This window comes from Lacticaseibacillus hegangensis (genome assembly GCF_003946465.1).
Taxonomy (GTDB): Bacteria; Bacillota; Bacilli; order Lactobacillales; family Lactobacillaceae; genus Lacticaseibacillus; species Lacticaseibacillus hegangensis.
Map to the genome: position 1 here is coordinate 1 of NZ_RHOL01000010.1, position 55,385 is coordinate 55,385.

59 protein-coding genes and 1 tRNA gene (1 of these 60 running past the window's edge) are annotated in these 55,385 nt (G+C 58.8%); 45 read left to right on the forward strand and 15 right to left on the reverse strand.

Annotated features, from left to right (window positions below):
* Nucleotides 1-142: 142 nt before the first annotated feature.
* The 5 genes from recX to EKM86_RS04000 all read left to right on the forward strand — a co-directional run bounded on the left by recX (nt 143) and on the right by EKM86_RS04000 (nt 3,635).
* Nucleotides 143-940, forward strand: coding sequence for a recombination regulator RecX (gene recX / locus EKM86_RS03980; RefSeq protein ID WP_225419349.1), 798 nt, complete (start codon nt 143-145; stop codon nt 938-940).
* 73 nt (nt 941-1,013) lie between these two features.
* Nucleotides 1,014-1,550, forward strand: a complete 537-nt coding sequence (ntdP, locus tag EKM86_RS03985; protein ID WP_125755279.1) for a nucleoside tri-diphosphate phosphatase — start codon at nt 1,014-1,016, stop codon at nt 1,548-1,550.
* 310 nt (nt 1,551-1,860) lie between these two features.
* Complete coding sequence (locus EKM86_RS03990) at nt 1,861-2,376, forward strand: GyrI-like domain-containing protein (protein ID WP_125755281.1); 516 nt, start codon at nt 1,861-1,863, stop codon at nt 2,374-2,376.
* Nucleotides 2,363-2,998: a sugar O-acetyltransferase gene (locus tag EKM86_RS03995; protein ID WP_125755283.1), complete on the forward strand. Its 636-nt coding sequence runs from the start codon at nt 2,363-2,365 to the stop codon at nt 2,996-2,998. The genes EKM86_RS03990 and EKM86_RS03995 overlap by 14 nt, the downstream gene beginning before the upstream one ends.
* 22 nt (nt 2,999-3,020) lie before the next feature.
* Entirely contained in the window at nt 3,021-3,635 is a 615-nt protein-coding gene (locus EKM86_RS04000) for a TMEM175 family protein (RefSeq protein ID WP_125755285.1), read from the forward strand.
* A gap of 24 nt (nt 3,636-3,659) precedes the next feature.
* Here the strand turns inward: EKM86_RS04000 and EKM86_RS04005 are convergent, their stop codons facing one another.
* Entirely contained in the window at nt 3,660-4,094 is a 435-nt protein-coding gene (locus tag EKM86_RS04005; RefSeq protein ID WP_125755287.1) for a GNAT family N-acetyltransferase, read from the reverse strand.
* Nucleotides 4,095-4,170: 76 nt separating this feature from the next.
* Here EKM86_RS04005 and EKM86_RS04010 point away from each other — a divergent pair, with 76 nt between their 5' ends.
* The 4 genes from EKM86_RS04010 (at nt 4,171) to EKM86_RS04025 (ending at nt 9,286) form a co-directional block, all read left to right on the forward strand.
* The gene (locus tag EKM86_RS04010) at nt 4,171-5,310 is read left to right on the forward strand and encodes an AI-2E family transporter (protein ID WP_125755289.1); all 1,140 of its coding nucleotides are present in this window, start codon (nt 4,171-4,173) and stop codon (nt 5,308-5,310) included.
* Nucleotides 5,311-5,382: 72 nt separating this feature from the next.
* A complete protein-coding gene (locus EKM86_RS04015) occupies nt 5,383-6,720 on the forward strand; it encodes a hemolysin family protein (RefSeq protein WP_125755291.1) in 1,338 nt (445 codons plus the stop codon).
* A gap of 144 nt (nt 6,721-6,864) precedes the next feature.
* On the forward strand, nt 6,865-8,442 hold the full coding sequence (locus tag EKM86_RS04020) for a peptide chain release factor 3 (protein WP_125755293.1): 1,578 nt from the start codon (nt 6,865-6,867) through the stop codon (nt 8,440-8,442).
* 19 nt (nt 8,443-8,461) lie between these two features.
* Entirely contained in the window at nt 8,462-9,286 is an 825-nt protein-coding gene (locus tag EKM86_RS04025; protein WP_125755295.1) for an SseB family protein, read from the forward strand.
* A gap of 61 nt (nt 9,287-9,347) precedes the next feature.
* Here EKM86_RS04025 and EKM86_RS04030 read toward each other — a convergent pair whose 3' ends face one another.
* Both EKM86_RS04030 and EKM86_RS04035 read right to left on the reverse strand, forming a co-directional pair.
* On the reverse strand, nt 9,348-10,412 hold the full coding sequence (locus EKM86_RS04030) for a MucBP domain-containing protein (protein ID WP_125755297.1): 1,065 nt from the start codon (nt 10,410-10,412) through the stop codon (nt 9,348-9,350).
* A 30-nt stretch (nt 10,413-10,442) separates the two neighbouring features.
* Nucleotides 10,443-10,727: a DUF1827 family protein gene (locus EKM86_RS04035; RefSeq protein ID WP_125755299.1), complete on the reverse strand. Its 285-nt coding sequence runs from the start codon at nt 10,725-10,727 to the stop codon at nt 10,443-10,445.
* A 136-nt stretch (nt 10,728-10,863) separates the two neighbouring features.
* Between EKM86_RS04035 and EKM86_RS04040 the strand changes: the two genes are divergently transcribed.
* On the forward strand, nt 10,864-11,412 hold the full coding sequence (locus EKM86_RS04040; RefSeq protein ID WP_125755301.1) for a GNAT family N-acetyltransferase: 549 nt from the start codon (nt 10,864-10,866) through the stop codon (nt 11,410-11,412).
* A 51-nt stretch (nt 11,413-11,463) separates the two neighbouring features.
* On the opposite strand, the gene EKM86_RS04045 is transcribed toward EKM86_RS04040, so the two are convergent.
* The gene (locus EKM86_RS04045) at nt 11,464-13,689 is read right to left on the reverse strand and encodes an ATP-dependent Clp protease ATP-binding subunit (protein WP_164506165.1); all 2,226 of its coding nucleotides are present in this window, start codon (nt 13,687-13,689) and stop codon (nt 11,464-11,466) included.
* A gap of 232 nt (nt 13,690-13,921) precedes the next feature.
* Here EKM86_RS04045 and EKM86_RS04050 point away from each other — a divergent pair, with 232 nt between their 5' ends.
* From EKM86_RS04050 to nrdG, 16 genes are all read left to right on the forward strand, one after another.
* Nucleotides 13,922-14,113, forward strand: a complete 192-nt coding sequence (locus EKM86_RS04050) for a hypothetical protein (protein WP_125755305.1) — start codon at nt 13,922-13,924, stop codon at nt 14,111-14,113.
* 107 nt (nt 14,114-14,220) lie between these two features.
* Nucleotides 14,221-14,487, forward strand: coding sequence for a phosphocarrier protein HPr (locus tag EKM86_RS04055; RefSeq protein ID WP_054665507.1), 267 nt, complete (start codon nt 14,221-14,223; stop codon nt 14,485-14,487).
* Complete coding sequence (gene ptsP, locus EKM86_RS04060) at nt 14,487-16,214, forward strand: phosphoenolpyruvate--protein phosphotransferase (protein ID WP_125755307.1); 1,728 nt, start codon at nt 14,487-14,489, stop codon at nt 16,212-16,214. The genes EKM86_RS04055 and ptsP overlap by 1 nt, the downstream gene beginning before the upstream one ends.
* 133 nt (nt 16,215-16,347) lie before the next feature.
* On the forward strand, nt 16,348-17,214 hold the full coding sequence (locus tag EKM86_RS04065) for an ROK family protein (RefSeq protein WP_125755309.1): 867 nt from the start codon (nt 16,348-16,350) through the stop codon (nt 17,212-17,214).
* Between the two features lie 183 nt (nt 17,215-17,397).
* On the forward strand, nt 17,398-17,865 hold the full coding sequence (gene purE, locus EKM86_RS04070) for a 5-(carboxyamino)imidazole ribonucleotide mutase (protein WP_125755435.1): 468 nt from the start codon (nt 17,398-17,400) through the stop codon (nt 17,863-17,865).
* Nucleotides 17,858-18,985 carry a 5-(carboxyamino)imidazole ribonucleotide synthase gene (gene purK, locus EKM86_RS04075; RefSeq protein ID WP_125755311.1) on the forward strand — a complete coding sequence of 376 codons (1,128 nt, stop codon included), beginning with the start codon at nt 17,858-17,860 and terminating at the stop codon, nt 18,983-18,985. The genes purE and purK overlap by 8 nt, the downstream gene beginning before the upstream one ends.
* Nucleotides 18,972-19,691 (forward strand): phosphoribosylaminoimidazolesuccinocarboxamide synthase, encoded by a 720-nt coding sequence (purC, locus tag EKM86_RS04080; RefSeq protein ID WP_125755313.1) that lies wholly within the window; start codon nt 18,972-18,974, stop codon nt 19,689-19,691. The genes purK and purC overlap by 14 nt, the downstream gene beginning before the upstream one ends.
* A complete protein-coding gene (purS, locus tag EKM86_RS04085) occupies nt 19,684-19,944 on the forward strand; it encodes a phosphoribosylformylglycinamidine synthase subunit PurS (RefSeq protein WP_125755315.1) in 261 nt (86 codons plus the stop codon). The genes purC and purS overlap by 8 nt, the downstream gene beginning before the upstream one ends.
* On the forward strand, nt 19,941-20,624 hold the full coding sequence (gene purQ / locus EKM86_RS04090; protein WP_125755317.1) for a phosphoribosylformylglycinamidine synthase subunit PurQ: 684 nt from the start codon (nt 19,941-19,943) through the stop codon (nt 20,622-20,624). The genes purS and purQ overlap by 4 nt, the downstream gene beginning before the upstream one ends.
* Entirely contained in the window at nt 20,611-22,818 is a 2,208-nt protein-coding gene (purL, locus tag EKM86_RS04095) for a phosphoribosylformylglycinamidine synthase subunit PurL (RefSeq protein WP_125755320.1), read from the forward strand. The genes purQ and purL overlap by 14 nt, the downstream gene beginning before the upstream one ends.
* Nucleotides 22,803-24,260 (forward strand): amidophosphoribosyltransferase, encoded by a 1,458-nt coding sequence (gene purF / locus EKM86_RS04100; RefSeq protein WP_125755322.1) that lies wholly within the window; start codon nt 22,803-22,805, stop codon nt 24,258-24,260. The genes purL and purF overlap by 16 nt, the downstream gene beginning before the upstream one ends.
* A complete protein-coding gene (gene purM, locus EKM86_RS04105; RefSeq protein ID WP_125755324.1) occupies nt 24,257-25,264 on the forward strand; it encodes a phosphoribosylformylglycinamidine cyclo-ligase in 1,008 nt (335 codons plus the stop codon). Before purF ends, purM begins: the two co-directional genes overlap by 4 nt.
* A complete protein-coding gene (purN, locus tag EKM86_RS04110) occupies nt 25,261-25,830 on the forward strand; it encodes a phosphoribosylglycinamide formyltransferase (RefSeq protein WP_125755326.1) in 570 nt (189 codons plus the stop codon). Before purM ends, purN begins: the two co-directional genes overlap by 4 nt.
* Entirely contained in the window at nt 25,830-27,353 is a 1,524-nt protein-coding gene (purH, locus tag EKM86_RS04115) for a bifunctional phosphoribosylaminoimidazolecarboxamide formyltransferase/IMP cyclohydrolase (RefSeq protein WP_125755328.1), read from the forward strand. Before purN ends, purH begins: the two co-directional genes overlap by 1 nt.
* A gap of 10 nt (nt 27,354-27,363) precedes the next feature.
* On the forward strand, nt 27,364-28,599 hold the full coding sequence (purD, locus tag EKM86_RS04120) for a phosphoribosylamine--glycine ligase (protein ID WP_125755330.1): 1,236 nt from the start codon (nt 27,364-27,366) through the stop codon (nt 28,597-28,599).
* A 115-nt stretch (nt 28,600-28,714) separates the two neighbouring features.
* Nucleotides 28,715-29,293 carry an anaerobic ribonucleoside-triphosphate reductase activating protein gene (gene nrdG, locus EKM86_RS04125; protein ID WP_125755332.1) on the forward strand — a complete coding sequence of 193 codons (579 nt, stop codon included), beginning with the start codon at nt 28,715-28,717 and terminating at the stop codon, nt 29,291-29,293.
* A gap of 37 nt (nt 29,294-29,330) precedes the next feature.
* Here the strand turns inward: nrdG and EKM86_RS04130 are convergent, their stop codons facing one another.
* Together EKM86_RS04130 and EKM86_RS04135 are read right to left on the reverse strand one after the other, a co-directional pair.
* Nucleotides 29,331-30,392, reverse strand: coding sequence for a sensor histidine kinase (locus EKM86_RS04130; protein WP_125755334.1), 1,062 nt, complete (start codon nt 30,390-30,392; stop codon nt 29,331-29,333).
* Nucleotides 30,393-31,067, reverse strand: a complete 675-nt coding sequence (locus EKM86_RS04135) for a response regulator transcription factor (protein WP_125755336.1) — start codon at nt 31,065-31,067, stop codon at nt 30,393-30,395.
* A gap of 135 nt (nt 31,068-31,202) precedes the next feature.
* Between EKM86_RS04135 and EKM86_RS04140 the strand changes: the two genes are divergently transcribed.
* A complete protein-coding gene (locus EKM86_RS04140; protein ID WP_125755437.1) occupies nt 31,203-31,976 on the forward strand; it encodes an ABC transporter ATP-binding protein in 774 nt (257 codons plus the stop codon).
* Entirely contained in the window at nt 31,954-33,954 is a 2,001-nt protein-coding gene (locus EKM86_RS04145; RefSeq protein ID WP_125755338.1) for an FtsX-like permease family protein, read from the forward strand. Before EKM86_RS04140 ends, EKM86_RS04145 begins: the two co-directional genes overlap by 23 nt.
* On the opposite strand, the gene EKM86_RS04150 is transcribed toward EKM86_RS04145, so the two are convergent.
* Nucleotides 33,951-34,490, reverse strand: coding sequence for an antibiotic biosynthesis monooxygenase (locus tag EKM86_RS04150; RefSeq protein WP_125755340.1), 540 nt, complete (start codon nt 34,488-34,490; stop codon nt 33,951-33,953). The genes EKM86_RS04145 and EKM86_RS04150 overlap by 4 nt on opposite strands.
* Nucleotides 34,491-34,546: 56 nt before the next feature.
* On the opposite strand from EKM86_RS04150, the gene EKM86_RS04155 reads away from it, so the two are divergent.
* From EKM86_RS04155 to sdaAA, 5 genes are all read left to right on the forward strand, one after another.
* Nucleotides 34,547-35,305, forward strand: a complete 759-nt coding sequence (locus EKM86_RS04155; RefSeq protein ID WP_125755342.1) for an MBL fold metallo-hydrolase — start codon at nt 34,547-34,549, stop codon at nt 35,303-35,305.
* A 237-nt stretch (nt 35,306-35,542) separates the two neighbouring features.
* Nucleotides 35,543-35,941: a transcriptional regulator Spx gene (spx, locus tag EKM86_RS04160; RefSeq protein ID WP_125755344.1), complete on the forward strand. Its 399-nt coding sequence runs from the start codon at nt 35,543-35,545 to the stop codon at nt 35,939-35,941.
* 151 nt (nt 35,942-36,092) lie between these two features.
* Complete coding sequence (locus EKM86_RS04165) at nt 36,093-36,776, forward strand: adaptor protein MecA (protein WP_125755346.1); 684 nt, start codon at nt 36,093-36,095, stop codon at nt 36,774-36,776.
* A gap of 264 nt (nt 36,777-37,040) precedes the next feature.
* Nucleotides 37,041-37,709 (forward strand): L-serine ammonia-lyase, iron-sulfur-dependent subunit beta, encoded by a 669-nt coding sequence (sdaAB, locus tag EKM86_RS04170; RefSeq protein WP_304599159.1) that lies wholly within the window; start codon nt 37,041-37,043, stop codon nt 37,707-37,709.
* A gap of 9 nt (nt 37,710-37,718) precedes the next feature.
* Nucleotides 37,719-38,585 (forward strand): L-serine ammonia-lyase, iron-sulfur-dependent, subunit alpha, encoded by an 867-nt coding sequence (gene sdaAA / locus EKM86_RS04175; protein WP_125755350.1) that lies wholly within the window; start codon nt 37,719-37,721, stop codon nt 38,583-38,585.
* A gap of 57 nt (nt 38,586-38,642) precedes the next feature.
* On the opposite strand, the gene EKM86_RS04180 is transcribed toward sdaAA, so the two are convergent.
* From EKM86_RS04180 to EKM86_RS04190, 3 genes are all read right to left on the reverse strand, one after another.
* Complete coding sequence (locus EKM86_RS04180) at nt 38,643-39,581, reverse strand: dihydroorotate oxidase (RefSeq protein ID WP_125755352.1); 939 nt, start codon at nt 39,579-39,581, stop codon at nt 38,643-38,645.
* 101 nt (nt 39,582-39,682) lie between these two features.
* Nucleotides 39,683-39,883 carry a hypothetical protein gene (locus tag EKM86_RS04185; RefSeq protein ID WP_125755354.1) on the reverse strand — a complete coding sequence of 67 codons (201 nt, stop codon included), beginning with the start codon at nt 39,881-39,883 and terminating at the stop codon, nt 39,683-39,685.
* Nucleotides 39,880-40,272, reverse strand: a complete 393-nt coding sequence (locus tag EKM86_RS04190) for a hypothetical protein (protein ID WP_125755356.1) — start codon at nt 40,270-40,272, stop codon at nt 39,880-39,882. The genes EKM86_RS04185 and EKM86_RS04190 overlap by 4 nt, the downstream gene beginning before the upstream one ends.
* Nucleotides 40,273-40,440: 168 nt before the next feature.
* Here EKM86_RS04190 and EKM86_RS04195 point away from each other — a divergent pair.
* The 3 genes from EKM86_RS04195 to EKM86_RS04205 all read left to right on the forward strand — a co-directional run bounded on the left by EKM86_RS04195 (nt 40,441) and on the right by EKM86_RS04205 (nt 42,902).
* Nucleotides 40,441-40,511 (forward strand) — tRNA-Gly (locus tag EKM86_RS04195).
* 243 nt (nt 40,512-40,754) lie between these two features.
* On the forward strand, nt 40,755-42,437 hold the full coding sequence (gene argS, locus EKM86_RS04200; RefSeq protein ID WP_125755358.1) for an arginine--tRNA ligase: 1,683 nt from the start codon (nt 40,755-40,757) through the stop codon (nt 42,435-42,437).
* Between the two features lie 9 nt (nt 42,438-42,446).
* A complete protein-coding gene (locus tag EKM86_RS04205) occupies nt 42,447-42,902 on the forward strand; it encodes an arginine repressor (RefSeq protein WP_125755360.1) in 456 nt (151 codons plus the stop codon).
* 47 nt (nt 42,903-42,949) lie between these two features.
* Here the strand turns inward: EKM86_RS04205 and EKM86_RS04210 are convergent, their stop codons facing one another.
* Nucleotides 42,950-43,780: an RluA family pseudouridine synthase gene (locus tag EKM86_RS04210; protein WP_125755362.1), complete on the reverse strand. Its 831-nt coding sequence runs from the start codon at nt 43,778-43,780 to the stop codon at nt 42,950-42,952.
* A gap of 80 nt (nt 43,781-43,860) precedes the next feature.
* On the opposite strand from EKM86_RS04210, the gene EKM86_RS04215 reads away from it, so the two are divergent.
* From EKM86_RS04215 to EKM86_RS04230, 4 genes are all read left to right on the forward strand, one after another.
* Complete coding sequence (locus EKM86_RS04215) at nt 43,861-45,966, forward strand: PBP1A family penicillin-binding protein (protein ID WP_125755364.1); 2,106 nt, start codon at nt 43,861-43,863, stop codon at nt 45,964-45,966.
* A gap of 21 nt (nt 45,967-45,987) precedes the next feature.
* A complete protein-coding gene (locus EKM86_RS04220; RefSeq protein WP_125755366.1) occupies nt 45,988-46,365 on the forward strand; it encodes a YlbF family regulator in 378 nt (125 codons plus the stop codon).
* Between the two features lie 92 nt (nt 46,366-46,457).
* The gene (locus EKM86_RS04225; protein ID WP_125755368.1) at nt 46,458-47,426 is read left to right on the forward strand and encodes a 3'-5' exoribonuclease YhaM family protein; all 969 of its coding nucleotides are present in this window, start codon (nt 46,458-46,460) and stop codon (nt 47,424-47,426) included.
* 94 nt (nt 47,427-47,520) lie between these two features.
* Complete coding sequence (locus tag EKM86_RS04230; protein WP_125755370.1) at nt 47,521-49,158, forward strand: glycoside hydrolase family 13 protein; 1,638 nt, start codon at nt 47,521-47,523, stop codon at nt 49,156-49,158.
* Nucleotides 49,159-49,252: 94 nt separating this feature from the next.
* Here EKM86_RS04230 and EKM86_RS04235 read toward each other — a convergent pair whose 3' ends face one another.
* From EKM86_RS04235 to EKM86_RS04245, 3 genes are all read right to left on the reverse strand, one after another.
* Nucleotides 49,253-50,164 carry a peptidylprolyl isomerase gene (locus tag EKM86_RS04235; protein WP_125755372.1) on the reverse strand — a complete coding sequence of 304 codons (912 nt, stop codon included), beginning with the start codon at nt 50,162-50,164 and terminating at the stop codon, nt 49,253-49,255.
* Between the two features lie 106 nt (nt 50,165-50,270).
* Complete coding sequence (locus EKM86_RS04240; protein WP_125755374.1) at nt 50,271-50,705, reverse strand: YtxH domain-containing protein; 435 nt, start codon at nt 50,703-50,705, stop codon at nt 50,271-50,273.
* A complete protein-coding gene (locus EKM86_RS04245; protein ID WP_125755376.1) occupies nt 50,705-51,136 on the reverse strand; it encodes an HIT family protein in 432 nt (143 codons plus the stop codon). Before EKM86_RS04245 ends, EKM86_RS04240 begins: the two co-directional genes overlap by 1 nt.
* Nucleotides 51,137-51,222: 86 nt before the next feature.
* On the opposite strand from EKM86_RS04245, the gene EKM86_RS04250 reads away from it, so the two are divergent.
* From EKM86_RS04250 to trmB, 4 genes are all read left to right on the forward strand, one after another.
* Nucleotides 51,223-51,954, forward strand: a complete 732-nt coding sequence (locus EKM86_RS04250) for an ABC transporter ATP-binding protein (protein ID WP_125755378.1) — start codon at nt 51,223-51,225, stop codon at nt 51,952-51,954.
* Nucleotides 51,954-53,174 (forward strand): ABC transporter permease, encoded by a 1,221-nt coding sequence (locus EKM86_RS04255; RefSeq protein ID WP_125755380.1) that lies wholly within the window; start codon nt 51,954-51,956, stop codon nt 53,172-53,174. The genes EKM86_RS04250 and EKM86_RS04255 overlap by 1 nt, the downstream gene beginning before the upstream one ends.
* Nucleotides 53,175-53,259: 85 nt before the next feature.
* A complete protein-coding gene (locus EKM86_RS04260; RefSeq protein ID WP_225419350.1) occupies nt 53,260-54,027 on the forward strand; it encodes a phosphotransferase family protein in 768 nt (255 codons plus the stop codon).
* Nucleotides 54,028-54,082: 55 nt separating this feature from the next.
* Nucleotides 54,083-54,742 carry a tRNA (guanosine(46)-N7)-methyltransferase TrmB gene (gene trmB, locus EKM86_RS04265; RefSeq protein ID WP_125755382.1) on the forward strand — a complete coding sequence of 220 codons (660 nt, stop codon included), beginning with the start codon at nt 54,083-54,085 and terminating at the stop codon, nt 54,740-54,742.
* Nucleotides 54,743-54,860: 118 nt separating this feature from the next.
* Here the strand turns inward: trmB and EKM86_RS04270 are convergent, their stop codons facing one another.
* Nucleotides 54,861-55,163, reverse strand: coding sequence for a hypothetical protein (locus EKM86_RS04270; RefSeq protein ID WP_125755384.1), 303 nt, complete (start codon nt 55,161-55,163; stop codon nt 54,861-54,863).
* A 112-nt stretch (nt 55,164-55,275) separates the two neighbouring features.
* On the opposite strand from EKM86_RS04270, the gene EKM86_RS04275 reads away from it, so the two are divergent.
* Nucleotides 55,276-55,385 carry the 5' portion of a thioredoxin family protein gene (locus EKM86_RS04275; protein WP_125755385.1) on the forward strand. The gene runs 208 nt beyond the window's last position, so only the first 110 of its 318 coding nucleotides appear in the window; its start codon is at nt 55,276-55,278; its stop codon lies beyond the right edge, outside the window.

Genomic DNA, 55,385 nt, shown 5'->3' on the forward strand with positions numbered 1-55,385 from the left:
TAGTACTAACAAGAATAGGTCTTCATGGCCTTTTTGGTCTAGTCGTCAGGGTGTTGCACTTGAATTGTAAACTGGGGCACTTTAATTAAGTTATATTGTACCATAACAAGTCATGGAATAATTCTTTTGAGGAGGTCGCCAGATGCAAACAATTACTAAAATTTCTGCCCAGAAACGCCGTGGCAGGTACAATATTTTCCTCGACGGCAAGTATGCGTTTGCCGTCAGCGAAGGCACTCTGGTCAAGTATCGGCTGATCAAGGGGCTGACGCTGGAACCGGAGGCGGTCAAGGCTGTGCAGGCGGCTGAGGTGGCGGCTGTTGCCAATGCCACAGCGCTGAATTTCATCAGCCACCAGCCGCGAACAGTCCACGAGGTTCGCGACCGGCTGCGGCAAGACGAGGTCCCCGAGGAAGTGATCAAGCAGGTCACCGATCACCTCAAGGCAATCAAGCTGCTGGACGACGCGCAATACGCGGATATTTTGGTGCGCGACAACCTTTCGATGGGTGAGCGCGGGCCGCGTCAGGTCGAAGCCCGATTGCGCGAAAAAGGCGTGCATCCCGATGTGGCAGCCCAGGCGGTGGCCGGCGTGACCGCCGAGCAGTGGCGCACGGTGGCCGATCGCGTCGCCAAAAAGGCGGCCCGCCGCACACAGCACAAACCGTTCAAGGACCAGCAGAACAAGATTCGCCAGGCGTTGATGCAAAAAGGGTTTGACGGGCCCCTGGCCAGCGAAGCACTGGCGGCCCTGGCACTGGAACCCGACGCTGAGCAGGAAACTGACCTGTTGACGCGCGAGGCGGAAAAGCAGTGGCGCCTCAAGCGCAAGTATACCGGCTATGATCGGCGCAACCGGGTCAAGCAGGCGCTGGTGCGCAAGGGGTTTGATTACGATGCCATCGATGCCGTGATCGCGCGACTTGAAGCGGAGGCTTAGGGCGCTAGCTGCAGCTTGTCCTTTCTGTTATACTTGAAAAGACAAAAAGATAATGCTGAAAGCTGGATAACCAATGCGAATCCCTAAGGAAGGCGATTATGTCGCCATTCAGAGCTACAAGCACGATGGGAGCTTGCACCGGACATGGCGGGACACCATGGTCCTTAAGACCAGCGAAGACGCAATTATCGGTTGTAACGATCACACTTTGGTGACCGAATCCGATGGCAGACGATGGCTGACTCGTGAGCCGGCGATCGTGTATTTTCATAAACATTACTGGTTCAACGTGATCGCAATGATCAGAGAAGGCGGCGTGTCGTACTACTGCAACCTCGCCAGTCCCTCCGTGTTGGATCAGGAAGCGCTGAAATATATCGACTACGACTTGGATGTGAAGGTCTTCCCGGATGGGGAGAAGCGCCTGCTCGACGTCGATGAATACGAGGCACACAGCCGCAAATGGCAATACCCGCAAACTACTGACCGCATCTTGAAGGCCAACGTGCGCGTGCTTGTCGATTGGATCAACCATGGCAAAGGGCCGTTTTCAGCGGCTTATGTGGATTTATGGTACAACCGGTACTTGCAACTGTCTCACCGGGTGTAAGCTTCGGCGCGAGGAACACTCGCGCTGTTTTTGTAAGGTGCGAGGACCAGTGCACTTAGCACGATGGCTAGCTTGGACTGCCCTGGCGGCCGCGGAGCGGGCGTTAGGGCAGTCCTTGCTAGACATTCGCGCGTTGCTGGTCCGAGCCTGATTAAGGTGTGACGACTGACGGTCTTAGCGTAATGGCTAGCTTGGCCCGACCCGTTCCCGCGAAGCGGGGGCGGGGTGGGCCTGGCTAGACACTTGCGCGTTGTCAGTCGGAACCCGATTAAGCGCGGCCTAGCCCGCGCCTCGTGATGGAGGAAAAAACATGACAGAATTGATCGATCAACCGGCTGGTCAGTTTATCGGCCGGGTGTACACTGCTGAAAGCAGCGACCAGATGGGCACCTTTTACCCGGCCTGGCAGGACTTTGAAGGGGCCGGCTACTTTGACCAGTTGGACGCTTTGTGTGAGCAGCCCAACCGAACCTACCTAGTCGTGTTTTCGCCGTACGGCAATTTTCAGTACTGGATCGGCAGTCTGACGCCAGTGGGTGTGACGGCGCCGGAAGGGCTTGAAGCAGTGACGCTGCCGGCCGGGACCGTGGGTAAGGCGGAAGGTCCGGTCAACGGTGTTCTCAATCAGCTGCCGGTGCAGACCACGGTGGCCAAAGGGTTTGAGATGCTGGAAAAAGCCGGCTACACGATCCCCGAACACATTGGCCAAACGGACAATCCATATTACCTGGAGTCGTATCCGATCGTTGACGGCAAGGTGGACAAGGTTCGGTACCTGCTATATATCAGCAAGGACCAAATGGAGGGCTACGATGAGTTCGATTGATCATGACAGAATGGTTGCTGGGCGGCTGTACGATGCCAGCGCCGAGGACTTGCACAAGGCACGCATGCGCACCCGGCTGCTGACCGAATCATATAACCGCACCAGTGTCGCCGACCAAATTGGCCGGCGGACGATTCTGCGGCAGCTGTTTAAAGCCTTTGGCGAAGGCGGCTACATCGAGCCGCGCCTGCAGGTCGACTACGGCAGCCACATCACCATCGGCAAAAACTTTTACGCGAATTACGATCCCATTTTGCTGGACGTGGCGCCGATCACCATCGGCGACAACGTGATGCTGGGGCCGCGCGTGAGTCTGCTGACCCCGACGCACCCGATTGATGCCGGCGTGCGTAACTCAGGGCTTGAGTACGCCAAGCCAATCACGATCGGTGACAATGTCTGGTTCGGCGGGGGCTGCATTGTGCTGCCCGGCGTGACCATCGGCAGCAACGTGGTCGTCGGCGCCGGGGCCGTGGTGACGAAGGACGTCCCTGATGCCGTGGTTGTCGTGGGCAATCCGGCCCAGGTTCTGCGGCCAATCACCGCAGCTGATGCGCAGTTTTGGCAGGCCAAGCAGCAGGCTTACCTGGCAGACATGAAGACGCTGGATCAGGCCGAATAGTCCGGTATGGGGAGGTGCACTGATGCCCAAAAATCGGCTCGAAGCGTTTACCGATGGCGTGATCGCCATCATCATCACGATCATGGTCTTGGAATTGCACGCCCCAAGCGCTGGCAGCTGGGCCGCGCTGTGGCAGATGCGCGGCATTTTTGCGATTTACTTCGTGTCGTTCTTCACGCTGGCGGTTTATTGGAACAATCACCATCACCTGTTCCTGCTGGTCAAGCGGATCAACGGGCGTGTCCTGTGGGCCAACATCCTGTTCCTTTTTGCGGCCTCGTTTTTCCCGTTTGCGACTGACTGGGTGGGTGCCACTCACGTGCTGGCACGCGCACCGGAGATGACTTACGGGTTCGTGGTGCTGGCCACCGATGTCACGTACTGGCTGCTGATTCAGATGCTGATCCGGGCCGACCGCCACAATGCGGCACTCAAAGACTTGCTCGGGCAGGGCTACTACAAACCGATCGTCACGATTGGCGGTAATGTGATCGCAATCTTGGCGGCGTTCATCTGGCCAAGTTTGACCATTATCATTGATGTGCTGCTGCTGCTCCTGTGGGTACGTCCCGAGCGCCGCATCGAGCACCATGTGCATCAAACCCGCGTTTTGCCCAACGAAAAAGGTCGCCAGTAAAAAATGGCGACCTTTTTCGTGTGTTTAAGCAAAAATGCGGTGCATCTCGCGGTGGCGAATGCCGGCGTCCAGAAACTCGGGCCGTTCGGTGAGCGTGTAGCCCAGCGTTTTGTAAAACCCGACCGCCTGGACCTGGGCGCCCAGCCGCAGCTCGCGGGCGCCATGGGCCTCGGCGTAATCGGCGAGGTGCTCGAGCAAAGCTTTGCCGACGCCGTGATGACGGTACGGGGCCAGGACGGCGACGCGCTGCACACGGTAGCCGTAATCGGCCGGCAGCAGGCGCGCGGTGGCCACGGCCAGGCCGTCATCGTAAGCGACAAAGTACGTGGCCTTGGCCTCGTCTTGGTCGACCTCGCGTTCAGGGGACACGTGCTGCTCCTTGACGAAGACGGTGGTGCGAATGGCCAGCGCGTCTTGGTAAATTGCGCTGTTGGTATCGGTGCTAACTTTGAATTCCATCTTCAGTATCGACTTCCTGTTTTGGTTTATAGGGTAATGCGTGTATTATAGACCATACCGAAAGAAGGTGTGAATAGTGTTTCAGAAAATCCGTGAATCTAAACTCATGTTCTGGTCGCTTGAAGCCTTAATCATCGTGGCTTTGATCATCGGGCTGACGAACCTGAGCTTTTTGTTCAAACCGATCGCGACGTTTTTCTCGACATTATTGATTCCGTTCATCGCGGCCGGCTTTTTGTTCTACCTGTTTAATCCGCTGGTCAACTGGCTGGGCAAGCTGAAGCTGCCGCGGCCGGCCGCCATTGCGCTGATTTTTGTGGTAGTGCTGGCGCTGCTGGGGTTTCTGGTGGCGACCATCATTCCCAACCTGATCGACCAGGTCACGCAACTGATCTCCGGGTTGCCCGGCTTTGTCCGCGAACTGCGCGACGACTTGACTCAGCTGTCGCATTACCGCTGGTACCAGAAGTTTGGGGTGGCTAAGCTGGTCAGCAAGATGCAGGTCGAACCGGCGAAAATCTTGCAGAACGTGCTGGGCGACTTTTCGGCGGGCGTGCCCGGCCTGATTGGCTCCGTCGCGTCGGTCGTGATCGGCGCAATCACCATCCCTGTGCTGCTGTTTTACATGCTGAAGGACGGGAACCGCTTCGTGCCGGCAGTGCAGCGGCTTTTGCCGGACCGCTACGGCGAGGAGATTCAAACCGTTTTCACCCGAATGAACCAGACACTGTCGCATTACATTGCGGGGCAGGCTATTGAGTGTCTGTTCGTCGGCACGTTCACCTTCATCGGTTATTTGATTATCGGCATGCCTTACGCGTTTCTGCTCGGGTTCGTAGCCGGCGTTGTCACCATCATTCCGTACCTCGGCCCGTACATCGGGATCGCCCCGGCGCTGTTGATTGCCCTGACCGTCGGCTGGGGCAAGGTCGCCTTGGTGATCGTGGTGGTGCTGATCGTACAGCAAACCGATGGGAACCTGATTTACCCGAACGTGATCGGTCGCAGTCTCAATATCCATCCGCTGACCATCATTGTGCTTCTGCTGGTGGCGGGCAACATCTGGGGCATTTTAGGCACCATTTTGGCGGTACCGGTTTACGCGGTGATCAAAACGGTGCTGACCTATGCGCTGGAGCTTTACCGATTCCACCGCAACCAGGCGGCCCAAGAGCCGCTTTTGGCCAAGCCGACTGACCAGCAGCCCAAACCTTAATTGCTTGCCGGGTCAGCGGTCAAGCCGGTAAAATTATAGTTATCAACAGCGCGGCGAAAGGATGAACAGTTTATGAGTGGTGATTCAGGCGGGGCCTTATGGGGCCAGCTGCTTTTAATCGTAATTTTAACCGTGGTCAACGCGTGCTTTGCCGCCGCAGAAATCGCGGTGGTGTCTTTGAGCCGCAGCAAAATTCAGGGCCAGGCCAAGGCCGGCGACAAAAAGGCGGCAAAGCTCCTGAAGATCATGAACAACTCCACCAATTTTTTGGCGACGATTCAAGTCGGCATCACCTTCGCCGGCTTCTTTGCGTCGGCTTCGGCGGCCACCACGCTGGCCGGGCGCATCGAGCCGTGGTTTGGCAACGTGAGTTTTGCGCATGAGCTGGCAGTCTTGCTGGTTACCGTGATCCTGTCGTACTTCTCGCTGGTGTTCGGCGAGCTCTACCCCAAGCAGGTCGCACTGCAAATGACGGAAAAGGTGGCCAAGGCCGCCGTCACCCCGATTTCCGTAATCGGCGTGGCACTGCACCCGTTTGTCTGGCTGCTGTCGGCGTCGACCAACCTGCTGCTGAAACTCACCCCAATTAAGTTCAGCACCGATCAAAATCAGGTGACCCGTGAGGAAATGACCGCGATGATCGAAAGCGGCAAGCAGTCAGGGGCCATCGACCCGGATGAGTACGCGATGCTGGAAGGCATCATCGGCCTGTCCAACAAGCTGGCCCGCGAGGTCATGGTGCCGCGGATCGACGCCTTCATGGTCGACGCTGACCAGCCGGACCAAGCCGCCATTGACACGATTTTGTCCAATGTCTACTCGCGCATTCCCATTTACCAAAAAGACAAGGACAACGTGGTCGGGATCGTGCACATCAAAAATCTGCTGAGTCAGGCGCGCAAGGTCGGCTTCGCCCAGGTCCGCCTGGAAGACATCATGACCGACCCGCTGTTTGTGCCGGAAACCATCAGTATTGACGACCTGCTGACTGAGATGCGCATTCGCCACCAGCAAATGGGCATCCTGCTGGACGAGTATGGCGGGGTGGTCGGCCTGGTGACGATTGAGGATCTGCTGGAGGAAATCGTCGGCGACATCGACGACGAGTCCGATGCCACCACGGTCAATTACACCAAGCTGGACCAGGACGATTACCTGGTGAACGGCCGCATGACGCTCAGCGATTTCAACGAGGCCTTTGGCACGGACCTGCAGGCGCCGGATGTCGACACGATTGCCGGCTACGTGATCAACGCACTCGGCGTTATTCCCAGCACCCACAAGCAGGAAACCGTCCCGATTCCAGGCGGCACGCTGACGTCCGGCAAAATCGAAAATTCCCGGCTGGTCAACGTACATCTGCACCTGCCCGTCAAAGCAGCTTCGGCCAGTGAAGCCAGCGAGCCGTAATGTTTGATTGAAGAAGCGCGCGTTCTTCTTTATAATGGTGGGAAGACTAGGTCCCATTGACTGGGACTTTTTTCGTGAAAGGACGGTTTTCCCAATGTAGCAAGCGGCCATTGTCTGTCACTACCGCAATTGAAAGGACCACTTATGAAACCACAAGAATTAAAAGCCGCGGTAGACAAGCGCCGCACTTTTGCCATCATTTCTCACCCCGATGCCGGGAAAACCACCATCACCGAGCAGCTGCTGCTGTTTGGCGGCGTGATCCGCGAGGCTGGGACGGTCAAGGGCAGAAAGTCGAGCCACTTCGCTAAGTCGGACTGGATGGCCATCGAGAAGCAGCGCGGGATCTCGGTCACCAGCTCCGTTTTGCAATTCCAGTACGCTGGCAAGCAGATCAACATTTTGGACACGCCAGGGCATGAAGACTTTTCCGAAGACACCTACCGCACCCTGATGGCCGTCGACGCGGCGGTCATGGTCATCGACTCCGCCAAGGGGATCGAGGCCCAGACCAAGAAGCTGTTCAAGGTCGTCAAGCAGCGCGGGATTCCGATTTTCACCTTCATGAACAAGCTGGACCGCGACGGCCGCGAACCCCTCGATCTGATTGCCGAGCTGGAAGACCTGCTGGGCATTGAAGGTTACGCGATGAACTGGCCGATGGGGATGGGCAAGGGCCTGGCCGGTCTGTACGACCGCGTCGACCACCGCATCGAGCTTTACCGCGAAAACGAGGCAGGGGAAAAGTACCTGCCATTGGATCAGGACGGCAAGTTGGACCCGAGCGAGCCGCTGGCCAACGATTCGATTTACACTGACACCTTGGACAGCATTGAGCTGCTCAATGACGCCGGCAACCAATTCGATCTGAAAAAAGTGATGACAGGCGACCAGACGCCGGTGTTCTTCGGCTCCGCGCTGACCAACTTTGGCGTCGAGACCTTCCTCAAGCACTTCGTCGAAATGGCGCCGGCGCCAGGGCCCCACAAGCTGCAAGACGGCCGTGAGATCAGTCCGACCGATCCGAATTTCTCCGGGTTTGTTTTCAAGATCCAGGCCAATATGAACCCGAACCACCGCGACCGCATTGCCTTTGTCCGCATCGGCGCCGGCGAGTTCGAGCGTGGCATGGATGTCACGCTGGCCCGGACCGGCAAGGTGCTCCGGCTGAACAACTCGACCGAGTTCATGGCCGACACCCGCGAGCAGGTGCAAACTGCCGTGGCCGGTGACATCGTCGGCCTGTACGACACCGGTAATTTTCAAATCGGCGACTCGATTTACGCCGGCAAGGACCCGGTGGAATACGAAAAGCTGCCGCAGTTCACCCCGGAGCTGTTCATGCGCGTGACGCCAAAAAACGTGATGAAGCAGAAGAGCTTCCACAAGGGGATGCAGCAGCTGGTCCAGGAAGGCGCCGTGCAGCTTTATCGCACCTACACCACCAACGACTACATCCTCGGTGCGGTCGGCCAGCTGCAGTTTGAAGTGTTCAAGTTCCGCATGCAAAATGAGTACAACTCAGAAGTTGTGATGACGCCGATCGGCAGCCGGGTCGCCCGCTGGATCGATCCCGACCAGCTGGATGAGAAAATGTCCTCCAGCCGCAATTTGCTGGTCAAGGATTCGCAGGGCCTGCCGCTGTTCCTGTTTGAAAATCAGTACGCCGAGCGGTGGTTTGCCGATAAGTACCCGGACGTCAAGCTGACAGCCAAGCTGTAAGCAGAAAGGAAGCTGAACGATGGCAGAATCAGAAAACAAACATAACGAGGCCGCGCGCAGCATCACCAATGATGACCTGCTGGGCAAGTGGCGGACTTTTTCCCTGGACAATAACGATGAGAACATGAGCGACTTTCTGTCCGAACTGGTGGACCACGCCACGCTGCTGATGGTCGTGCTGGCCGATCAGGAGATCAAGACGGACGAAAACGGCCGCGCGCAGGTCGATCAGGACGTGCAGATGCAGTTTCCCCTGATGTCCAGCGAAGACAGGCAAAATATCCAGCCGGTGTTCACCGACTGGCAGGAAGTCAACTCGCTGTTCGACAACTGGAGCCAGCACGACCTGCAGCAAAATGTCGATCAGGCGTCCATCCTGCCGATCGCGTTCTCCGATTTGGCTGAGCTGATCAACCAAAACCAGGAAGTTGACGGCATTGCGATCAACCCGTTCTCCGACAACATTTACTTCTCCCGCGAGACCCTGGCAGACCTGGCCAACCAGCAGAAGCAGCACCACGCCGACAACAACGAGGTCAAAGTTGCTGTGTCCGAGCCTGATAACTTGCCAGACGGCTTTGAAGCCATGCTGCAAGGCGAACTCAAGGACAGCGGCGTCAAGCAGGGCTGGCTGCGCGTGCTGAGCTACGATGGCACCGAGCACCTAGTCTTGATCTTGGATGCGGCAGGCATGTCGGACGAGCAGCTGCGGCCGTTGACCCAGCAGCTGGGCGAACGCGGCGACAAAGCGCTGGCGTCGATTGATCTGCAGCTGTCGGTTGTCCCGCTGGACGATGACAGCCAGCCGATGGTCGAAGGTATTGAGCCGTTTTTCAAAGCGTAGCACATTAAAAGGCCACGCTCGTCCCAATTATCGGATGACCGTGGCCTTTTGCATGTCTGAGTTAGAGCAAATCAACGAGGCTGGCAAGCACGTACGAGTCGTCGCTCAGGCGGTACCAGCGGCTGTCGTCGGTGCCATACACGGTGGCCAAAAGTGCGACCGTTGCGCCGGCGGCCAGGGGCTTCAGGCGCTGGCCGTACGGCTTGGCCCAGCGCGTCAGCGACCCACTGGTGTTGACCTGACCGACGGCTTGAAGCGGCTGGGCGTTAAAGCTGACACGCTCGGTGGTGAGTTTGAGCTGAGTCGGCCCAGGCAGGAACGGATTGCTATTTTGCGGCTGCGTGTTCGCAGTGGTGATCCACTGACTGCCACCGAGATCCAGGAAGACTTCACCCGCTTGATTCTTGGCGAGGCCAAACACGCGCCAAAACGAGCCGGCTGGCAGCATGGTGGCATAGACCTGCGCCTTCACCGGGGTCGGGTAGGCCGGCTTGGCCTGACGCAGCTCAACGTACGCGCTTTGTGGGTCGGCGTAGGTGAGACTTGGCCCCAGCTGGTACGTGAAGTGCAACACTTGCGCGGTGTGTGTGAAGCGGCCGCGCTGCGGGCCACGTGGAACGGCGTGGTCCTTGAAGGCGGGCAAAGGTTCTGCCGTGAATGCCGCGTTGAGCCGGCCGACCAGCATCGTTGGCGCAGCCAGCAACCGGCCGGTTTCATCGCGGTGATACACCGCGACTGGGGCGGCGACGTGTGGATCGTAAAGCAGGTAGACGACCGCCTGGCTCGCCGGAAAGCGCGTCAGATAGTTCGTGACGGAAAACAGCTCGTAGCCTTCAATTTGCGGGATCGCAATGTTCAGCCGCGCACCGATCGGCCCGCGCACGATGCTGGGCTTTCGCAGTTCGGCAGCACTGCCGCGCTCGCGGTAGTAAATGGCGACACTAACATAGCGGCTGGTCGCACCGGTCGCCGGCGGCAAGGCATTTGCCTGTTGCGGCTGGCGGGCCGCAGCGCGCACCGGTCGGGCTGAAGTTGATGTGGGGTTTGGCGTCTTGCTCGCAGTTTTGCGCGGGCGGCGCTTAAACCAGTTCGCAAGTGATTGAAACAGGCCCATGGTGTCCTCCATGCAAAAAAAGCCGGCAACTGCCGGCTTTTTTTAGAATTCCTCGGTTGCCAGCGATACTTCGGCGAGCTTATCGCCGTGAATGACGTTGACATCCGCAAAGGCGACGTGGGCCAACTTATCCAGCGCAAAGGCGATCTCAGCATCTTTGATGTTGCGCTTATCATTGGTGAACAGCAGCTCATCATGAGAGGCCGCCCGCGTGTAAATCACCGTGGTGCTGCCAAGTGAATAGACTTTAATGTAGTTCGTGTCGGTATGGGCGAGCTGTTGCGCCACCAGGTGCGGGTAGCTATTGGTGATATCGATCAACCGCATAATTAATGCCCCCAGTCTCTAGTTTCCTGTCTTCATTATAAGTGAACCGGCCGGAAAAACCAAAAGTTTCTGCGCCGCCGGTGAATTTCGCCGCTCGCCGCCAAGTTTGCTAAACTGGAGGCAGGAGGCGACAGTCATGACCCTGCAAAGTGAACCGGTCCGGCCGGCGAGTCGGTATTATTTTCCCGTTCTCAAGTTGTACCAGCGCGCGTTTCCTAAAGAGGAAAAAGTCCCCCTGGTGTGGCTGCTCGCCAACAGCAGGCGGGCAGGCATTGATTTTCTAGGGTGGCACGACGGCGCCCGGTTTGTTGGCCTGACATTTACCGTGACGACCAAAGCCCTGACGTACCTGATTTTTCTGGCGACCGCGGAGACCGTGCGCGGGCAGGGCGTTGGCTCGGCCATCTTGGACCGGCTGGCGGCGCGCTTTGATGGGCGGCTCTTGGTGCTGGCCCTGGAGCCGCAAGATGACGCCGCCTCAAATGTTCGGCAGCGGCGCTCCCGGCTGGCGTTTTACCAACGCAACGGGTTTGTGCTGCAGCCTTACCAGGTGGTCGACCTCGGGGTGGCCTATGACACCATGGCCCGTAACGGCCGTTTTGCGCCAGCGCAGTTCGATGCGCTGATGCGCGGGTACACTGGCTGGTTTTATCCGTGGTATGGCTCCAAAATCTTGCGCAAGTAGTCAAAAGGGGCTAAGCGAGGCATTCGCTTAGTCCCTTCAACTTATTTGGCGTTATTTTTTGGCAACGGTCGGGGTTTCCGGTTTGCTTTCGACAATGGCAATCGCGCCCTTGTCGATGCGTGCCTCGAGGTGCTTGGCCTGCGGGTGATCAAGGTAGAAGTCCGCCACGCGGTCTTCAATTTGCTCCTGAATCACGCGGCGCAGCGGCCGGGCGCCCATCGCGGGATCGTAGCCGAGTTCGACTAACTTCTCCTTGACCGGTTCGGTGACCTTGATGGTCAGGCCCTGGTCCTTGATGTTGGCGTTGGTGTCGTTGATCATCAGGCCCACAATCGATAACAGGGTTTCTTTACTCAGCGGCTTGAACTCGACAATGTCGTCGAAGCGGTTGAGAAATTCCGGCTTGAAGTAGTTGCCCAGCTGGTTCAAGACGGACTTGGTCGTGCCGTTGATCGACGCGCCGAAGCCGACGTTCGCCTCGGCGTCGGTCGAGCCGGCGTTTGACGTCATGATGATGATCGTGTCCTTGAAGGAAACGGTGCGGCCCTGGCTGTCGGTCAGGCGGCCGTCGTCCAGAATCTGCAGGAACATATTCATCACGTCTGGGTGCGCCTTTTCAATTTCGTCGAGCAAAATCAGGCTGTACGGATTGCGGCGGACTTGTTCGGTCAGCTGGCCGGCTTCTTCATAGCCGACGTAGCCCGGAGGTGAACCGATGAGCTTGGACACGCTGAATTTTTCCATGTACTCGGACATGTCAAACCGGATCATGTTCTGCTCGGAACCAAACAGTTCCTTGGCCAGCTGCTTGGCCAGCTCGGTCTTGCCGACGCCGGTCGGGCCAACAAAGAGGAAGCTGCCGATTGGGCGGCCGGTCTTGTTGAAGCCGATGCGGTTGCGGCGAATGGCGCGGCCGACTTTTTCGACTGCCTCGTTTTGGCCGATGACATGAGCCTCAAGGTCCGGCACAAGGTTCTTGAGCTGCTCTTGCTCTTGCTGCTTGAGCTCGCCGACGGGGATGTTGGTCATCTTTTCGACGATCTGCTCCATGTCCTTTTCGGTGACCGTCGGGGTGTCTTCCTTTTCCTGCTTTTCGTCTTGCTGCTGCATCTTCTGCAGCTTGGTGACCTGATCGCGGTAGAAGGCGGCCTTTTCGTAGTCTTCCTGCTTCAAGGCGCCCTGCTTCTGCTTTTCGGCTTCGGCAATCTTGTCCTTGATCGTTTGCGGATCGGCTACGGTGATGGTCAGATTCTTGCGCGAGCCGGCTTCATCCAGCAGGTCGATGGCCTTGTCAGGCAGGAACCGGTCCTGAATGTAGCGGTCGGACAGGTTGACGGCGGCCTCGATGGCGTCGTCGGTGTACTTGACGTGGTGGTAGGCCTCGTAGCGCGGCTGAATGCCCTTTAAGATCTTGATGGTCTCTTCAGGCGACGGCTCTTCGACGGTCACCGGCTGCAGCCGGCGGGCGAGAGCGGAATCCTTTTCGATCTGGCGGTACTCGTTAGAGGTCGTGGCCCCGACGAGTTGCAGTTCGCCGCGGGCCAGCGCCGGCTTGAGGACGTTGCCGGCGTCCATGCCGCCTTCGGCATTGCCGGCACCGACGATTTCGTGGATCTCGTCGATGAAGAGAATGATGTTCGGATTCTTCTTCAGCTCGTCGATGAGCTGCTGCATGCGCTGTTCAAACTGGCCGCGAATTCCGGTGCCTTGCACCAGAGACACGACGTCCAGCTGGATGACGTGGCGGTCTTGCAGCTTGGTTGGGACATCACCGTTTGCGATCTTAAGCGCGAGCCCCTCGACCACGGCGGTCTTGCCGACCCCGGCTTCCCCAATCAAAACGGGGTTATTCTTGGTCCGGCGGTTCAAAATTTCGATAACGCGGGCGATTTCCTCGTCCCGGCCGATGACTGGGTCGATTTCGCCGTTCTTGGCCTTGGCGGTCAAGTCAACGCCGAACTGACCTAAGACGGAATTGCCGCCTTGGCCAGGCCGGTTGCCGCCGCCATTGCCGCCGCGCCCGCTTTGAGTGGGTGGGGTTTGGTCCTGCGGCTGCTGCTGGCCGTTTTGGCCGGAAGCCATCGCCCGGAAGATGTCATCGAGACTGCTGAAGCCGAACGGATCATTGTTTGCATTCGTTGGTTGCATAGTGCCTCCTGCTTGTTGTTTCAACTGCTGGTAGCAGTTTTGGCATAGGTTGATCTCTTGGCGTTGGCCATTCACGTTGGTGTACAAATGAATGGTAGCCGGATTTTGATGGCAATTTTCACATAGCACCGTTGTTCACAACCTTTCTTATCTAAGTCCTTCCGCGCAAAGGGCGCGGAAAAGTCAAACCAGGCTTTGACCTTCTTTGACCTTGACTCCAGTGTACACCGCGAAAAATTAAATGCAAGCACTCTTACCGTGAGAGTGCTAATTTTTTCGTGAAATTCAGTGCGACTGCGGTTTCAGCGCTGGTCAACGGCCTGTCTCTAGTCTAAAATAGTGACGGAAAGGGGGCAAGCATGTGGCATCAGACTATGTCCAAATGATGGATGATCTCCGCGCAGGCAAAATCGCCGAGATCAAGATCGAACCCGAGACGTTTGCCGCTTTTCGTGAGGCCTGGACCAATTATCCGGCCCGCAAGGAAATCGTCGGCCAGGCGGAGCGCGGGGGCACGATTTTGTACCACTATCAGTCCGCCAAGGGGCAATAAAACCAGCCATGATACTTGTTCTGAAAGCGGAATAATGGTAAGGTTTACAAGAAATAGAATGCAAATTCTATTCGGCAAAAGTTTATACACAAAGGAGCAGATTACTCATGGAAAAACGCGAATTTAATGTTGTTGCAGAAACAGGTATCCACGCTCGCCCAGCCACTCTCTTGGTTCAGGCAGCCAGCAAGTTTAACTCTGACATCAACCTGGAATACAAGGGGAAGAGCGTTAACTTGAAGTCCATCATGGGCGTCATGAGCTTGGGCGTTGGCCAAGGCGCCGACGTCACCATCTCCGCTGAAGGCGCAGACGAGAAGGAAGCTATTGCTGCCATCGAAGAGACCATGAAAAAGGAAGGCTTGTCTAACTAATGACTAAGAACCTGAAAGGGATCGCGGCAAGTGACGGCGTCGCTACGGCGAAGGCCTACCTGCTCGTGCAACCCGATCTGTCATTTTCGAAGTCAACTATTGAAGATACAGACAAAGAGGTCGCACGTCTGCACACCGCGCTCGACCAGAGCATTGCAGAACTGAAGATCATCCGGCAAAAAGCTGCAGAGTCGCTGGGCGAGGAAGAAGCAGAAGTCTTCGACGCGCACATGACCATGCTGGCCGATCCGGAATACATCGGCGCCATTGAAAAGCAAATCACAGACGATAAGGTCAACGCCGAAACCGCCTTGAAGTCTGTTTCCGACGGCTTCATCGAGACTTTTGAGGCGATGACCGATAACACCTACATGCAGGAGCGCGCCGCGGATATCCGCGACGTCTCGACCCGGGTGCTGTCACACCTCCTGAATCGGCCGCTGCCGAACCCGGCATTGATCGATTCTGAAGTGGTCATCGTGGCGCATGATTTGACGCCTTCAGATACTGCCCAGCTGAACAAAAAGTACGTCAAGGCGTTTGTCACCGACATCGGCGGCCGGACCGCGCACAGCGCGATCATGGCGCGCTCGCTTGAGATCCCGGCTGTGGTCGGGACGGACACGGTCACGACGGACGTTAAAAACGGTCAGACCATCACCGTCAACGGCTTGACCGGTGCTGTGACGATCGACCCGAGTGCTGACCAGATCCAGGCTTCCGAACAGGCAGCCAAGGATTTTGCCGCACAAAAGGCCGAATGGGCGCAGCTGAAAACCGCTAAGACGGTGACGGAAGACGGTCAGCACTTCGAAGTCGGCGCCAACATTGGGACCCCGAAGGATATGGACGCGGTGCTCGCTAATGGTGCTGAAGCCGTTGGCCTGTATCGCACCGAGTTCTTGTACATGGACTCTTCGGAGCTCCCAACCGAAGACGACCAGTTCGAAGCGTACAAGACCGTTCTCGAGCAGATGGACGGCAAGCCTGTCGTGGTTCGCACGATGGACATCGGCGGCGATAAGAAGCTGCCATACCTGCCATTGCCACACGAAGATAACCCATTTTTGGGCTACCGGGCGATTCGGATCAGCCTGGACCGTCAGGATATCTTCCGTACCCAGTTGCGGGCCTTGTTGCGGGCTTCGGCTTACGGCAATCTGCGCATCATGTTCCCGATGATCGGGACAGTCAACGAATTCAAGGCGGCCAAGAAGGTCTTCTTGGAGGAAAAGGACAAGCTGGTCAAGGAAGGCGTGAAGGTTTCCGACAACATCCAAACCGGGATGATGATGGAAGTGCCTGCCGCGGCCGTGTTGGCGGATCAGTTCGCCAAGGTCGCAGACTTCTTCTCCATCGGCACCAACGATTTGATTCAGTACACCATGGCGGCGGACCGCGGCAACGACCGCGTGTCTTACCTCTACCAGCCTTACAACCCATCGATCTTGCGCTTAGTGAAGCACATCATCGATTCGGCACATAAGGAAGGCAAGTGGGCCGGCATGTGCGGGGAAGCCGCTGGCGACCCGATCATGGTGCCACTCTTGGTCGGCATGGGGCTCGACGAGTTCTCCATGTCCGCGACCTCTGTCCTGCGCGTGCGCAGCCAGATGAAGGGCCTTTCGGCGAGCTACCTGAAGACCCTCGCAGAGCGGGCCACCACTGAATCCGTGACCAACGAAGACAACATCAAGCTGGTCAAGGAATTTACCGAGAAACACTAATTGAACGCAAAATGAACGCGTCCCTGCTTTGGCAGAGGCGCTTTTATTGTGCCCTGCTGAATCAAGTTTGACAGCGGATACATCAACCTCTAGACTAATTTGTGTAGACAAATAATTTCTTGGAGATGGCAAAATGGAATTAGCTGTGATTGATATTGGCGGCACTTCGATTAAATTTGCGCGGTGGGACGGGGCAGCCCTGCAGGACCGGACGGCGGCGCCAACGCCCAAAACGCTGGCTGAGTTTTACGGACTCTTGGCCAACACGGTCACGAAAATGAAGGCGGCGCACCCCATCACAGGGGTGGCCATCTCCAGTCCCGGAGCGGTCAATCAGGCGACCGGCGTAATTGAAGGCGCCAGCGCCTTGCCGTACATCCACAACTTCCCGATTCAGCCTGAGCTGGAGAAGCGCTTCGGCCTGCCAATGGCATTCGAAAATGACGCGAATTGCGCCGCCTTGGCCGAAGTCGCAAGCGGTGCGGCGAAGGGCAAGCAGCGCGTGGCGATGCTGGTGCTCGGCACCGGCGTCGGCGGGGCACTGATCGCAAACGGTCGGGTCGAACACGGGTCCCACCTGCTGGGCGGCGAGTTCGGGTTCATGCTGCAAAATGGTAAGTCCGTGTCCGCCCAAGCGACGGTCGTCAAGCGCTGCGAGAACTACGAGAAGCGCACGGGTAAAAAGATCGATGGTGAGGCGCTGTTTGCGGCTGCCGATGCCGGCGACCGCGTGGCGCACGAGGAGGTCGAAGGCTTCTTTGAGGCCCTGGCCGAAGTCATTTTCAATCTGCAATACAGCTACGATCCCGAGCTGTTCCTGTTGGGCGGCGGGGTATCGCGCAACCCGGCGCTGATCCCCGGCATCGAGCGCCACATGGACGGCGTGTTCAAGACGATCGAGATAGCCACGCAGCGGCCGGTCATCAAGATTTGCCAGTACACCGATGCGGCCAACCTGATTGGGGCCGTGGTCAACTATCAGCAGCACGCAGCTAAATAACTAAACTAGGATGCAGTGAACCGCAAGCCAGACTTGCGGTTTTTTTATGTTTTGAATAAACACGAACAATAATTTATTAAAGTGCTTACTTTGTTCCTAAAAACTGTTGAGCGATTTGCCGCGCCGTGCTAAACTCAAAGCAAATACGAAAGCAGGTGACGATTCGTGACAGTTGCAGTAGTGATGGGCTCCACCTCGGATTGGCCAACGATGAAGCAGACGGCGGCTTTGCTCGACCAGCTCGCGATTCCGTACGTCAAGCACGTGATCTCGGCACATCGGATGCCGACGCAGTTGCAGCAGTTCGCCGCAGCGGCGCGATCCAACGGCATCGACGTGATCATCGCTGGGGCCGGTGGGGCGGCCCATTTACCCGGCATGCTGGCGGCCAACACGACGGTGCCGGTCATCGGGGTCCCCATTAAAACCCGAACATTAAGCGGGATGGACTCACTGCTTTCCATTGTGCAGATGCCGGCCGGGGTGCCGGTGGCCACGATGGCGATCGGCGAGGCTGGGGCCAAGAATGCGGCGCTGATGGCCGCGGCGATGCTGGCCATCCGCGACGCGAAGGTTGAAGCTCGCCTGACCGCGTTTCGCACTGCCCAGACGCAGCAATCGATCGAAAGTGAGGCAGATTTAGATGATTAAGCCAATCTTGCCGCCAGCGACGATTGGCATCGTCGGCGGCGGTCAGCTGGGGCGGATGCTTGCCCAGGCGGCCAAGACGATGGGGTACACCGTTGGCGTGCTCGATCCAACGCCGAACGCGCCAGCCGGCCAGGTCGCCGATTTTCAGCTTCAGGCCGACTATGACGATCACCAGGCCCTTGATGAACTCGCGCGCCGCAGCGACGTGTTGACTTATGAATTTGAAAACGTCGACCTCGCCGCGCTTCAAGAGGCCAGCAAGCAGGCGGCGCTGCCGCAGGGCACGCAGCTGTTAGCCATCACGCGCGACCGCGTGAAGGAAAAAACGTTCCTGCGCGATCACGGGGTGCCCACGGCAGATTTTGCCGCCGTGCCAGAGCCGGCCGCGCTGATCCCGGCGATCCATGCGGTCGGGGTGCCGGCCATTTTGAAAACTACGACTGGCGGTTACGACGGTCACGGCCAGCTGGACATCAACTCGGACCTGGACCTGCCCGCAGCGGAAGCGCTGGTCGCCAAGACCCCATGCATCCTGGAGGCGCGCGTGGCCTTCGACCGTGAACTGTCACTCATGGTGACGCGCGATGGCCAAGACGTTGTCCGCTGCTTCCCGGTCGTGGAAAATCACCACCAGGATCACATCCTGCACGTGACCATCGCCCCGGCGCCTGACCTGGGTAAGCCTGAGCAGTACCAGATCGATTCGCTGGCCACCAAAATTGCGACAGCGCTGAACCTGCGAGGGGTCCTTGGGATCGAGCTGTTCGCCGGCAAAACCGGCGTGCTGGTTAACGAGCTGGCGCCGCGGCCGCATAACTCCGGGCACTACTCGATCGAGGCCTGCAATTTTTCCCAGTTTCAAGCGCACATTCTCAGCATTTGCGGGCTTTCAATCCCCAAGGTGCGCATGAAAGAGTGTGCGGTCATGCGCAATCTCCTGGGCGATGACCTGGCTGCGGCCAAGGCAGCCTGGCCCAAGCATCCGGAGTGGCACCTGCACGACTACGGCAAGGCTGAAGCGCGGCCCGGCCGCAAGATGGGGCACCTGACCGTGCTGGCTGGCGATACCAAAGATTTGATGGGGTCAATTCAATTGGAGGACGAAGATGGAAAAGACTGAGCTGCTGTATTCCGGAAAAGCCAAGGACATGTTTTTGACAGACACCCCTGGGGTCCTGTGGGTGACCTACAAGGACCAGGCGACGGCACTGAATGGCAAGCGCAAGGTCGAGATCGCCGGCAAGGGCGCTCTGAACCGGCAGATCTCGGGGCTCCTGTTTGAGGAGCTGACCGCCGCGGGCATTCCGACGCACTTCATCAAGGACCTGGACGATCACACGATGCTGGTGCGCCAGTGCGCGATGATCCCGCTGGAGGCGGTGGTGCGCAACCTGGCGTCTGGCAGTTTTGAGCGCAAGTTCCACACGGCACACCTGATGAAGCTGAGTCCGGCGGTCCACGAGTTTTACTACAAGTCGGATGCGCTGGATGATCCGTTCATCAATGACGAGCAGATCAAGGCTTTGGGATACGCCGATGCGCCAACTATAGAGGCGATCCACGATCTGGCCGACCGCGTGAACGCATTGTTGCAAAAGCGGTTCGCCGGCATCGGCATCGCGCTGGTCGACTTTAAGCTTGAGTTTGGCCGCTTGCCCAACGGTACGCTGGTGCTGGCGGATGAGCTGTCGCCGGACAACATGCGCCTGGTGGATGAAGGCTCGGGTAAGTCGCTGGACAAGGATGTGTTCCGCCACGACGAGGGGCCACTGACCCCGGTTTACCAAGTGGTCCTCGACCGTCTGAAAGGAGTCGCTCATGTATAAAGCCAAAATTTTCGTCAACTACAAGCCCAGCGTCCTGGATCCCAAGGCGCAGGTGATTCAAAACACGCTGACCCGCCTGGGCGACGACAATGTCAGCCACGTGCTGGTCGGCAAGTACTTCGAACTGACGCTGACGGCGGCCTGCCAAGCGGCAGCCGAAAAGCAAGTGGCGCGCATCTGCGACGAGATGCTCGCCAATGTGAACACGGAGACCTTCAAGTTCACCGTTGAAGAAATGGCGGTGGCGGAATGAAGGCGGCGGTGATCAGTTTTCCCGGCTCCAACTGCGATGACGATTTGGTGCACGCCATTCGCGACGTGGTGGGCGAGTGCGCGGTGAAAGTGCCGGCGACCGCGACGACGCTGGCCGGGTTCGACTTGGTGCTGGTGCCAGGCGGGTTTTCATACGGCGACTACCTGCGCTCCGGGGCCATCGCCAAGTTTGCCCCGGTGATGGCGGCGCTCAAGCAGTTTGCGCAGGCCGGCGGCTATGTCTTGGGCATCTGCAATGGGTTTCAGATTCTGACCGAGGTGGGGCTGCTTCCAGGCGCGCTCCAGTGGAACACCAGCCTGCAGTTCATTTGCGAGCCCGAGCCACTGGTGGTGGCTAATGCCGACACCGCTTTTTCTTCGCGATATGAGGCGGGGCAGACCATCACGCTGCCGATTGCCCACGGGGAAGGCAACTACTACGCCGATCCGGCAACGCTGGCTGAGATTGAAGCCAATCATCAGGTCGTGTTTCGCTACGCCCACAATCCTAATGGCAGTCTGAACGATATCGCCGGCTTGACCAACGTGGCCGGCAACGTCCTAGGCATGATGCCGCACCCGGAGCGCGCCGTCGAGCAGCTGATTTTCGGCACCGACGGGCTGGGCGTGTTTGAATCGCTGGTCGAAGCAACCAAGGAGGGCGTCTATGCTGAAAACTGAGCTGAGTTCCGCGCAGATCAAAACCGAAAAACCATACCGGCAGTGGGGGCTGACCGACGCCGAGTACGACCGCTTTGCCGAAAAACTGGGCCGGCTGCCGAACTTGACCGAAATCGGGCTGGCTTCCGGCATGTGGAGCGAGCACTGCGCCTACAAGTACAGCAAGCCCGTGCTAAAAACCTTTTGGACCAAAAACGACCGGGTGCTGATGGGGCCGGGCGAAGGCGCCGGGGTTATCGCCATCGGCGAGGGCAAGGCGGTCGTGTTCAAGGCCGAAAGCCACAACCACCCCAGTGCAGTCGAACCTTACCAAGGCGCGGCGACTGGCGTTGGCGGCATCATCCGCGACATTTTCTCCATCGGGGCCAAACCTGTCGCCATCCTGGACTCGCTGGCCTTTGGTTACCCAGACAACGCCCATACCAAGCAGCTGATCGATCAGGTCGTGGCCGGCATCGGCGATTACGGCAACGCAATCGGCATTCCAACGGTTGGCGGCGAGACCAAGTTTGCTTCGACGTACGCGCAAAACCCACTGGTCAACGCGATGTGTGTCGGGGTGATGGACGAAAGCGCCATTCAGCGCGGTAAGGCGGCCGGCACTGGCAACAGTCTGCTATACGTCGGCGCCAAAACCGGGCGTGACGGCATCAACGGCGCCAGCTTTGCCTCGGCTGAGTTTTCCACAGAGGAGGAAGCAAACCGCTCCGCCGTGCAAGTCGGCGACCCGTTCATGGAAAAGCTGCTGGTTGACGCCTGCCTCGAAGTGACCCGCGACCATCAAGAAGCGTTGGTGGGCATGCAGGACATGGGAGCCGCTGGCCTGGTCTCCTCGACCGTCGAAATGGCCGATAAGGCGGGCTACGGCATGGTGCTCGACTTGGACCTGGTGCCGCAGCGCGAGCCGAACATGACGCCATTTGAGATCATGCTGTCCGAATCGCAGGAGCGCATGATGCTTTGCGTCAAGGCCGGCCGGGAGGATGAAGTCAGCGCCGTGTTCAAGCAGTACGATCTGGACGCCGTGGTCATCGGCCATGTCACCGACGACGGCCGCTACCGGCTTCTGCAGCACGGCGAAACCGTGTGCGACGTGCCCGTGAGTTTGTTGACCGACGACGCGCCGGTCTACCACCAACAAGGGGTGAAACCGCAGCGCCTTGCGCACCCAGCCCCTGATTTTGTGCCGGTGGTCACCGATGCCGGCGCCACCTTGAAAACCCTGCTGGCTGACCCCAACGTCGCCGATAAAACCAGCCTGTACCGGCGCTACGACGCGCAGGTGCAAACCAACACCATCGTGGGCCCAGGCGGGGATGCCGCGGTGATTCGCGTGCGCGGCACGCACCGCGCGCTGGCGCTCACGACGGATTCCAACGGGCGTTACCTGGCGCTTGACCCCGAAATTGGTGGGGCCATCACGGTTGCTGAGGCGGCACGTAATCTGGTCGCAACTGGCGCCGAGCCGATCGGCATCACGGACTGCCTCAACTATGGCGATCCGACCAAGCCGGAACAGTTTTACAGCCTGCAGGAATCGGCCAAAGGTATTGTGGCCGCGACTAAGGCCCTCAACACGCCGGTGATTTCCGGCAACGTCTCGCTGTATAACGAAACCAACGGCGAGGCCATCGACCCGACCCCAATGATCGGCATGGTGGGGCTGATCGAAGACCTGTCGACCATCACCACGCCGCGCTTCAAGGCGGCAGGCGACTTGATCTACCTGCTGGGGGAGACGGGTTCCGACTTTAACGGTAGCCTGCTGCAGCAGGTTGAAACCAGCACAGTGGCCGGACAGCTGAGACCCCTGGACCTGAAGCGGGAGCAAGACATCCAGCGGACGGTCCTGTCGGCGATTCGCCAGCACCTGGTCTCTGCCGCCCATGACATCAGCGATGGCGGCCTGGCTGTGGCGCTGACCGAAATGACGTTTCACACCGGGATTGGGGCGCAGGTGAAGGTCGCCATGCCCGCCGCGCAATTGTTCAGCGAAACGCAAAGCCGGTTTTTGGTGACGATTCCCCAGGACCAGCAGGCCGCGTTTGAGACGCTGGCCGGGGCTGCGGCGACCCTGATTGGCAAGACTGGCGGCCCGCAGCTGGTCGCCTTGGCCGAGGATGGCCGCATTGACGAGCCCATCAGCACGCTTCAGACCGTTTGGGAGGAGAGCTTACCATGCCTGCTGAAGTAAAAAGTTTGAACGAGGAGTGCGGGGTGTTCGGCGTGTGGGGTGACCCCAATGCCGTGGACATCACGCACCTGGGCCTGCACACGCTGCAGCACCGCGGCCAAGAAGGCGCGGGGATTGTCGGCCGCACGCCGGCCGGGCTGCGCCGGCACTACGGCTTTGGCCTGGTGTCTCAGGTGTTTGCCCAGCCGGCCGACCTCATTGCCCTGCGCGGCCCGGCCGCTTTGGGCCATGTGCGTTACGCCACGGCCGGCGGCGCGATTTTGGAAAACATTCAGCCGCTGCTGTTTCGCTTTTCCGATGGTGCGGTTGCCTTGGCCCACAACGGCAACTTGACCAACGCCGTCAGCCTGCGCGCGGCGCTGGAGCAAAACGGCGCGATTTTCCAGTCGACCAGCGACACCGAGGTGTTGATGCACCTGCTGCGCCGTAGTCCAAAAAAAACGTTTAAGGGCCAGCTGATTGATGCCTTGAACCAAGTCCATGGCGGGTTCGCGTTTGCGCTGCTGACTGAGCATGGGCTGTACGCGGCCTGCGATCCCAACGGGTTTCGGCCGCTGGTGGTCGGCCAGCTGCCCAGCGGCGGCTACGTCATCTGCAGTGAAACCGCGGCGCTGAATGTGGTCGGGGCCGAGTTCATCAAGGATGTGCAGCCCGGCGAGCTGATCACCGTCACGAACGCCGGCATGACCGCCGAGCAGTACACCACGCACACGCAGCTTGCGGTGTGCTCGATGGAGTACATCTACTTTGCCCGGCCGGATTCGGAAATCCACGGCGTCAACGTGCACCAGGCGCGGGTGGCCATGGGCAAGCGGCTGGCCCGCGAGCAGCCGGCGGATGGCGATATCGTGGTCGGGGTGCCCAACTCCGGGCTTTCCGCCGCCATTGGCTACGCCCAGGAAAGCGGGATCCCGTACGAAATGGGCCTGATCAAAAGCCAGTACGTCGCGCGGACCTTCATTCAGCCGACGCAGGCGCTGCGCGAGCGCAGCGTGCGTCTGAAGCTTTCGGCACTCAAGGCGGTGGTCAACGGCAAGCGGGTCGTCCTCATTGACGATTCGGTCGTGCGCGGCACCACCGCCAAGCAGATCGTCCAGCTGCTCAAGGACGCTGGGGCCAAAAGCGTGCACCTGCGGATCGCCAGCCCGCCGCTGCGCTTTCCGTGCTTTTACGGCATTGACATTCAGTCCACCAAGGAGCTGCTCGCCGCCAATTACAGTGTGGCGGCCATGCGCCAGCTCTTGGGCGTTGAAAGCCTGGGGTTTTTGTCGGTGGCAGGCTTGGAGGAAAGTGTGAATCTGCAGACGACGGCTCCAAACCGCGGCCTGTGCGTGGCGTATTTTACGGGTAAGTACCCGACGCCGCTGGATGATTACGCGGCGAATCTAAAAGAAGAGCTGTCGAAGTTGACGCTGAACGTCAAGGAGGTGGCCGCACGATGAGCCTGAATTACGAGCAAGCCGGCGTGAATGTTGCGGCCGGCAACGAGGCAGTGTCCCGGATCGCGCCGCTGGCCAAAGCCACTCAGGATCAAAACGTGCTGGGCGACTTGGGCGGCTTTGCGGCGGCCTACGCGCTGCCCAAGGTCAAGCACCCGGTGCTGCTGTCTGCGACCGACGGAGTGGGGACCAAGCTGTTGCTGGCGCTAGAGTGCGATCAGCACGAAACCATTGGCATCGACTTGGTGGCGATGGTGGCTAATGACCTGGTGGCCACCGGCGCCACGCCGCTGTTTTTCCTGGATTACATGGCGACCGATCAGCTGATTCCCAGCCGCGTTGAGGACGTGGTGCGCGGGATCGCGTACGGCTGCCGCGAGGCGCAAATGAGCCTGATCGGCGGCGAAACGGCGGAGATGCCGGGGATGTACCCGCAAAAGCACTACGACCTCGCCGGTTTTGCCGTCGGGTTGGCCTCCCGCGAGCAGCTGCTGCCGCAAGGCGTGGCGGCCGGTGATGCGCTGATCGGCCTGCCAAGCAGCGGGGTGCACTCGAACGGCTTCTCCCTGGTGCGGGCGCTGCTGGCCGAAACGAATTTTGGCATGCTGCCGCTGTCCGACGGTACGGAGATTCGCACCGCACTGTTGACGCCGACGCGGCTGTACGTCAAGCCGATGCTGACCTTGCTTAAGGCCGGCCTGCTGCATGGCGCCGCGCACATCACCGGCGGCGGCTTCACCGATAATGTGCCCCGGATGCTGCCCCAAGACTTGGCCGCGCGGTTTGACCCGCAGGCCTGGCAGTGGCCAGAGATTTTCCAGCGGATTCAAACCGCTGGTGAGCTCAGCGAGGAAGAGATGCGCAAAACGTTCAATTTGGGCATCGGCATGGTGCTCGCAGTGGCGCCTGAGCACGTGGCGGCGGTGTTAGCCGCCGATCCGCACGCCAAGCGCATCGGTCAAGTGGTGCCGCGCACCCAGGCCGCCGTGGAATGGAGGCGGTCATGACGAAACAGTTGATTGTCTTTGCTTCCGGCACCGGATCGAACTTTGAGGCGCTGGCCGATCATTTCGACCGGACCAAAACGGCGACCATCGTGGCGCTGGTGTGCGATCAACCCGGCGCGCCGGTGCTGGCAAAAGCTGCCGCACGCAAGATTCCGGTGATCGCGCTGAACTACCGCGACTACCCCAGCAAGGCCGCGGCCGAGGCGACGCTGATCGCCCGCTTGCCAGCCTGCGACTTGATTGTGCTCGCCGGCTTCATGCGCATCATCGGCCCCACGATGCTTAACGCGTACCCGAACCGCATCATCAACCTACACCCGGCCCTTTTGCCGAGTTTTCCCGGCCGCACCGGCATCGAAGACGCCTTTAATTACGGCGTCAAGGTGACCGGAGTGACCGTTCATTACGTCGACGCCGGCATCGACTCGGGCAAAATCATCGCCCAGGCGCCGGTGTTGATCAGCGAAGGCACCACGCTGCCCGCGCTGGAAACCGCAATCCATGACGTTGAGCACCAGCTGCTGCCCCAGACGATTGAGGCACTGATCAAGGAGGAGAAAATCTAGTGAAACGCGCATTGTTAAGTGTGTCCGACAAAACTGGCCTAGTCGAATTTGCTGAAGGATTGATTGCCCGCGGGTTTGAACTGGTGTCCACCGGCGGCACCAAAGCGGCCTTGGCGCAAGCTGGCCTTGCCGTGACCGGGGTGGAGGCTGTGACCGGGTTTCCCGAAATGCTGGACGGCCGGGTGAAGACCTTGCATCCGAAGATTCATGCCGGTATTTTGGCCAAACGCGACGACCCGGCGCACATGGCGGCGCTGGCCGAACATGACATTCAGCCGATCGACCTAGTGTGCGTGAACCTGTACCCGTTTGCCGAAACGATTGCCAAGCCAGAAACGACCCGCGCCCAAGCCATCGAGCAAATCGACATCGGCGGCCCCAGCGCTTTGCGCGCCGCGGCCAAAAACGCGGCCAGTGTCTGGGCCGTGGCCGATCCCGCCGATTACCAGCGGGTCCTGACTGGGCTGGACGAAAGCGACGCAGGACTGCGCACGCAGCTGGCGGCCAAGGTGTTTCAAATCACGGCGGCCTATGATGCGCAGATCGCCGCGTACCTGGATCCCGAACCCTTCCCGCAGCAGTTCACCCCGACTTTTAGCAAGGTGCAGAGCCTGCGTTACGGTGAAAACAGTCACCAGCAGGCCGCCTTTTACGGCGCGCCGGATGCGCCGGCCGAATCGCTGGTCAACGCCAAGCAGCTGCACGGCAAGGAACTGTCCTTCAACAATATCCGCGATGCCGACGCCGCCTTAGCCATGGTCAATGAGTATCAGGAACCGACCGTGGTCGCCCTCAAACACATGAACCCGTGCGGCATTGGGCAGGGGGCAACGATTGAAGAAGCCTGGGACAAGGCCTATGAAGCCGACCCCATGTCCATTTTCGGGGGCATCATCGCGCTGAACCGCCCGGTCGACTTGGCCACTGCGGAGAAGATGCATGCGCTGTTTTTGGAGATCATCATGGCGCCAAGCTTTGACGACGATGCCTACGCCGTTTTGGCTAAGAAGAAAAATGTGCGGCTTTTGACCATCACCCTGGCCGGTGGTGCCTTGCCGGAGCGCGTTGAAACCGTCGCGGTCAACGGTGGGGTGCTGCGGCAAACCACCGATACGAAGATCGAAACGGCGGCCGACCTGACCGTGGTGACCAAGGTCCAGCCGACCGAAGAGCAGATCGCCTCGCTGCTCTTTGCCCAGCAGGTGGTCAAGCACGTGAAAAGTAATGCTATCGTCGTCGCCAAAAAAGGCCAGACCCTGGGCATTGGCGCCGGCCAGATGAACCGGATCGGGTCGGTGGAAATCGCACTCACGCAGGCCCAGCAGAACAAAAACTTTGCGGGGGCCGTGATGGCCTCAGACGCCTTTTTCCCGATGGACGACTGCGTGGAATACGCGGCGCAGCATGACATCAAGGCGATTATTCAACCCGGCGGTTCGATTAAAGACAAGGATTCGATCGCCATGGCCGACAAGTACGGCATTGCGATGGTGACGACCGGCGTGCGGCACTTCCGCCACTAAGGAGGCTTGTATGGTCAATGTGTTGGTGATCGGCCAAGGGGGCCGGGAAAGTGCGCTCGGGCGGGCGTTCTTGCGCTCGCCGCAGGTGGGGCAAGTGTTCGTGGCACCGGGCAATGCCGGGATGCCACTGATCGGGCTGACACCGGTGGCGATCAACGAATCGGAAACCGCCGCGCTCATTGCCTTTGCCAGGACTCACGTGGCGCTGACTTTTGTCGGCCCCGAACAGCCGCTGGCCGGTGGCATCGTGGACGCGTTTGAAGCGGCGGGCCTGCCGGTGTTTGGCCCGACCAAGGCACTGGCCCAGCTGGAAAGCAGCAAAACTTTTGCCAAGGCCTTCATGGCGCGGCACCATTTGCCCACCGCGCAGGCACTGACGGTTCATTCGCTGCCAGAAGCGCAAACCGCGCTGGCCAAGTTCGGTGCCCCCATTGTCATCAAGGCAGATGGGCTGGCGGCCGGCAAGGGCGTGACCGTGGCGCAAACGCTGGCCGCGGCGCAGGCGGCGGTGACCAAGCTTTACGCCGCTGACGCTCAAACTCCGGTGCTGCTGGAGGAGTACCTGCAAGGCGAAGAGGCGTCGGTTTTGGCGATGTTCAACGGGCCAAAGCGGGTGCTGTTCCCCCTGGCCCAAGACCACAAGCGGCGCTTTGATGGCGACGCTGGGCCCAACACCGGCGGCATGGGGGCGTACAGCCCAACGCCGCAGTTCAGCGCGGCGCAGCAAACAGCCGCCGGTGACTTGGTGGATCAAACCTTGGCCGGCATGGCGGCAGACGGGCTCAGCGGCTGTGGGGTGCTGTACGTCGGTCTGATGTTTACCGCCGCTGGGCCAAAGATTCTCGAGTACAACCTGCGCTTCGGGGATCCCGAAACCCAGGTGCTTCTGCCCCAGGTAGAAAACGATTTTTATCAGCTGACTCTGGACCTTTTGGCCGGGAAGGCCGAACCGCTCAAGTTGGACGGGCACACGTACTGCGGGGTGGTGGCGGTGGATCCGGCGTACCCGGGGGCTGGGCATCCATATCCGCTGGTGGTGCCCGATGCTGAGCAACTGAAGTACTGGGTGCCCGCCGGCGTCGCCGAAATGGCAGGTGGGCTGGTGAGCAGCGGCGGCCGTATTTTCGCGGTGATCGGCGAAGGCGCAGACTTAGCCGAGGCTCAGCGTCAGGCGTACGCGCGCATGCAGCCGCTGCAAGGCGCTTTGGCCACACGCAGTGATATTGGGGCCAAGGGCCTAGCCTAATTAAAAAGTGTGCGACCACCATATCCATGGCGATCGCACACTTTTTTTGACTTTCGCCACTATATCTTGGGGGTCGGCTGTGGTAGCATTGAAACTATGGAATGGAGTGAGCAAGATGGCCCAAACAAGATTACCCAACAATCCTAAACCCAAGGAGTGGCTCGCGTCCGACCTGTCGCTACAGTACGTGGCCAGCTATAAGCCGTTCGTGTTTGTCGATGGTGAAGGCGTGCGGTGCAGTATTTACGTGTCCGGGTGCCGCTTTAACTGCCCGGGCTGCTACAACAAGGTCGCCCAGAATTTTCACTACGGCACGCCGTACACGCAGGAGCTGGAGGATCGCATCATCATGGACCTCAGCCAGAGCTACGTGCAGGGCCTGACGCTGCTGGGCGGCGAGCCGTTTTTGAACACGCAGGTCTGCCTGCGCCTGTGCCGGCGAGTGCGCCAGGAGTTCGGCCACACCAAGGACATCTGGAGCTGGACTGGGTACACCTGGGACGAGCTGATGCAGGAGTCCGACGACAAGCTTGAGCTGCTGAACATGCTTGACATTCTGGTCGACGGCCGCTTCCTGGAAGCGAAAAAGGACCTGACGCTGCAGTTTCGCGGTAGCTCCAACCAGCGCATCATCGACGTGCCAGCCTCTCTCAAGACGGGTTCCGTCCAGATCTGGAAGAACCTTGTGAGGTAATCAAAAAGCCGCGCGGAAATTTTTTCCGCGCGGCTTTTTAGTGCTTGACGGCCGGCTTGGCCAGCGTTGTCCCACTTTCCCCGTAAAAGCTGAGGTGAGGAAAGTGGATCGTGACGGCCGTGCCTTGGTCGACGGTTGAGGTGATGGTCAGATGATGGCCGAGCTTTTGGCTCAGCTGGTCGGCCAGGTACAGGCCGAGGCCGGTGGAGCGCTGGTTGGCGTTGCGGCCATTGGTGCCGGTGAAGCCTTTTTCAAAGACGCGGTGCAGCTCGTCTGACGGGATGCCGATGCCGGTGTCTTCAATGGTCAGCGTCGCCTCGGTGGGGGCGTCCGCAATGGTGGCGGTGACTTGGCCGCCTGGCGCGGTGTACTTTAAGGCGTTGGACACCAGCTGGCCCAGGATGAACCGCAGCCACTTTTCGTCGGTGACGACGGTCAAGGAGTCGCCGTTCAAGGCAAAACTGATGCGCCGGTCGATGAAGCTGTTGCGCTGGTCGACGATCACGCCGTCGACCAGGGGCTTGAGGTCATACTCGCGCAGCAGGTAATCCTTGGAGAAGCTGTCCAGCCGTGAGTAGTACAGCACTTGCTCGACGTAAAAGTTGATCTTGTCCAGCTGTAGCGCCAGCTCGTCCAGCGGTTTTTCCGGGGCCTTGCCGTCCAGACTGTCCTGAAGCAGGCCGGCGGCGGCCAGCGGCACCTTGATCTCGTGCACCCACGAGTCGATGAAGGCCTTTTGGTCCTGCTGGCGGGCAATCAGCTCGGATTGAGCCTGGCGGTGTTCGCGCAGCACGTGGTTATAGGCCTCGATGATTGCGGCGCGCTCGTGGTTGCTGCTGGCCGCCAGCGGCCAGTCCAGCGCCTCGACGCCGGCTTCAGTGCGGTCGGTGAAGGCCTTGACCCACTTTTTCGTGCGAGTGTAGTGCCACACCAGCAGGACCGCGGCGAAACCGGTGATCAGCACGGCCATGTACAAAAGCGTGTCCCACCGCACGCGCTGGCGCGGGTCCAGCCACAAGCCAAAGCACAGCAGCGCCAGGCCGATAACATACCACGCGATGCCCGCCAGGTGGTCGTGCAAGTATTGTTTAAACGTCATTTATTTCACCATGTATCCTTGGCCGACCTTGGTTTGGATGTAATCCGGCAGTCCGGCAGCTTCAATTTTCTTGCGCAGCCGGTTGATGTTGACGGTCAGCGTGTTGTCGTCGACAAAGCGCTCATCGGTCCACAGGTCCTTGAGCAGGCGCGAGCGGCTGATGACGCTGCCGTGTGCGCGCATCAGCAGCTGCAGGAGCTTGTACTCGTTTTTGGACAGGTTGATCTCCTCGTTGTTGACATAGGCCATGCCGGTTTTAAAATCGAGCGTCAACCCGTTCACGGTCAAAGAGGACCCGCCGGCGTCCTGGTAGTTGTAGGTGCGGCGCAGCAGGGCGTTGATTTTGGCGATCAGGACCTCCATGGCGAAGGGCTTTTCCACAAAGTCGTCGGCGCCGAGGTTCATTGCCATCACCATGTCCATGTTGGTGTTGCGGCTGGAGATGAAAATCACCGGCACCTGCGAGGCGTCGCGGATTTTTTGGACCCAGTAGTAGCCGTCGCGGACGGGTAAATTGATGTCCAGCAGGACCAGGTCGGGTTGCGTCTCCTGAAACTGGTCGAACACGCGGTTGAAGTCAGTCACTGTGCTCGCTTGGTACTCCCATTTGTTGAGCGCGGCCGCGATCAGGTCGGCAATGGTGCGGTCATCTTCCACAATCATGATTTTGAACATGTCTAGGCCTCCGTTCTTAATTGTATGGTAGCGGTTTGCGTGCGGCTGCACAAGCGCCTAACAGTATCGCAAGGTGACCAGCCGCAGCCCCCCGTTTCTGGTATTATGGACGAAAAGAGGCAGGGAGGCGAGCACATGCGCGTGGTGGATGTCGCACATTTAACCAAAGTTTACGGCCACCGGCTGAACCGGGTGACGGCGCTGAACGACCTCAGCTTTCACATTGAGGCCGGGGAGTTCGTCGGCATTATGGGGCCAAGCGGCGCCGGCAAATCGACGCTGCTTAACATGATTGCCACCATTGACCAGCCCACCTCCGGCAAGCTGACCGTCGCCGGCAAAGAGCTCACGGCCCTGCGCGACAGTGAGGCGGCCGCGTACCGGCGCGAGGACCTCGGGTTTATTTTTCAGGCGTTCAACCTGGTGCCGGACCTGACCGTCGCCGACAACATTACGCTGCCGCAGACTTTCGTGCCGCCTCTGCCGAAGGACTTAGACCAGCGCCTGATGCACTTTGCCAACCTGCTGGGCCTGGTGCCGCTGCTGAAGCGGTATCCGGAGCAGCTCAGCTTGGGACAGCGGCAGCGGGTGGCCGCGGCGCGAGCGATGATCGGCCATCCGGACTTGATCTTGGCCGATGAGCCGACCGGGAGCCTGGACTCGATGGCGGCCACTGAACTGCTCCAGTACCTGGCCAAGCTCAACTTGGAAGAGGACGTGACGATCATGATGGTGACGCATGACGCGTTTACGGCCAGTTTTTGCAATCGCATTATTTTTATCCGCGACGGCGCGTACTTCGCGGAGGTGACCCGGCGCTCCAGCCGCCAGGCCTTTTTCAACAGTATCATTGATATGGAAGCCACCATCAACGGGGGTGATCGGCGTGGGCCAATTGATCCGCACTAGTTTGCGGCGCCACCGCACGGTCAACCGGCTGTATGTGCTGATGGCCGCGGCGATGATCGCGGTCCTGTACGCGGTGCTGGCGCTGATCGAAGATGACCGTCTGCTGGCCCACACCATTGACGTGAACGACTTGACTGCCGTGGTGCCGGCGCTATTAGTGATCGTGCTGGTCGTGATCCTGCTGTTTGCGATCGTCTTTTTGCTGTACATGAATTCGATCCTGATCGAGTGGCGCACTGCCAGTATTCGCGTGTACCGCCGGCTGGGGATGCCGGTCAGCCGCATCGGGCTGGGCCTGCTGCTGGAATCGCTGCTGCTGGGGGCGGCGGCCACGGTGCTGGGCATCGGGCTAGGCTGGGTCTTTTCCAAGTTTCTGGCCATGATGCTGCTGCGCCTGATGGGGGTGCACAAGGCAGTCGGTCTGCTGTGGGCCCCACGCGCCGCCGTTGAGCTTGCCGTCTTGTTCCTGGTGGTTTACGCGGTGCTGGGCACCATTAACGCGATCTATGCCGGCAATGTGGAAATGACGGCTGAAAGTGCGGCCAACCGGACCAGCCGCATCCCGGCCAGCGGCTGGCGGACGTTGGTCGCCTGGGCCGGGGCCGTGGTGTTGGTGCTCAGTTACGCTGCCGCGTACAACCTGGTTCACCTGACCTACCTGATGGCCCAGCGCTATCACGGCGGCGGGGTGTGGACACTGCTTGCGGTGCCGGCGCTGGGCGTGCTCAGCTTGTACGTCGTGTTTAAAGTGTCGCTGCCGGCGCTTTTCGTCTGGCTGATGAAGCGGCCGAAACTGCGGCGCAACGCCGCGGCGCTTATGACCGTCACCAACGTGCACAAGCGGCTGCTGCGCAATGTGCACTCGCTCTTTCTGACGACCCTGCTGGCCACCATCACCATCACGGTGCTGGGCAGCGGCGCGATTTTGTACCAGTTTGGCCAGCGCTCGGTGACGCGCAGTGTGGCCTTGGACATGGTGGCTTCAAGCACTGGGGTCAAGCAGGCGTTCTCCAAAGACACGGCGGCGGTGATCAAGCGCGCGGTCGTCTTGCCCACCAAGCTTGCGGCGGGGCGGCTGAGCGAGCCCAATCACGCCACCGGCGACGGGGATGAAACTATTTATAACGTGATGGCGCTCAGCGATTATACTCGGATTCGCCGCGTGCAAAAGGGCCTGCCAGCTTTGACGCTGGGCCCGCACCAGGCGGCGATGATCCTGTTTGGCCGGACCTTGTACCAGCACACTTGGCTGGGCAAGCGGCAGCACTGGGGCTTGACGCTGACCCGAACGCACCAACGCTTTGCCGTTAAAACCGTGACGGGCACTTTTCCGCTGGGCGACAGCGCCTACTTTGACCGGGCGCTGGTGATTCCGGACCGGGACTTTCGGCAGCTGCTGGCGCCGGCGGACCCGTTGACTGGGTACCTGCTGAAGCAGGGGCAATCCGGTCAGGCCGCCAAGCAGCTTAACGACGGCGTTGGTGAGGATTACGTGGGCGGCAGCGCGGCTATTTTAACCGGCAAAAAAGCACCGCGAGTCAAGGCCACTGCTGGTGCCGCGGACTTTGGTCGCCGTGCTGTTCAGTTTAAGGCGCCTTTGATGGGCGAGATGAATGTGCTGTTTGGCATGGGCCTGTTCATTGTGATTTTGCTGGGCGCCGTCTTCATCGTGGCCACTGCCAGTATCCTGATGATCAAGCAGCTGATGCTGGCCGCCGAGGACCACCAGGCGCGCACCATCTTGCGCCAGCTCGGTATGCCGCAGCCGCTGGAGCAGCGCGTGGCCGCCGCCCAAACCGCTGTGATCTTCGCACTGCCGCTGGCCTTTGGCACGCTGAACTCGGCTCTAATGATCCGCTATTTGAGCATGTTCTTGAACGACCCCGGCGTGTTTCTGGTCATCGTGATCGTCGCGGTCTACATCCTGGTGTACCTGGCCTTTGGCATCCTGACCGTCCGGCTGACGGCGCGGACTTAAGCGTCCAATGTGGCTTCTGCCCTCATCGCGTGATCGGGGTGGTAAGGATCGGCAATGGTGTAAAATGCCTGGTGGTAGCCGTAGCTTTCCTGCGCCCGTTTGGTGAAGACCATTACCGGCGCAAACAGCGGCGTATTTTTGGCGGTGAAAACCGCCAGCTTGTTCGCCCATGCCGATAGCAGCAGGTACTCGCGCTGCGGGTTATCTGTGCGCATCAAGACCATGGCCTCGCAGCCGTCCAGGCGGTCCGCTTCGAGGGTCAGCGTCTGGGCTTTTTGCTCGAAGACCTTGGCCTCCTCATCGGTGAGCTTAAAGTACATCATGTAGACGTAGCCCACCTCTGGCACCGCGCCGTAGTGGGCCAAGATGGTGCCTTTAAGCGGTGCGACGAACGGGACTGCCCCGGTCAGATCCAGGGTGGCAAAGTCGCGGTCCTTTTCGGCGTCTTTGAGCAGTCGGACCGGGGTGGTGGCGCGTTTCACAATCGTTTGCATATACGTTTTGCTGCCGAGCACTAACTGCATTGTTTTTGTCATTTGATTACCCCCAATAGGTTTAGTATAGCGCTTACTTATTTGAAAGGAATGATTTCATGAAATTGACGATCTTGGGTTATTACGGCGGCTATCCCGACCACGGCGTTGGCACGTCCAGTTATCTGATCGAAAGCGGCGACTACAAACTGCTGCTGGACTGCGGCTCTGGTGCGCTGCTGGCACTGGAAAAGGCCAGTGACTCCTTTGCGCTGGACGCGGTCTTACTGACCCATTATCACCATGATCACGCCGCGGATGTCGGTGTGCTGCAGTATTACTACCAGCTCCACAGCGGAGCCAAAAAAGCCGATCCGCTACCAATCTACGGTCACACCAAAGATCCGCTGAATTTTGCGGCGCTGACCTTCGGCGACTTCACGAAGGGCATGGGGTACAGCGGGGATTCCGTGCTTGATCTGGGGCCACTGCATCTAACATTCCTGGAGACCCAGCACCCGGTGCCGGCCTTTGCCGTGCGCATCGAGGAAAAAACCACCGGGCAGGTCTTTGTCGACACCAGTGACACCCGGGCCTTTCCGGCGCTCGCGCCATTCGCCGAGAAGGCGGATCTGCTGATGGCGGACACCAATTTTCTGGCGGGCCACCAGGCGCCGCTTTGGCACCTCACTGCTCCGCAGGCCGGTGCGCTGGCCGCCCAAGCGCACGTTAAGGAACTCCTCTTGACTCACCTGCCGCAAGAAGTCTCGCTAGCGACCCTGAAGGTCCAAGCCCAGGCGGAAGCGGGGGAGATTCCGGTAGTTTTGGCCAGTGAAACGTTATTTATTGATGGGAACAAATTATTTGAGCAAAAATAACGTTTAAAATTTAATCCAGCTGATGTTCACCATGTCAACTAACATGGTTGGGAAGTAAAACGCCGACTGGCAGGCCTTTGCTTTGGGGAATGACTATTTGTTACTTATATCACAATTAGTGCGCGCGCAAATTCAGAAATTTATTTTTGAAGCTTGATTGTATTTGCACATTTGAGTTCGTTATACTTAGAGTGTCGAGAAAACGCAGTCACGCAACAAAAGAAGGAGCGAGCACTGATGGTATACTTGTACGTTTCGCCTAGCTGCACTTCATGTCGCAAAGCCCGCGCCTGGTTAGTGGAAAATAACATTCCCTTCGTGGAACGAAACATATTTGCCGATCCACTGAGCATCGATGAGATCAAGCACGTGCTCAGCATGACCGAGAAAGGGACCGAGGAGATCATTTCGATGCGGTCGAATATTTTCCGGGAACTGGGCATTGACCTTGAGGCCATCTCAATCAATGAATTGGTCGCCTTGATTGCTAAGTATCCAGCCTTGATCCGCCGGCCAATCATCATGGATGATAAACGGCTGCAGGTCGGCTACAATGAAGATGATATTAGACGGTTTCTCCCGCGTTCGGTGCGGGCACTGGAGCTGCAACAAGCTCAGCTGCTGGCCGGGTTTTAACCAGAAGGCATGATTCGGGTGAATCGTGCCTTTTTGGTTTCAGCGCGCTGGGGGATCCATGTGTTGCATTCCTTACTTTTTTAGCGTAGAATGCCGTGTCAGTGAGAATCTGATATACTAGGATTCAAAGGCAAAGTGAGGTGCAGCCATCATGGAAATGGAACGACTTAACGCAAATACCATTCGCGTCCTGCTCGGCAATGACGATTTGGCCGAACGCGGGATCACAGTGCTGGACCTGCTCGGCAACCACAAGCAGATCGAAACCTTCTTCTATAGTATTCTCGATGAGGTCGACAAGGATCACAGTTTCGCCAGCGAAGGCGGCGTGACGTTTCAGGTGATGCCGAGTCAAAGCGGGCTGGAGCTTTTGATCTCCCGCAATCAAGACGACGAGGCCGCAGATGATGACACCGACGACGCGCAAACCGACGACAACGGGGTGCCGGACTTCATTCGGCAACAGCTCAACGCCCTCGACGACCCGGCCGATCACGATGAGGCCAGCGACGAAGGCAGCTTCATTGACGGCGGCCAAGCGGACAAGACAGAGGTCGTGCTCAAGCTTCAAAATTTTGAGGACTTCATTGCGTTGGCCCAGGAGTTGCGCCTGGAAGGGGCAAGCTCAGATCTCTATTCTTACAACGATGACTACTACCTTGTGTTGACCTTCTACGCCAACAAGGCTTCGAGCAGTGAAATCGCCGATCAAACGGCGCTGGCCTTGGAGTACGGCACGAAAGTCAACTTGTCAGCCGACGTGCTGGCGGAATACGGCAAGCTTCTGATGCCGACCAGCGCGCTGGAAACCGGCCGCTACTATTTCAAAAAGTAATCTGGAGGGCGGCGCTGCGGTGCCGCTTTTTTTGTAAGGTGCGGAGGGTTCGCGTACTTAGGGGGACAGGCAGCGTAGCCAGAGGCTTTGCCGCTGGGCTTTGGCGGCAAGGCCTCTGGCGTAGCTGGCTGCTCCCCCGTTGCGAACCCGGAGCCCGATTATGTCAGGTGCGGAGGCTCGACGCTTTTAGCCCGAAGCCCGATTTTGTCTCTGGCTTGACCGCGAGGGGCACGCGTGGTTCTATAAGGAAAAAGGAGCATGATCATGGCAAAAGAGTTGCGCTTTACCAGTGTTTTCGACATTATTGGCCCGGTGATGGTCGGGCCAAGCTCCTCGCACACAGCCGGCGCCGCGCGTATCGGCAAGGTGGTGCGGGAGATTTTTGGCGAGGAGCCGACGCGGGTGGACATCTATCTGTACGAGTCCTTCGCTAAGACTTATCGCGGCCACGGCACCGATGTTGCGTTGGTCGGGGGACTTTTGGGCATGGCCCCAGACGACGCCCGCCTTGCGGACTCGCTAAAGATTGCCCACGAGCGGGGAATCAAGGTCACCTTCGTGCCGAAAAGCGACAAGGTCGATCACCCGAACACGGCGAAGATCGCACTGCAAAAAGGCGCCCGGTCGATGACCGTGACCGGGGTGTCGATTGGCGGTGGCAACATTCAGATTTCTGAGATCAATGGCTTCAAGCTGTCGCTGAGCATGGGCACGCCAACGTTCATCACCGTGCACCAAGATGTGCCAGGGATGATTGCGCGCGCGACTGACTTGCTGAGTGAAAATAACGTCAATATCGGCACCATGACCGTCACGCGCGAGGCCAAAGGCGAAAAGGCCATCATGATCATGGAAGTGGACGAGCGGCGGCCCGACTTGGTCGAGAAGCTCAAGGCCATGCCGAACGTCGATAACGCTGCGTATTTCGAGTAGGAGGACGCCATGTTTTACTCAATTAAAGAACTTGTTGAACAGGCCCAAGACTACCCGAGTGTCGCGGCCCTGATGGTGGCCACCGAGGCCGAAAACACCGGTCGCAGCGAGTCAGCGATCCGCTCGCTGATGGCGCGTAACCTTGACGTCATGGCGGAATCGATCACCAAGGGGATCGCCGGCGTCAAATCGGTGACCGGTCTGACTGGTGGGGATGCCAAGCGGCTGGACCAGTACCTCGGCGATGGCACCAGTTACCTCGGTCCGATCGCCTTGGCCGCGGTGCGCAATGCCGTTGCTGTCAACGAGGTCAACGCCCAAATGGGGTTGATCTGCGCCACTCCGACCGCCGGCAGTGCCGGTGTGGTGGCCGGCACGCTGATGGCCGTCCGCGAGCCGTTTCACCTGACCCGCGAGCAGCAGGTCGACTACCTGTTCACGGCCGGCGCTTTCGGCCTGGTGATCGCCAATAATGCGGGAATCGCTGGCGCGGAAGGCGGCTGTCAGGCGGAAGTTGGCAGCGCCTCTGCCATGGCTTCCGCCACGCTGGTCCAGGCCCGCGGCGGCGACGCTGAAATGGCGGCCCAGGCCGCGGCCATTTCGATTGCCAACTTGATGGGGCTGGTGTGCGATCCGGTTGCCGGGCTGGTTGAGGTCCCGTGCGTTAAACGCAACGCGATGGGCGCTGCCCAGGCGTTGACCTCAGCCGACATGGCACTGGCTGGGATGAAGTCCGTGATCCCGCCGGACGAGGTGATCGCGGCAATGGACGCCGTGGGCAAGCAAATGCCCAGTGCCTTCCGCGAAACGGCAGAAGGCGGATTGGCGGCCACGCCAACAGGCCGCCGGATCCAGCGCCGAATCTTTGGCGATTGATCGACAGCAAAAATGGGTAAGACCGCCGCTGAAGGTCTTACCCATTTTTGCGCGCACCTATAATGTTTTCAGCTGCCCGCGAAATTCGGCAAGGCTGGTGTAGCCCTTCTTGGCCATTTCTGATTCAAGCTCGCTGGACAGCCGCGTAAAGGCGCCCAGGCCCTCGGTGGCCAAAATGCTGCCTAGAGAGACCAAGTTTGCGCCGCAGAGGATCAGCTCGTAGGCGTCGCGGCCCGTGGTCACGCCGCCGGTGCCAATGATGCTAATGTCGCCTCGCAGGCGCTGGCGGAAGGCGCGCACGTTGGCCAATGCGATCGGTTTGGCGTACTGACCGCCGATGCCGCCAAAGCCGCCCTTGGGTTTGATTGCGGTGGTGTCTGTAGCCGGGTCGATCCAAAGCCCGTTGCCTAGGCTGTTGATCGAGTTGATAAGGGTCAAGGGGTACCGGTTGAGGATGGCCGCGACCTGATCGAATTGGGCCAAATCAAAGTACGGCGGCAATTTGACGCCGGCGGGCTTTTTGAACACTTTGAAAATGGCGGCGAGGATGGCCTCAGTCGTGTCAAAATCATACGCGATCTGAGGCTTGCCAGGCACGTTCGGGCAGCTGAGGTTGAACTCGGTCAGACCGGTGAAGCCCGAATCCTGGATCTTTTGCGCGAGCAGGGGAAAGTCATCCGGTTTCATGCCGGCCACCGAGAGAAAAATTGGCCGGCCCGGGTGCTTTTCCTGAAACCTCTCGGCGTAAGCAATATAGTAGTCAATCCCCAGGTTCGGCAGGCCCATCGAGTTGATCGTCCCCAGTGCCAGCTGGGCGAAGCGGGGCTCCGGGTTGCCGGCGCGCGCCTCCAGCGTGCCGGTTTTAGTCACCAGGGTGCCGGCGGGACTTGCCGCAAGTTGGTCGAGCTCGGCTTCGGTTTGACAGTGCACGCCGCTGGCGTTCATGAAGACATTTTGAAACGCGTAGTCGCCTAGGGTGGTGGTTAAACTAGCCAAAGTGATCACTCCTTTAGATTCAGTGTCGTGTCATCCTGCTCATTTAACCATATTTGCACCTGCTTGCCTACGCACAAAAACACCCCAAGTCATACTTGGGGTCATAGAACTGAATTTAACGCTAAACTGGCCACTGCCAGCCCGGCTGCAATCAGGCACACCCGCCGCGGCAGGCGCGGGTCGCGGCCGCGCAGCATGACAATCAGCCATGCCAGCAGACTGACCACAAACACCGCTGCGCTGAGCAAAAAGATCCAGGCCAGCGCAATCCCTAATGGCTTTGCAGGCTGCGCGGCGCTCATGTGGTTGGGTCCTTTTGGTGGTAAGTTGTCAGGTGTGCAAGCTGGCCGCCCATGCGCCGAATCTCGTCCGGCGGGGCCTGCGGCAGGGTGAAGTGCATTTCCATTTTGTGGGGATCAAAGTCCTCCGTGGCCGATACGAGCGAATAGAATACGTTAGGGTCGGGCTCGTCGTCTGGCAGCGAGGTCAGTGTGTAAGCCGACAAAGGCGCAGACTTTTTTGGCAGCCCGAGCAAAAAATTGGCCAGTACGCGGTAGGCATAGTAGACGGTTTCCTGATAGGTGGTGCCCTTAGCCGTCAGTTCGGGCATGTTCACAAACTGAATCAAATAACCGTCAGGCGTTTTCTCGTTGCGGGCCGCAAAGAAGTAGCGGCGGGTCGCCTTGGCCATAACATCGCATCCTCTCAAATTCTTCGCTATTATTATAACACGGTTAAAAATTGTCGCAATAATATATGGATTTTCTCATCTTATTATTCTCCCGTCAGCCGCCGGCAGAAAAATCGCTTGGGCCGCTTGCAAACCGCCCTCCTGCCCGTTATAATAATGCTTGTTGTTGCGGTTGTAGTTTAGTGGTAAAACTTCAGCTTCCCAAGCTGACGTCGCGAGTTCGATTCTCGTCAACCGCTTGATTCTGGTGCCAGTGGTGCCAGTTTTTTATTGGGTGAAGAAGCCGAAAAAGGCAACCGGTCGTGTTCAGTGAAGCTGCGGGAGGTGCGAGCAGCTCACGGCCTTGCCGGCGCGCGGCGGAGCCTGAAGTGAATAATGAGTGGACATGACGTCAACTAGAGTGGTACCGCGGGGAAACTCGTCTCTTTCAAGTAAACATTTGAAGGAGACGAGTTTTTTCTCGCAGAAAGGAACGTGCACAGATGGAGTTCAAACAAGAAGTGATCAAGGCACTGGCTGCCGCAATCGGCAGCACGCTGGACGAGGCGACCATCGCGAAGCTGGTCGAAACGCCGAAGGATGATAAGATGGGCGATTATGCCTTTCCCACGTTCGCTTTGGCCAAGGTGTTCCACCAGGCGCCGCCGCTGATTGCCAAGGACCTGGCCGAAAAAATTGACGCGACCCCGTTTGAAAAGGTCGAAGTCAAGGGCGCTTACATCAACTTTTTCCTGGACAAGGTCAGCTTTGCCAACACGGTGCTGACGACGATCGCCCAGGACCCGGCGCATTACGGCGACCAGCAAATCGGCACCGGCAACGTGCCGATCGACATGTCCAGCCCGAACATCGCCAAGCCGATGAGCATGGGCCATCTGCGCTCGACCGTGATCGGCAACGCCCTGGCCAATATTTTGACCAAAACCGGGTACACGCCGATCAAGATTAATCACTTAGGCGACTGGGGCACCCAGTTCGGCAAGCTGATCGTGGCTTACCGCAAGTGGGGCTCTGAGGCAGACGTCAAGCGTGACCCGATCCACTACCTGGTGAAGTATTACGTCCAGTTCCATGAAGAGGCGGAAACGCAGCCCGAGCTGGACGAAGAGGCCCGCGCGGTCTTCAAGCAGCTGGAGGACGGCGATCCCGAGGTACACCAGCTCTGGTCCTGGTTCCGTGAGGAGTCGCTGAAGGAATTCCAGCGCATCTACAAGGAGCTCGGCATCGAGTTCGATTCTTACAAGGGCGAGGCCTTTTACAATGACAAGATGGACGCCGTGACCGACGCGCTCGAGCAAAAAGGGCTGCTCAAGGAAAGCCAAGGCGCGGAAATCGTCGACCTCAGCAAGTACGACCTGAACCCGGCTTTGATCCGCAAGTCCGACGGCGCGACGCTTTACATGACCCGTGACCTCGCCGCGGCCATCTACCGCCACGACCAGTACCATTTTGTTCAAAGCCTGTACGTGGTCGGCAACGAGCAGCGGGAGCACTTCCAGCAGCTCAAGGCCGTCCTCAAGGAAATGGGCAACGACTGGGCGGATAACATTCACCACATTCCGTTCGGTCTGATCACCGCCAACGGCAAGAAGCTTTCGACGCGCAAGGGCAACATCATCTTGCTGGAAAAGGTGCTCAAGGACGCGGTGGCTCTGGCCAAGCAGCAGATCGCCGAAAAGCACCCGGACCTGGCAAATGCCGACCAAGTGGCGCACGAAGTCGGCGTCGGCGCCGTGGTCTTCCATGACCTGAAAAACGAGCGCCTCGACAATTTCGATTTCAACTTGGAAGAAGTCGTGCGCTTTGAAGGCGAGACCGGGCCGTACGTTCAGTACACCAACGCCCGCGCCAACAGCATTTTGAAGAAAACCGACCAACAGCCGGTCGCGGAAGTTGCGTTGACTGACGCCGCGGCCTGGCCGGTGCTCAAGGCCTTGGCGGACTACCCAGACGTGATCGCCCGCGCGCTGCGTGAGTACGAGCCGTCGGTCATCGCCAAGTACGCGCTGCGCCTGGCCAAGGCGTTTAACCAGTACTATGCCAACGTCAAGGTCCTGGTCGACGACGCCGAGCTGCCGGCCCGCCTGGCGATGGTCAAGGCCGTATCGACGGTGCTGACCGACGCGCTCCACACGCTCGGGGTCGGTGCGCCGGCCGAAATGTAGGAGGCCGCTATGAACAAATCTGAACGTCAGGCCGCTTTGGCCAAAATCATCAATTCGCAAGTGATCACCACGCAAGACGAGCTGCTGGAAGCCCTTAAGGCCGCCGGCATCGAGGCCACGCAGGCCACCATTTCCCGCGATATTCGCGAGATGCAGGTGGTCAAGGCGCAGGACGCCAGCGGCCAGCTGCGCTACACGATTTTCCGCGGTGATTCTCAGTCTCAGCTCGAGCGCCTCAGCAATTCGGTGCGCGAAGTGGGCCTATCCATCACCCGCGTGCAGTTTTTGAACGTGATCAAGACGCTGCCGAGCAACGGCAACCTGATGGCCGCCATTATCGACGATATCGGCTTTGCCCAGGTCGTCGGCACCTTGGCCGGCCACGACACCATCGTCGTGATCAGTCCCGACGAAGCCAGCGCCAAGTGGTTCAACGCCCAGTACCAAAAGGCGTTCATCGCCTAGACCAAAAGCGGTCTGCCAAGTCAATCGGCAGACCGTTTTTGCGTTGGTTAAAATGGTGCCGGCGAAGTTGTGGTCAGATTCTCGCTAGTCAGCGGTTTGATCAAGGTCAAGCTGCTGGCGTGCAGCATGAGGCGCGGGGCCGCGCGCCCGCCATACAAGGGGTCGCCGATGATCGGGTAGCCGAGGTGGGCCAGGTGAACGCGCAGCTGGTGGGTGCGGCCGGTTTCAAGCGTCAGCGCCAGGCGGGCGACGTCGCCATGTTTCGCGACGACCCGGAAATGCGTGACCGCCCGCAGGCCATCACAGCGCACGCGGCGTTTGCGCTTGTCTTCAGGGTCTGCGCCAATCGGCGCGTCAATGGTGCCAGACTGTGGCAGCCCGGGCGGCACCAGCGCCGTGTAAGTGCGCGCCGCGGTTTTGGCCGCGAGCTGCCGGTTGATGATGCCCTGGCTGATGGGGTCCTTGGCGATGATGGTCAGCCCTGAGGTCAGCATGTCGAGGCGGTGGGTGATGTACACCGGCCGTGGCGCCAGGTAGCCGGCCGCGGCGTTCATTAGCGTGCCCTCTTCGTCCGGCCGGTTGGGGTGCGGCTTTTGACCGGCGGGCTTGTTGACAATCAGCAGCTGGTTGTCCTCGTAGACGACGGCCAGCGGCAGCTGCTGCGGCCGGTAGTAGTCGGTGCCAGGCGCCGAAAAATTCAGCGTGACGCTGGCACCGGCCTCGACCGGCTGATTGAAGGTGCGGTACTGGCCGTTGATGAGGACCCCTTGCGTGCGCCTGAGCACGGCGATCCAGGCCTTGGGCACCTGCCAGGCGTGAAGCAAGGCGCGCACGCTGGCCGCTTCAGGGGCTTTGGCGTGAAGTTGAAACTGCGGCATGACAGGCTCCTTTCTGTAATTTGCGTAAAATCCGGCGCAAGGCCGAATCCGCGCTTTTTTCCGTATGCTAAACTAGTCACATGTTAGGAAAGGGGGACCACCAGTTGAAAGCATTCTGGGCTGCCGTGCAGCCGTACCTGGCCAAAGCCGGGCATGGCATCGCATGGTTCTTTCGCCGGTTTCAAGTGATCCGGTGGCTGATTCTCATTTTCCTGACGCTGACCCTAGCGCTGTCCACCTGGTTCACCTACAAGGCGAAAACCGCGGACGTGCAGGACATCAAGAGCAGTCTGCAGACGAAAACCACGCTGTACGACGAGGATGACCGCGAGGCCGGCAAGCTTTACGGCCAAAAAGGGACGTATGTGGACCTGGCCCAGATCTCGCCGAACATTCAAAATGCGGTGATTTCCACCGAGGACCGCAGCTTTTACACCAACCCGGGCTTTGACATCAAAGGCATCGCCCGCGCGCTGATCGGGCTGGTCATTCACCACGGCCAGATCACCGGCGGCGGCAGTACCATCACGCAGCAGCTGGCCAAAAACACGCTGCTGTCCCAGAAGCAGACGTTCCTGCGCAAGGGCCAGGAGATCTTCCTGGCCGTGCAGCTGACTCGAGTTTACTCTAAAAATGACATTCTGACGATGTACCTGAACAACGCGTACTTTGGCAACGGGGTGTGGGGCGTCGAGGACGCATCGCAGCGCTACTTTGGCAAGCACGCCAGCCAGCTGACTGCCGGCGAAGGCGCGACGCTGGCCGCGATGCTGCGCAGCCCCAGCTTTTATAACCCAATCGATCACATGGACAACGCGATTGCCCGGCGCAACTTGGTGCTGAGCCTTGAGCAGGACAACGGCAAACTGACTGCCGCACAGGTCCAAGCGGCCAAGGCCACCACGCTGACGTTGAAGGACACCTACACCGCCGACAATCAGCAGAAGTATCCCTACTTCTTCGATTCGGTGATCGAAGAGGCGTACAAGCAGGACGGCATCTCGCAAGACGACATCGTCAACAAGGGCTACCGCATTTACACGACACTGAACCCAACTTATCAAAATCGGATGCAAGAAGCCTTTGACAACCAGTACGTCTTTCCGCAAGCCGCCGCGGATGGCACCAAGCCCCAGGCGGCCTCGGTGGCCGTCGACCCGAAAACCGGCGGCGTGCTCGCCGTGGTGGGCTCACGCGGCCCGCATGTGTACTTGGGGTTCAACTACGCCACGCAGCTTCAGCGCCAACCAGGGTCTTTGCTCAAGCCGCTGATGGCGTACACGCCGGCGCTTGAAAACGGCTATTCCTATGACAGCGACCTGACCGACAAGCTGACCAGCTACGGCAAGGACCATTACACGCCGACCAATGACACCGGCACCTACGCCGGCACGGTGCCGATGTACAAGGCGCTGGCCGATTCGACCAACGCGCCGGCCGTGTGGCTGCTGAACCAGATCGGCATGAGTAAGGGCGTCGCGAGCCTGAGCCGCTTTGGCATTACGCTGCCGAAAAAGGATCAAGACCAGCTGGCGTCTGTGTTGGGCGGCGTCTCCACCGGCTTTTCGCCGTTGACCTTCGCCCGCGCGTACTCGGCCTTCGCCAGCGGCGGTAGCCTGCCGCAGACCCACTTCATTCGCAAAATTGTCGATGCCACCGGCAAAACCGTGGTCAACAACGAGCCCTCAAGCAAGCGCATCATGAAGCAGTCGGTGGCCACGGAAATGACCAGCATGATGATCGGCGTTTACAACGAAGGCACCGGCCGCGCCGCCAAGCCCTACGGCTACACGATCGCCGGCAAAACCGGCACCGTGGAAACGCCGAAGGACTGGGGCAACGGCCTAGGCGCCAAGGACTCCTGGGTGGTCGGCTACACGCCGGACATTGTGGTTGCGACCTGGTCCGGTTTTGCCAACACCGACGCCAGTCACTACCTGCTGCCAGGGCAGGGAGCGCTGAAGTTGTACCGTCAGGAAATGACGAATATCCTGCCGGCCACGCCGCAAACCAAGTTCAACACCACCGACGCCAGTGCCCGCGCGACTCTGCAGACGCCGAACGCCGAAAACGGCGGTGCGGATATGTGGTCCAACATTCAAAGCGGCATTCAAAATGGGGTCGACTCGGCCAAGAATACCGTGTCGGAGTGGTACAATACCATCAAAGGACTATTGGGTAACTAATCTAAATAAATGAGGTGCCTCATGGCAAACGTATACGATAGTGCAAATCAGCTCGCCGAAGATCTTAAGCTCAGTCAGCAGTTCCAGGACCTGAAAAAGAGCTACGACATGCTTAAGCTCGACCCGATGGGTTACGCCCTGTTCCAGCAGTTCCAGACCCTGCAGATGTCGCTGCAGCAAAAGCAGATGGCTGGCCAAGAAGTCACTGAGCAAGACGTTCAGCCGCTTCAGGATCTGTCGTCGAAGATGCAAAACATCGACGCGATCAAGGACCTGATGGCCAAGGAGCAGGCGATGTCGACGGTCATGGATGACCTGAACCGGATCATCTCGGCGCCGATCGCCGAACTTTACCAAGACAGCACCAGCCAGTCGGGCGATCAGCCGGCCGCTAAGTAAGGCTTAAAGCACGCCGCGCGTTCGGCGTGCTTTTCGTTTGCCGCGCTGAGCGGTAAAATGAGGCGACGGGGTTGCATAGAAAAGGTGAAAATATGGCAAAGCAAATTTTTGATTACGAAAACGGTCAGGACATGAAACTGCCCGTGCTGGTGAAGGGTGCCGAGGTCCGGATCGCGAAGAACGGCAAAAAGTTCATCGCGTTCACGTTCCAGGATCCATCTGGGCACATCACGGCCAAGTTCTGGGATGCGTCCGAAGACGACATCGCGCAGTACCAGCCCGGCGTGGTCGTGCTGCTGTCGGGCAAGCGGGAGCTGTACCAGGGCAAGCCGCAGATCAAGCTGTACACGCTGCGCCTGGCGACGCAGGAAGAGGGCAATGACCCGGAAAACTACGTCGAACACGCCCCGGAGTCCAAAGATGACATGGGGCAGGAACTCAACGACTTTATTTTCCAGATCACCAATGCCAACTGGAACCGCATCGTGCGTCGACTGTTGGCCGACCACAAGCAGGAATTCCTGACGTATCCCGCAGCCAAGTCCAACCACCACGCCTTTGCCGGCGGCCTGGCGTTTCACACGCTGAGTATCCTGCGCCTGGCCAAAAGCGTGGCCAACCAGTACCCGGCGGTCAATAAGTCGCTGCTGTTTGCCGGCGCGATTCTGCATGATTTGGGCAAAACCATGGAGCTGTCGTCGGCGGTTTCGACCGACTACACCATGGAAGGCAACATGATTGGCCACATCGTCTTGGTCGATGAGGAAATCGTGCGGGTGGCTAATGAGCTCAAAATTGACATTCACCAGGAAGACATGATCATGCTGCGGCACACGGTGCTGGCGCATCATGGCTTGCTGGAGTATGGCTCACCGGTGCGTCCGGAGCTGCTTGAGGCGCAGATCTTGCACGACCTGGACGAGCTGGACGCCGAGATCAACATGCTGACCACGGCTTACCAGCACGTCGATCCCGGAACCTTCACCGAGCGGCTTTTTGGCATGGATAACCGCCGCTTCTACCGCCCGACCAATGGGCAGACCTATCCGGATCCGAAATAGCAATGTGTGCCGCCTGTAAAAAGGCGGTTTTTTAGTGCGGCCGATCGCCAAGAAAACGCTATACTGAAGTTGCACTGAAGTAAGGAGGGTCTTTATGGCAAAGGCATGGTGGAAAGAAGCAGTTGTGTACCAGGTTTATCCGCGCTCGTTTCAGGATAGTAACGGTGATGGGATCGGCGATCTGCGGGGCATTCGCGACCGGCTGGACTACATCAAGCAGCTTGGGGCGACCGTCATTTGGCTCAATCCGATCTACGCCAGCCCCAACGATGACAACGGCTATGACATTAGCGATTATCAGGCGATCCAGCCGGACTTTGGGACTATGGCCGAATTTGACCAGCTGCTTGAAGCCGCGCACGCGCGCGGGCTGAAAATCGTGATGGATCTGGTGGTCAACCACACCAGCGACGAGCACCACTGGTTTATCGAAAGCCTCAAGAGCAAAGATAACCCCTACAGTGATTATTACCTCTGGGCTGACCCCGTCGACGGCCACGCGCCGAACGACTGGGAGTCCAGCTTTTCCGGCTCAGCTTGGCAGTATGCGCCCGAACGGCAGCAGTACTATCTCCACCTGTTTTCCAAAAAGCAGCCCGACCTGAACTGGCGCGAGCCGGCGGTGCGCCATTCCGTGTATGACCTGATGCGCTTTTGGCTGGATAAGGGGATCGACGGGTTCCGGATGGATGTGATCAACTTCATTGGCAAACCGGCAACCTTTGACAATGACTCGCCGTCGCCGATCAACATGCCGCAGGTGCAGGACTACCTTAAGGAAATGAACCGCGAAGTCCTCAGCCACTACGATGTCATGACCGTCGGGGAAATGCCTGGCACGACGCCGGCGCTGGCTCGCGAATACACCGGGTTTGACACGCACGAGCTGAACATGATCTTCCAGTTCCAGCACACCGGGGTCGACCTGGATCAAAAGTTTGGCAAGTGGGTGCACCATCCGTTTAAGCTGACGACCCTCAAAAAAATCATGGACCGCTGGCAGGTCGGACTGGACGGTAAGGCTTGGAATTCCCTGTACTGGAACAACCACGATCAGCCGCGCGTGGTCTCACGCTTTGGCAACGACAGTCCGGAGTTTCGTGAGCGCTCGGCGAAAATGCTCGGGGCGGTGCTCCATTACCAGCAGGGCACGCCGTACATTTATCAAGGCGAGGAGCTGGGGATGACCAACAACGCCGGCTTCACCAAGCTCAGCGACTACCGCGATATCGAAAGCCTGAACGGCTACCGCGAATGGGTCGATGAGAAAGGTGAGCTGACCCCTGAGCAAATGTTGGCCGGGCTGCAGGTTGCCTCGCGCGACAACGCCCGCACGCCGATGCAGTGGGGGACCAAGCCCAACGCGGGCTTTTGTCCGGCTGGGGTGACGCCGTGGATCATGGTCAATCCCAACTACGTGACCATCAATGCCGATCAGGAAGTCCGCGACCAAAACTCGGTGTTCAACTTCTACCGGCAGATGAACCTGCTGCGCGCTGCCAATCCGATCATCACGTATGGCGACTTCACGCCACTGGCAGAGGATGACGAGGAGGTCTGGGCCTACCAGCGCCACTATGAGGGCCAGACGCTGACCCTGGTGGCCAACTGGACGGCCCGCGACCTGAAGCGGGCTTGCGCGGCCACAGCCGGCGAGCTGCTGCAAAGCAACTACCCGGATGACCTCGGCGAGACGCTGCGGCCGTACGAAGTGAAAGTTTACCTGCAGTGATCCGTGTCGAAAAGCCGCGTCATCAACCTTTAGTTGATGGCGCGGCTTTTTTGGCAAAAAAAAACCTCTCCAGAAGAGAGGTAGTGGTGCGAGATTACTTGGCTGAGCTGCTGGAGCCTAGGTAGACGGAAAGCACGTCCTTCAGGTCGTTATCCTTGATGGACACATCCGCCTTGGTCAGCACTTTTTTGATGATGCCGCTCATGATGGTGTTGTTGCTTTCCCAGCTGGTGTAAAGCTGGTCGGTCAACTCTTTCTTGTGATCGCTCATCTTGCCCTTAGCCGGGATCTTGATGGCGCGAATGATGTGGTAGCCGTAGCTGGTCTTGACCGGCGTCGTGGTAAAGTCGCCGGCTTTCTTCAGCTTAAACGCGGCCGCTTTGAAGGTCGAATCCAGGCTCGTGTCGGTGTTGTCAAACGCTGGCAGTTTGCCGGCGTCTGAAGCCGTCGCGGTATCAGTCGAGTACTTCTTGGCCAGCGTCTTGAAGTTGGCCGCGGAGTTGTCCTTTTGGAGTGCGGCAACGACTTCTTTGGCCGTGTCTTCCTTGGCGACCAGAATGTGTTGAACCGTGATCTTTGGTTCGTACTTCTTCCACTGGTTATTCAGCTGCTTTTGCGTTGGCTTCTTCAGGTCTTTCAGTGCGGCCTCGGAAAGCAAGGAGGTCTTGATTTGTTGCTTGAAGGACTTGGTGGTCAGATTGCTTTGCGCCAAGGCGCTAGTGAAGTCCTGACCGGCATCGGTGTAGGACTTCTTCACCTTGTTGTATTGCTTGGTGACCTGCTTGTCGGTCGCGGCCTTCGGGTACTGCTGCTCCAAGGCCTTGGTGACGATCATGTTCCGCAGGGTGTCTTCGCCGCCGCTGCTGGAGGTCTTCATCTCGTTGTAGTATTCCTCTTTGGTGATCTTTGCGCCCTTCATGTTCGCGACGGTGGCGTTGTCGCTAGAGCAACCCGCCAAAGTCAGGGCAAGCAAGACGCCGGCAAATCCGGCGATCCATTTCTTCATAGATAAACAGCCCACTTTCAATGTGATTTGATTTACAGCACGGGGTCTAATATACCACAGACCAGGCGGCGATGGGGGACCTTCACAGAAGCTTCAAACTCTTCGGCTATTCTGCCGCGTTGTCTGAGTCCTTGGCTGAAGGCTCGTTTGCGCCGTCAGCGGTCGGGGTCCCAGCGTCTGCAGCCTTCGCGTCGCCGTTTTTGGCGTCGCGGTTGATGTCATCGATCGTGCTGGCAATCTGGTCGAGCTGGGTCTGCAGCGCCTTGCTGTGGGCCTCGGTTTGGAACTGAAAATCGTTGACCTCATCGGTGATGTCCTTGACGGTCGGCTGCAGGGTTTCCTTAATTTCCTTTTGCAAGTCGGTCAGGGCACTGCCGAGCCGCTTGACGGCGTGCTGCATATCCTGCGTGGCGCCGGTGACGTCCTTGGAGTAATTGGCGAAGCCTTCGATGCGCTCAGGGCCGCTTTTTTTCGTGGTCAGCAGGACGTAGCAGGTGCCAACCAGGGCACCGAGCAGAAAACCAGTTTTAAATTTAGGCATTAGTCTTGGACCTCCTGGCGAATTTTTTGGGCGATGGCTTGAAGCTGGTCGTTATTGTAGGCGTCAGTGTGATCGCCGAAGTGAATCGAAAAGTCGTCTTCCTTTGAGTAGCGCGGCACCAGGTGAATGTGCGAGTGGAAAACGCTTTGGTAGGCCACTTCACCGTTGTTATTCAAGATGTTGATGCCCGCGATGCGCGGGTCGGAGGCTTTGATGGCGCGCGCCAGCTTTGGCACCCGTGAAAAAACCGCCTCGGCCAGCGCCTCGTCGTAGGCAAAAATGTCCTTGACGTGTTTTTTCGGCACCAGCAGGGTGTGGCCCGCAGTGGCCTGTGAAATGTCCAGGAACGCCAGGACCTGGTCGTCCTCGTAGACTTTCACACTGGGGATCTGACCGGCGACGATTTTACAAAAAATGCAGTTTTCATCCATGTTCTTTTCCCTCTTTCATCAACGTTTAATCTGCTTCCATGCTATCATATAACTATTAGTCTGAGTACAAAGAAAGAAGGCTGGGCATGACGCTGACGCTAGAACACGTCACCGGCGGGTATGGCAACCTGCAGGTGCTCAAGGATTTGAATTTCACGGTGGAAGACGGGACCATTGTCGGGCTGATCGGCTTGAACGGGGCCGGCAAGTCGACCACGATTAAGCACATCATCGGGCTGCTCACCCCGCAAAAGGGCCAGATCACCATTGACGGCAAGACCCTGGCCGAAGACCCGGACGGCTACCGCCAGGCGATCGCCTATGTGCCGGAGACGCCGGTGCTGTACTCGGAGCTGACGCTGCGCGAGCACCTGGAGCTGACCATGATGGCGTACTCGCTGGATAAGGACGAGGCGTGGGCGCGGGCCAAGGACATGCTCAAGAAGTTCCGGCTGGACAACAAGCTGGACTGGTTCCCCGCGAAGTTTTCCAAGGGGATGAAGCAGAAGGTGATGATCGTCGCCGCCTTCATGACGAACGCCAAGCTGTACATCATCGACGAACCATTCACCGGCCTGGACCCCTTGGCGGTGCATGACCTGCTCGATTTGGTGCAGGCCAAAAAGGCCGCCGGGGCGTCGGTTTTGATGTCCACCCACATTCTGGCCACGGCCCAGCAGTACGCGGATCAGTTCGTGCTGCTGCGAAGCGGGCAGGTCCGCGCAACCGGCGACATGGCGCACCTGCGCGAGGACTTCCAGCTCGCAGCCGACGCCAGTCTGGATGCCATTTACATGGCCATGACGGAGGAGCACTGATGCGAAAGCTTTGGCAAACCCGCTTAAGGCGGCATCAAAAAACGCAATTCAAGTATTTGCGGCTCGTCTTCAACGATCATTTTGTCCTGATCCTGTTGATCCTGTTCGGCGCGCTGCTTTACGGCTACAGCCAGTGGGTACGGCAGCTGATGCCAAGCTGGTGGCTGCGGCCGGCCCTGGCGCTGGTCCTGACCGCGCTGCTCAGCTTTGGTCGCTTGGCCAGCTTGAGCGAGCCCGCGGACGCCACGTTCCTGCTGCCGCAAACCAGCTCGTTTGCGCAGTACTTGTTCAAAGCGCGGCGGTATTCCCTGCTGCTGCCCAGTGTCGTGTTGGCGCTGGGGGCGGCGGCTAGTGTGCCGCTACTGCTGGTGTTGAACATCGATCCGCTCAGCGGCGGCATCACCTTAGGGGCGCTGCTGCTGATCTTCAAAGACTTGGATCTGTGGCTGCAGCTGATCGAGCATTACGGGGTGCAGCGGCCGGCGTGGGTCAGTCGCTTTCCGCTGTTCGTCGCCGCGTTTGCCTCGCTGACTTTGGGGCTGTTCCTGCACCCGGCCTACGGGATGATCATTGCCCTGGCCTTGGACCTGGGCTTTCGCTGGGTCGTTTTGGCTGGGCACTTTCAGCCGGCGACGCTGGACTGGCTGAGCCTGAACGCCAGCGAGGCCAAACGGATGGATCGCCTGTACCGCTTTTACAACCTGTTCACTGATGTGCCGGGGCTGAATTCCGGCGTACACCGCCGCAAGTGGCTGGACATTTTTCTGCCGCTGGTGCGCAAGACACCGGCGCACACCTGGGCTTACCTTTACCTGCGCGGCTTTTTGCGCCAAACGACGTACCTGGGCCTGTGGGTGCGGCTGGTGATCGTCGGCGCGGTGGTGCTGGCGCTGATCCAAGTCTGGTGGCTGGCGGCGCTGGTGGCTGGCCTGCTGGTTTACCTAGTGGGGTTCCAGCTGCTGCCGCTCGCGTTTGCGTACTCGGAAATGGTGATGGCGCGGCTTTACCCCGTGCCGGCCAGCCAGCAGCGCGCGGCGTTTCAGCACCTGACCGCTGTGCTGCTGGTGGTGTTCGCGCTGGTCCTGACGGCCGGCCCACTTGCACTCGGCCACTGGGTGGTCGCGTTATGGGCCGGTGCCGGCGCCTTGCTGGTCGCGGTTTTATTCGCCTTTTGGTACCTGCCGTACCGCCTGCGGAAAAAACCGTTGATGCCGGCTTGACCGCGGGCGCATCGGTTCTGTAAGATGACTTTATGATTCGAAAAATTTTGTAGCCTGATTGGGGCTGTCGGAGGAGGCAGCGGCATTGTTCGATTTGGAACCCGGCTGGTCGCTGGAGCCGATTGGCGGCACGACCGGTGGTGCGTTCATGGGCGTGTACGCACACGAGAAATTCTTTTTAAAACGCAATGCGTCCCCATTTTTGGCGGCCTTATCGGTTGAGGGCATCACCCCCAAGTTGATTTGGACCAAACGCATTGCCACCGGCGACGTCCTGACCGCTCAGGACTGGGTCAACGGCCGCACGCTGACGCGCGCCCAGATGAACAGTTCGATGGTCGCCCAGCTGCTCGCGAAAGTGCACAACTCGGTGCTTTTGCGGCGCATGCTGAAAAAAGTTGGCGGTGCGCCGCAAACCCCGCGCCAGTTATTCGACCAGTACGTGGCTAAGGTGCCGCAGCCGCTGCGTACGCACCCGTTGATGCAGGCAACCATTGCAGCCTTGCAGACCTTACCGGCCGCTGCGCCTTTGCGGGTGTGCCACGGCGACTTGAACCACAAGAATTGGCTGCTGTCCGATTCTCAGCAGCTTTACTTGGTTGACTGGGACCAGGCCAGTTTAGGCGACATTGCGTTTGACCTCAGCGTGGTGCTGATCAACTACGTGCCCCGCAGCCAGTGGGCCAAGTGGCTGGCGGCGTATGGCACGCCGCTGTCTGATGACCTCCTGGCCCGCATCGTTTGGTACGGGCGGTTGCACTTGCTGCACGAGGTCGCTGCCCAGTACACCGCGCAGCGCTACACTGAGATGAACAACGCGCTGACGCAGTTGCAGCAGCTCAGCCAACTATAGCCAAAAAAGGACCGCGCACGCGTTGCGCGGTCCTTGCCTTGAAAAGGAGTATTTTATGCGATTAAGAAATAAGCCATGGGCGGCGCCGCTCATTGAACAGCACCCGGAGTACATCAGTGTGCGGCCAGAGGGGATGCCTGGCAAGTGGCAGGCACGCTTTGCTCAAGAACAGCCGCTGTTTTTGGAGGTGGGCTCAGGTAAAGGCCAGTTCATCACCGAAATGGCGAAGCTGCACCCGGATCGCAACTTCATCGCGCTGGAGATTCAGGAGGTTGCCATCGCCTATATCCTGCGCAAACAAGTTGAACTGAAGCTGCCGAATCTGCAGCTGATTCTTGGCGATGGCGCGGCTCTGACGACGTACTTTGCGCCAGGGGAGATCACCGGGCTGTACCTCAACTTTTCCGATCCCTGGCCCAAGAGTCGCCACGAAAAGCGGCGTCTGACTTACAAGACGTTTCTGGCGCAGTACCAGGCGATTCTGCCAGCCGGCGGGCAGCTGCAGTTCAAAACGGATAACCAGGGCTTTTTTGAATATTCCCTGGTCAGCATGAACAACTACGGTCTGACGTTTGAGCTGGTTGCGCTGGATCTGCATCACGACCGCCGGGTCCAGGACAACGTGGAAACCGAGTACGAGCACAAATTTGCCAGCCGCGGCGGCCGCATCTACGAGCTCTTGGCCCGCTTTCCTGAGGCCAAAGCAAAAGGCTGAGCCATCAAGCGGTTTTTAGCGTAAAGCACAAAACGCGCCTGCGCTGCGATTTGATTTTCTAAATCGCAGTGCAGGCGCGTTGCTTATGGAACCCGACAAGTCAACTTTGGCTTGCGCACTAGATCCGGTCGAGGTGGACGAGCTTGCCGGTTTCGGCGACGGTGAAGTGAAACGTGCCAGAGGTGGTCGTGACTCCGCCGCGGTAGCTCGCCAGCAGCTTGCCGTCAACTAGGCTGGCGTCAGGGTTCATGTCGATCCAGCCACCGGTGATGCTGCTGGGTTCGGCCAGCTCTGTTTGCACACGGCGGAATAACTTGTTCGGCAGCGTTTTGTGCCAGTAAACATGGTTGAGATAGGTGTAAGCGGCGGCCAGCGCGCTGAGACTCAGCAGGCCGGCACACCATGCGGTCGATTTTTTCATGGCGGCGCTCCTTTTGGGTCTCAGTATAGCGGAAAATTGTCGCGCGTGCATTGCTATCTGAGCGAGAACTTTGTATAATATCCTTATTAAAAGTTAGCGAGGAGCGCTCACATTGAAAGAATTTAAAAATGATGCTGAAATTCTGGAAGCCGCAAAGGGCCAAGGCAAGCAGATGCTGTTCTTTACCGCCGGCTGGTGCCCAGACTGCGCCTTCATCAAGCC

Coding starts and splice junctions, on each gene's coding strand:
- recX (WP_225419349.1), top strand. CDS start 143: ATGCAAACAATTACTAAAATTTCTGCCCAGAAACGCCGTGGCAGGTAC.
- ntdP (WP_125755279.1), top strand. CDS start 1,014: ATGCGAATCCCTAAGGAAGGCGATTATGTCGCCATTCAGAGCTACAAG.
- EKM86_RS03990 (WP_125755281.1), top strand. CDS start 1,861: ATGACAGAATTGATCGATCAACCGGCTGGTCAGTTTATCGGCCGGGTG.
- EKM86_RS03995 (WP_125755283.1), top strand. CDS start 2,363: ATGAGTTCGATTGATCATGACAGAATGGTTGCTGGGCGGCTGTACGAT.
- EKM86_RS04000 (WP_125755285.1), top strand. CDS start 3,021: ATGCCCAAAAATCGGCTCGAAGCGTTTACCGATGGCGTGATCGCCATC.
- EKM86_RS04005 (WP_125755287.1), bottom strand. CDS start 4,094: ATGGAATTCAAAGTTAGCACCGATACCAACAGCGCAATTTACCAAGAC.
- EKM86_RS04015 (WP_125755291.1), top strand. CDS start 5,383: ATGAGTGGTGATTCAGGCGGGGCCTTATGGGGCCAGCTGCTTTTAATC.
- EKM86_RS04020 (WP_125755293.1), top strand. CDS start 6,865: ATGAAACCACAAGAATTAAAAGCCGCGGTAGACAAGCGCCGCACTTTT.
- EKM86_RS04025 (WP_125755295.1), top strand. CDS start 8,462: ATGGCAGAATCAGAAAACAAACATAACGAGGCCGCGCGCAGCATCACC.
- EKM86_RS04030 (WP_125755297.1), bottom strand. CDS start 10,412: ATGGAGGACACCATGGGCCTGTTTCAATCACTTGCGAACTGGTTTAAG.
- EKM86_RS04035 (WP_125755299.1), bottom strand. CDS start 10,727: ATGCGGTTGATCGATATCACCAATAGCTACCCGCACCTGGTGGCGCAA.
- EKM86_RS04040 (WP_125755301.1), top strand. CDS start 10,864: ATGACCCTGCAAAGTGAACCGGTCCGGCCGGCGAGTCGGTATTATTTT.
- EKM86_RS04055 (WP_054665507.1), top strand. CDS start 14,221: ATGGAAAAACGCGAATTTAATGTTGTTGCAGAAACAGGTATCCACGCT.
- ptsP (WP_125755307.1), top strand. CDS start 14,487: ATGACTAAGAACCTGAAAGGGATCGCGGCAAGTGACGGCGTCGCTACG.
- EKM86_RS04065 (WP_125755309.1), top strand. CDS start 16,348: ATGGAATTAGCTGTGATTGATATTGGCGGCACTTCGATTAAATTTGCG.
- purE (WP_125755435.1), top strand. CDS start 17,398: ATGGGCTCCACCTCGGATTGGCCAACGATGAAGCAGACGGCGGCTTTG.
- purK (WP_125755311.1), top strand. CDS start 17,858: ATGATTAAGCCAATCTTGCCGCCAGCGACGATTGGCATCGTCGGCGGC.
- purC (WP_125755313.1), top strand. CDS start 18,972: ATGGAAAAGACTGAGCTGCTGTATTCCGGAAAAGCCAAGGACATGTTT.
- purS (WP_125755315.1), top strand. CDS start 19,684: ATGTATAAAGCCAAAATTTTCGTCAACTACAAGCCCAGCGTCCTGGAT.
- purQ (WP_125755317.1), top strand. CDS start 19,941: ATGAAGGCGGCGGTGATCAGTTTTCCCGGCTCCAACTGCGATGACGAT.
- purL (WP_125755320.1), top strand. CDS start 20,611: ATGCTGAAAACTGAGCTGAGTTCCGCGCAGATCAAAACCGAAAAACCA.
- purF (WP_125755322.1), top strand. CDS start 22,803: ATGCCTGCTGAAGTAAAAAGTTTGAACGAGGAGTGCGGGGTGTTCGGC.
- purM (WP_125755324.1), top strand. CDS start 24,257: ATGAGCCTGAATTACGAGCAAGCCGGCGTGAATGTTGCGGCCGGCAAC.
- purN (WP_125755326.1), top strand. CDS start 25,261: ATGACGAAACAGTTGATTGTCTTTGCTTCCGGCACCGGATCGAACTTT.
- purD (WP_125755330.1), top strand. CDS start 27,364: ATGGTCAATGTGTTGGTGATCGGCCAAGGGGGCCGGGAAAGTGCGCTC.
- nrdG (WP_125755332.1), top strand. CDS start 28,715: ATGGCCCAAACAAGATTACCCAACAATCCTAAACCCAAGGAGTGGCTC.
- EKM86_RS04130 (WP_125755334.1), bottom strand. CDS start 30,392: ATGACGTTTAAACAATACTTGCACGACCACCTGGCGGGCATCGCGTGG.
- EKM86_RS04135 (WP_125755336.1), bottom strand. CDS start 31,067: ATGTTCAAAATCATGATTGTGGAAGATGACCGCACCATTGCCGACCTG.
- EKM86_RS04140 (WP_125755437.1), top strand. CDS start 31,203: ATGCGCGTGGTGGATGTCGCACATTTAACCAAAGTTTACGGCCACCGG.
- EKM86_RS04150 (WP_125755340.1), bottom strand. CDS start 34,490: ATGACAAAAACAATGCAGTTAGTGCTCGGCAGCAAAACGTATATGCAA.
- EKM86_RS04155 (WP_125755342.1), top strand. CDS start 34,547: ATGAAATTGACGATCTTGGGTTATTACGGCGGCTATCCCGACCACGGC.
- spx (WP_125755344.1), top strand. CDS start 35,543: ATGGTATACTTGTACGTTTCGCCTAGCTGCACTTCATGTCGCAAAGCC.
- EKM86_RS04165 (WP_125755346.1), top strand. CDS start 36,093: ATGGAAATGGAACGACTTAACGCAAATACCATTCGCGTCCTGCTCGGC.
- sdaAB (WP_304599159.1), top strand. CDS start 37,041: ATGGCAAAAGAGTTGCGCTTTACCAGTGTTTTCGACATTATTGGCCCG.
- sdaAA (WP_125755350.1), top strand. CDS start 37,719: ATGTTTTACTCAATTAAAGAACTTGTTGAACAGGCCCAAGACTACCCG.
- EKM86_RS04185 (WP_125755354.1), bottom strand. CDS start 39,883: ATGAGCGCCGCGCAGCCTGCAAAGCCATTAGGGATTGCGCTGGCCTGG.
- EKM86_RS04190 (WP_125755356.1), bottom strand. CDS start 40,272: ATGGCCAAGGCGACCCGCCGCTACTTCTTTGCGGCCCGCAACGAGAAA.
- argS (WP_125755358.1), top strand. CDS start 40,755: ATGGAGTTCAAACAAGAAGTGATCAAGGCACTGGCTGCCGCAATCGGC.
- EKM86_RS04205 (WP_125755360.1), top strand. CDS start 42,447: ATGAACAAATCTGAACGTCAGGCCGCTTTGGCCAAAATCATCAATTCG.
- EKM86_RS04210 (WP_125755362.1), bottom strand. CDS start 43,780: ATGCCGCAGTTTCAACTTCACGCCAAAGCCCCTGAAGCGGCCAGCGTG.
- EKM86_RS04215 (WP_125755364.1), top strand. CDS start 43,861: ATGTTAGGAAAGGGGGACCACCAGTTGAAAGCATTCTGGGCTGCCGTG.
- EKM86_RS04220 (WP_125755366.1), top strand. CDS start 45,988: ATGGCAAACGTATACGATAGTGCAAATCAGCTCGCCGAAGATCTTAAG.
- EKM86_RS04225 (WP_125755368.1), top strand. CDS start 46,458: ATGGCAAAGCAAATTTTTGATTACGAAAACGGTCAGGACATGAAACTG.
- EKM86_RS04230 (WP_125755370.1), top strand. CDS start 47,521: ATGGCAAAGGCATGGTGGAAAGAAGCAGTTGTGTACCAGGTTTATCCG.
- EKM86_RS04235 (WP_125755372.1), bottom strand. CDS start 50,164: ATGAAGAAATGGATCGCCGGATTTGCCGGCGTCTTGCTTGCCCTGACT.
- EKM86_RS04240 (WP_125755374.1), bottom strand. CDS start 50,705: ATGCCTAAATTTAAAACTGGTTTTCTGCTCGGTGCCCTGGTTGGCACC.
- EKM86_RS04245 (WP_125755376.1), bottom strand. CDS start 51,136: ATGGATGAAAACTGCATTTTTTGTAAAATCGTCGCCGGTCAGATCCCC.
- EKM86_RS04250 (WP_125755378.1), top strand. CDS start 51,223: ATGACGCTGACGCTAGAACACGTCACCGGCGGGTATGGCAACCTGCAG.
- EKM86_RS04255 (WP_125755380.1), top strand. CDS start 51,954: ATGCGAAAGCTTTGGCAAACCCGCTTAAGGCGGCATCAAAAAACGCAA.
- trmB (WP_125755382.1), top strand. CDS start 54,083: ATGCGATTAAGAAATAAGCCATGGGCGGCGCCGCTCATTGAACAGCAC.
- EKM86_RS04270 (WP_125755384.1), bottom strand. CDS start 55,163: ATGAAAAAATCGACCGCATGGTGTGCCGGCCTGCTGAGTCTCAGCGCG.